Annotated in this window: 40 protein-coding genes and 1 pseudogene; 25 read left to right on the top strand and 16 right to left on the bottom strand. The window is 72.9% G+C overall.

Annotated elements, in window-relative coordinates; genetic code table 11:
- From GTY56_RS14255 to GTY56_RS14280, 6 genes are all read left to right on the top strand, one after another.
- The coding region (locus GTY56_RS14255) for a substrate-binding domain-containing protein (RefSeq protein WP_161365724.1) at positions 1-424 on the top strand (424 nt) is incomplete at its 5' end.
- A 20-nt stretch (positions 425-444) separates the two neighbouring features.
- Positions 445-1797: an ABC transporter substrate-binding protein gene (locus GTY56_RS14260; RefSeq protein WP_346345490.1), complete on the top strand. Its 1353-nt coding sequence runs from the start codon at positions 445-447 to the stop codon at positions 1795-1797.
- 88 nt (positions 1798-1885) lie between these two features.
- Positions 1886-2827 carry a carbohydrate ABC transporter permease gene (locus tag GTY56_RS14265; protein ID WP_161365725.1) on the top strand — a complete coding sequence of 314 codons (942 nt, stop codon included), beginning with the start codon at positions 1886-1888 and terminating at the stop codon, positions 2825-2827.
- A complete protein-coding gene (locus GTY56_RS14270; RefSeq protein WP_161365726.1) occupies positions 2824-3642 on the top strand; it encodes an ABC transporter permease subunit in 819 nt (272 codons plus the stop codon). The genes GTY56_RS14265 and GTY56_RS14270 overlap by 4 nt, the downstream gene beginning before the upstream one ends.
- 27 nt (positions 3643-3669) lie before the next feature.
- Positions 3670-5727, top strand: coding sequence for a beta-galactosidase (locus GTY56_RS14275; protein ID WP_161365727.1), 2058 nt, complete (start codon positions 3670-3672; stop codon positions 5725-5727).
- 132 nt (positions 5728-5859) lie between these two features.
- Positions 5860-6798, top strand: a complete 939-nt coding sequence (locus GTY56_RS14280) for a Dyp-type peroxidase (protein ID WP_161365728.1) — start codon at positions 5860-5862, stop codon at positions 6796-6798.
- Here GTY56_RS14280 and GTY56_RS14285 read toward each other — a convergent pair.
- Genes GTY56_RS14285 through GTY56_RS14295 form a run of 3 tightly spaced genes read right to left on the bottom strand, consistent with a single transcriptional unit; the run spans position 6723 to position 9229 of the window.
- Complete coding sequence (locus GTY56_RS14285; RefSeq protein WP_161365729.1) at positions 6723-7514, bottom strand: FAD:protein FMN transferase; 792 nt, start codon at positions 7512-7514, stop codon at positions 6723-6725. The genes GTY56_RS14280 and GTY56_RS14285 overlap by 76 nt on opposite strands.
- A 4-nt stretch (positions 7515-7518) precedes the next feature.
- Positions 7519-7929 carry an FMN-binding protein gene (locus tag GTY56_RS14290; RefSeq protein WP_161365730.1) on the bottom strand — a complete coding sequence of 137 codons (411 nt, stop codon included), beginning with the start codon at positions 7927-7929 and terminating at the stop codon, positions 7519-7521.
- A gap of 13 nt (positions 7930-7942) precedes the next feature.
- A complete protein-coding gene (locus GTY56_RS14295; RefSeq protein ID WP_161365761.1) occupies positions 7943-9229 on the bottom strand; it encodes a ferredoxin reductase family protein in 1287 nt (428 codons plus the stop codon).
- Positions 9230-9438: 209 nt separating this feature from the next.
- On the opposite strand from GTY56_RS14295, the gene GTY56_RS14300 reads away from it, so the two are divergent.
- From GTY56_RS14300 to GTY56_RS14325, 6 genes are all read left to right on the top strand, one after another.
- Positions 9439-10137: a response regulator gene (locus GTY56_RS14300; RefSeq protein ID WP_161365731.1), complete on the top strand. Its 699-nt coding sequence runs from the start codon at positions 9439-9441 to the stop codon at positions 10135-10137.
- Positions 10134-11591: an ATP-binding protein gene (locus GTY56_RS14305; protein WP_161365732.1), complete on the top strand. Its 1458-nt coding sequence runs from the start codon at positions 10134-10136 to the stop codon at positions 11589-11591. The genes GTY56_RS14300 and GTY56_RS14305 overlap by 4 nt, the downstream gene beginning before the upstream one ends.
- Before the next feature lie 79 nt (positions 11592-11670).
- Positions 11671-12795 (top strand): ABC transporter ATP-binding protein, encoded by a 1125-nt coding sequence (locus tag GTY56_RS14310; RefSeq protein WP_161365733.1) that lies wholly within the window; start codon positions 11671-11673, stop codon positions 12793-12795.
- Positions 12792-13508 carry an ABC transporter permease subunit gene (locus GTY56_RS14315; RefSeq protein WP_161365734.1) on the top strand — a complete coding sequence of 239 codons (717 nt, stop codon included), beginning with the start codon at positions 12792-12794 and terminating at the stop codon, positions 13506-13508. The genes GTY56_RS14310 and GTY56_RS14315 overlap by 4 nt, the downstream gene beginning before the upstream one ends.
- Positions 13505-14170, top strand: coding sequence for an ABC transporter permease subunit (locus tag GTY56_RS14320; protein WP_161365735.1), 666 nt, complete (start codon positions 13505-13507; stop codon positions 14168-14170). The genes GTY56_RS14315 and GTY56_RS14320 overlap by 4 nt, the downstream gene beginning before the upstream one ends.
- Before the next feature lie 76 nt (positions 14171-14246).
- Complete coding sequence (locus GTY56_RS14325; protein ID WP_161365736.1) at positions 14247-15203, top strand: ABC transporter substrate-binding protein; 957 nt, start codon at positions 14247-14249, stop codon at positions 15201-15203.
- 48 nt (positions 15204-15251) lie between these two features.
- On the opposite strand, the gene GTY56_RS14330 is transcribed toward GTY56_RS14325, so the two are convergent.
- From GTY56_RS14330 to GTY56_RS14350, 5 genes are all read right to left on the bottom strand, one after another.
- The gene (locus GTY56_RS14330; protein WP_161365737.1) at positions 15252-15836 is read right to left on the bottom strand and encodes a GTP-binding protein; all 585 of its coding nucleotides are present in this window, start codon (positions 15834-15836) and stop codon (positions 15252-15254) included.
- On the bottom strand, positions 15823-16182 hold the full coding sequence (locus GTY56_RS14335; protein WP_161365738.1) for a DUF742 domain-containing protein: 360 nt from the start codon (positions 16180-16182) through the stop codon (positions 15823-15825). The genes GTY56_RS14330 and GTY56_RS14335 overlap by 14 nt, the downstream gene beginning before the upstream one ends.
- A gap of 1 nt (position 16183) precedes the next feature.
- On the bottom strand, positions 16184-16615 hold the full coding sequence (locus tag GTY56_RS14340; protein ID WP_161365739.1) for a roadblock/LC7 domain-containing protein: 432 nt from the start codon (positions 16613-16615) through the stop codon (positions 16184-16186).
- A 14-nt stretch (positions 16616-16629) separates the two neighbouring features.
- Positions 16630-19047, bottom strand: a complete 2418-nt coding sequence (locus tag GTY56_RS14345; protein ID WP_161365740.1) for a sensor histidine kinase — start codon at positions 19045-19047, stop codon at positions 16630-16632.
- Positions 19048-19238: 191 nt separating this feature from the next.
- A complete protein-coding gene (locus GTY56_RS14350) occupies positions 19239-20243 on the bottom strand; it encodes a substrate-binding domain-containing protein (protein ID WP_161365741.1) in 1005 nt (334 codons plus the stop codon).
- Positions 20244-20777: 534 nt separating this feature from the next.
- Between GTY56_RS14350 and GTY56_RS14355 the strand changes: the two genes are divergently transcribed.
- Together GTY56_RS14355 and mgtA are read left to right on the top strand one after the other, a co-directional pair.
- Positions 20778-21125, top strand: coding sequence for a metalloregulator ArsR/SmtB family transcription factor (locus GTY56_RS14355; protein ID WP_161365762.1), 348 nt, complete (start codon positions 20778-20780; stop codon positions 21123-21125).
- A complete protein-coding gene (gene mgtA / locus GTY56_RS14360; protein ID WP_161365742.1) occupies positions 21115-23622 on the top strand; it encodes a magnesium-translocating P-type ATPase in 2508 nt (835 codons plus the stop codon). Before GTY56_RS14355 ends, mgtA begins: the two co-directional genes overlap by 11 nt.
- On the opposite strand, the gene GTY56_RS14365 is transcribed toward mgtA, so the two are convergent.
- The gene (locus tag GTY56_RS14365; protein WP_161365743.1) at positions 23609-25159 is read right to left on the bottom strand and encodes an LCP family protein; all 1551 of its coding nucleotides are present in this window, start codon (positions 25157-25159) and stop codon (positions 23609-23611) included. The two genes, mgtA and GTY56_RS14365, sit on opposite strands and share 14 nt — an antisense overlap.
- A 77-nt stretch (positions 25160-25236) precedes the next feature.
- Here GTY56_RS14365 and tatA point away from each other — a divergent pair, with 77 nt between their 5' ends.
- Complete coding sequence (tatA, locus tag GTY56_RS14370) at positions 25237-25452, top strand: Sec-independent protein translocase subunit TatA (RefSeq protein ID WP_161365744.1); 216 nt, start codon at positions 25237-25239, stop codon at positions 25450-25452.
- 100 nt (positions 25453-25552) lie between these two features.
- Here the strand turns inward: tatA and GTY56_RS14375 are convergent, their stop codons facing one another.
- Together GTY56_RS14375 and GTY56_RS14380 are read right to left on the bottom strand one after the other, a co-directional pair.
- Complete coding sequence (locus GTY56_RS14375) at positions 25553-25999, bottom strand: DUF6114 domain-containing protein (protein ID WP_202510157.1); 447 nt, start codon at positions 25997-25999, stop codon at positions 25553-25555.
- Entirely contained in the window at positions 25999-26670 is a 672-nt protein-coding gene (locus GTY56_RS14380) for a DUF6230 family protein (RefSeq protein WP_161365745.1), read from the bottom strand. The genes GTY56_RS14375 and GTY56_RS14380 overlap by 1 nt, the downstream gene beginning before the upstream one ends.
- A 629-nt stretch (positions 26671-27299) precedes the next feature.
- Here GTY56_RS14380 and GTY56_RS14385 point away from each other — a divergent pair.
- Positions 27300-27941, top strand: a complete 642-nt coding sequence (locus GTY56_RS14385) for a Tat pathway signal sequence domain protein (protein WP_161365746.1) — start codon at positions 27300-27302, stop codon at positions 27939-27941.
- A gap of 17 nt (positions 27942-27958) precedes the next feature.
- On the opposite strand, the gene GTY56_RS14390 is transcribed toward GTY56_RS14385, so the two are convergent.
- Positions 27959-28885 (bottom strand): lytic polysaccharide monooxygenase auxiliary activity family 9 protein, encoded by a 927-nt coding sequence (locus GTY56_RS14390; RefSeq protein ID WP_161365747.1) that lies wholly within the window; start codon positions 28883-28885, stop codon positions 27959-27961.
- Between the two features lie 369 nt (positions 28886-29254).
- On the opposite strand from GTY56_RS14390, the gene GTY56_RS14395 reads away from it, so the two are divergent.
- The 7 genes from GTY56_RS14395 to GTY56_RS14425 all read left to right on the top strand — a co-directional run bounded on the left by GTY56_RS14395 (position 29255) and on the right by GTY56_RS14425 (position 38593).
- Positions 29255-31054 carry a S8 family serine peptidase gene (locus GTY56_RS14395; RefSeq protein WP_161365748.1) on the top strand — a complete coding sequence of 600 codons (1800 nt, stop codon included), beginning with the start codon at positions 29255-29257 and terminating at the stop codon, positions 31052-31054.
- A 280-nt stretch (positions 31055-31334) separates the two neighbouring features.
- Positions 31335-31982 carry a ScbR family autoregulator-binding transcription factor gene (locus GTY56_RS14400; protein ID WP_161365749.1) on the top strand — a complete coding sequence of 216 codons (648 nt, stop codon included), beginning with the start codon at positions 31335-31337 and terminating at the stop codon, positions 31980-31982.
- 79 nt (positions 31983-32061) lie between these two features.
- Positions 32062-33246, top strand: coding sequence for a damage-control phosphatase ARMT1 family protein (locus GTY56_RS14405; protein ID WP_161365750.1), 1185 nt, complete (start codon positions 32062-32064; stop codon positions 33244-33246).
- Positions 33247-33314: 68 nt separating this feature from the next.
- Entirely contained in the window at positions 33315-35483 is a 2169-nt protein-coding gene (gene cyc2 / locus GTY56_RS14410; protein WP_161365751.1) for a germacradienol/geosmin synthase Cyc2, read from the top strand.
- Positions 35484-35688: 205 nt separating this feature from the next.
- Complete coding sequence (locus GTY56_RS14415; protein ID WP_161365752.1) at positions 35689-36249, top strand: PDZ domain-containing protein; 561 nt, start codon at positions 35689-35691, stop codon at positions 36247-36249.
- A gap of 213 nt (positions 36250-36462) precedes the next feature.
- Positions 36463-37590, top strand: coding sequence for an aminopeptidase P family protein (locus tag GTY56_RS14420; RefSeq protein ID WP_161365753.1), 1128 nt, complete (start codon positions 36463-36465; stop codon positions 37588-37590).
- A gap of 46 nt (positions 37591-37636) precedes the next feature.
- The gene (locus tag GTY56_RS14425; RefSeq protein ID WP_161365754.1) at positions 37637-38593 is read left to right on the top strand and encodes an aminoglycoside phosphotransferase family protein; all 957 of its coding nucleotides are present in this window, start codon (positions 37637-37639) and stop codon (positions 38591-38593) included.
- A gap of 121 nt (positions 38594-38714) precedes the next feature.
- On the opposite strand, the gene treZ is transcribed toward GTY56_RS14425, so the two are convergent.
- On the bottom strand, positions 38715-40460 hold the full coding sequence (treZ, locus tag GTY56_RS14430; protein ID WP_161365755.1) for a malto-oligosyltrehalose trehalohydrolase: 1746 nt from the start codon (positions 40458-40460) through the stop codon (positions 38715-38717).
- Positions 40461-40632: 172 nt separating this feature from the next.
- Between treZ and GTY56_RS14435 the strand changes: the two genes are divergently transcribed.
- Positions 40633-41184 (top strand): FHA domain-containing protein, encoded by a 552-nt coding sequence (locus tag GTY56_RS14435; RefSeq protein WP_161365756.1) that lies wholly within the window; start codon positions 40633-40635, stop codon positions 41182-41184.
- Between the two features lie 277 nt (positions 41185-41461).
- On the top strand, positions 41462-42793 hold the full coding sequence (locus GTY56_RS14440; RefSeq protein WP_237524851.1) for a M14 family zinc carboxypeptidase: 1332 nt from the start codon (positions 41462-41464) through the stop codon (positions 42791-42793).
- A gap of 3 nt (positions 42794-42796) precedes the next feature.
- Here the strand turns inward: GTY56_RS14440 and GTY56_RS14445 are convergent, their stop codons facing one another.
- The 3 genes and pseudogenes from GTY56_RS14445 to GTY56_RS14455 all read right to left on the bottom strand — a co-directional run.
- Positions 42797-44047: a M14 family zinc carboxypeptidase gene (locus tag GTY56_RS14445; protein ID WP_161365758.1), complete on the bottom strand. Its 1251-nt coding sequence runs from the start codon at positions 44045-44047 to the stop codon at positions 42797-42799.
- A gap of 305 nt (positions 44048-44352) precedes the next feature.
- On the bottom strand, positions 44353-46719 hold the full coding sequence (treY, locus tag GTY56_RS14450; RefSeq protein ID WP_161365759.1) for a malto-oligosyltrehalose synthase: 2367 nt from the start codon (positions 46717-46719) through the stop codon (positions 44353-44355).
- A gap of 106 nt (positions 46720-46825) precedes the next feature.
- Positions 46826-47370: pseudogene (locus GTY56_RS14455) on the bottom strand (glycogen debranching enzyme); the annotation flags it as partial.

Consider the following 47370-nt stretch of genomic DNA (forward strand, 5'->3'; position numbering starts at 1 on the left):
GGCCCTCGCCGCCGCCGGCGCGCCCGAGCCGCCGCTGCCGTCACCGGGCGACTGGAGCCCGGCCGCCGGGTACACCGCCGGACGGCAGCTCGCCCGGCTCGCGGACGTCACGGCCGTGTTCGCCGCCAACGACGACATGGCCATCGGCGCCCTGCGCGCCTTCGCCGACGCGGGCCGCGCCGTCCCCGGTGACGTGAGCGTCGTCGGCTACGACGACATCCCCGCCGCCGCCTACCTCGTACCGCCGCTGACCACCGTCCGGCAGAACCTCGCCGCCGTCGCCGACCGCGCCGTCGACGTACTGATCGCCCTGATCGAGGGCCGCCCCGCACCGGCCGAACCGGCCGAGCGGGCGGTCGAGCTGACCGTACGGGCCTCCACCGGGCCGGTACGCGAACCGGACTCCGCCCGCTCCCGCCCGTAGCCGACCACGTGAGGAGTCACGTGTCGTACCTCCCGGCAGCAACAGCCCCGTCCACCCGGCGCGCCCTGCTGCGCGGCGCCCTCGGCCTCGGCACGGCCGCCGCGCTCTCCGCCTGCGGCGGCACCGCCACCACGCCCCGCACCTCCGGCGACGTCACCCTCGGCCTGTGGACCCACGACCCGGGCTACGAGGCGTTCTTCGACCAAGGCGTCCCGGAGGCCGACCGGGCCGGCGACTTCCGCTACCACCTGAAGGTCACCCGCGCCGGCGCCCCGGACATCGTCACCAAGCTGCTCGCCCAGGCCGTCGCCGGACGCGGCACCCCCGACCTCGTCGGGTTCGAGATCGGCAGCTTCCCGCGCATGCTGCGCGGTGACATCGCCGAGCGGCTGCTGCACGACTTCACGCCCGACATCGAGGCCGTGCCCGGCCTGAAGGAGGACCTGCTGCCGGCCCGCACCGCCCCCTTCAGCAGGGACGGCCGCATCTACGCCTTCGACTCCGACACCCCGATGGTCGTGTACTTCCACCGCCGGGACCTTTTCGAGAAGTACGGCCTGCCCGAGGACCTCGGCACCTGGGAGGAGTTCGCCGAGACCGGTGCGCGGGTCCACCGGCGCCACGGGGCCTCGATGTGCGTCGTCTCCACGGTCGGCAGCGATCCGGGCCAGGTCGTGCAGTCCTTCCAGATGCTGCTCTACCAGCGCGGCGGCGCCTTCTTTGACGCCGACGGGAGGCTCGTCCTGGACTCGCCGGAGGCCGAGGAGGTGCTGCGGTTCCTGTGCGAGGGGCTGCGCAGCGGCTTCGTCGTGGAGGTGTCCGACTACTACGGGGCGGGCATGCAGACCGCGCTGAAGACGGGCCGGGTCATCGGCCTGCCCATGGCCATCTGGTACAAGAACTTCGGCCTGGTGACGAACGTGCCCGAGCAGAAGGGCGCGTGGCGGGTGCGGGCGCTGCCGCGGTTCGCGGGGGGCGGCGGGGTGACCGCCGCGCTCGGAGGCACCGGTTTCGGCGTCGTCGAGGGCAAGGCGAACACCCGGGCGGCGACGGAGTTCCTCTTCAGGACCTGGCTCACTCACGAGGGCCAGGTGCGGCGGTTCACCGAGACCGGGTATCTGCCCACCCGGCGGTCGGTGTACGAGGACGCGCGGCTGGGCGCGTACGAGGACGAGTTCTGCGGCGGGCAGCGGCTGTTCGGGCTGTACCGGTCGCTGCTGCCGGAGGTGCCGGCGTTTCACCAGAGCGCCGACCAGTCGATTCTCTATGACGTGCTCGGGGGGAATCTGCTGCGGGCGTACCACGGGGATCTGTCGCCGCGTCAGGCCTTGAAACGGACGGCTGCGGATTTTCGTGACCAGGCCGGGCGGTGATTCGTCCGCGGCCTGGTCGTGGCTTGTCGAGCAGTTCCCCGCGCCCCTGAGGGCGCCTACCGACTCGGCGGATTGGGAGTAGACCCACATGACCACCACCGTTGCCGGGCCGCCCGGTAGCGCCCGCGCGCGCAGCGCCACGAAAGGTGAGGTGCGAGGACCCCGCCGGTCCTGGGCGCCCTACCTCTTCGTCTCGCCCTTCTACCTCCTCTACGTCCTGTTCATGCTGGCCCCCGTCGGTGTCTCGCTGTGGCTGAGTCTCACCGAGTGGGTCGGGCTCGGGCCGCCGCGCTGGGTCGGGCTGCGCAACTACCGGCTGCTCGTCACCGACATCAGCTTCCACCGGGCCCTCGGCAACACCGGCGTGTTCGTGCTGGTCGCCCTCTGTCTGGTCGTGCCGCTCGCCCTGCTGATCGCCCAGGCCCTCAACACCCGGGGCCTGTGCGTGCGCGACCTGTGGCGGACCGCCTACTTCGTGCCGATCGTGGTCTCCCCGATCCTCGTCGCGCTCATCTTCGGACTGGTCTTCGACCGGCAGTTCGGGCTGGCCAACGCCGTGCTGCGCGCCCTGTTCGGCTCCGGCGGCGTCGACTGGCTCGGCGATCCGGACCTGGCCAGGGTGAGCATCGCCCTGGTGATGCTGTGGCGCTGGACCGGCTACCTCACCGTCTTCTTCCTCGCCGGGCTGCAGAACGTGCCCCGGGAGCTGTACGAGGCCGCGGCCCTGGACGGGGCCGGGCGGCTGCGTACCTTCACCACCGTCACCCTGCCCGCGCTGAAACCGGTGACGGCGTTCGTCGTCGTCACCTCCTTCATCGGCGCGGCCCAGATCTTCGAGGAGCCGTACCTGCTGACCGGCGGCGGGCCGGCCGAGTCCACCCTCTCGGTGACCATGTTCATCTACCGGGCCGCCTTCCAGCGCCAGCAGTTCGGCTACGCCGCCGCGGCGGCCGTCGTGCTGTTCGTCCTGGTCTTCGGTCTCAGCCGGCTCTTCAACCGTCTCCTCGGCATCGGGAGGGCCGCTTCGTGACACGCGCCCGGATGCCGCTCCACGTCTTCCTGGCCCTGCTGTGCGTGGGCTTCCTCGCCCCGCTGGTGTGGGCGCTGAGCGGCTCGTTCAAACCCCGCGGCGAGATCTTCGGCCACCCGCCGGAACTCGTCCCCGACCCCTTCACCCTGGCCAACTACCGCACGCTGCTCACCGAGCAGCCCTTCGGCCGCTGGTTCCTGATGAGCACCGTGGTGGCCGTCGTCGCCACCCTCGTGTCCGTCTTCGTGTGCGCGCTCGCCGGGTACGCCTTCGCCAAGTTCCGCTTCGCGGGCCGGCGGCTGCTGTTCGACGTGATGTTCAGCTCGCTGTCGATACCGTTCGCGGTGATCCTCGTGCCGCTGTTCGTGATCCTGGTGAAGACCGGGCTCGGCAGCCCCTGGTTCGCGCTGATCGTGCCGTGGGTGGCGCCCGCGTTCGGGATCTTCATGATGCAGCAGTACATCGTGCAGTCCGTCCCGGACTCGGTGCTGGAGGCCGCCCGCATCGACGGGGCGAGCGAGTTCGGCATCTTCCGGACCATCGTGCTGCCCCTGCTGCGGCCCTCGCTGGGCGCTCTCGGCGTCTGGCAGTTCCTGCAGAGCTACAACAGCTTCCTGTGGCCGCTCGTGCTGGTGTCCGACAGCTCCCAGTACACGCTGCCGCTGGGGTTGCAGACCCTGTTCGTGTCGGAGCAGCGGCAGTACGACCTCGTGCTCGCCGGAGCCGTCCTCGCCGTCCTGCCCGCCGTCGCCCTCTTCGTGCTGCTGCGCAAGCAGCTCCTCGAAGGACTGTCCACAGGCGCGGTCAAGGGCTGAACCCCCCAACCCACGACCAGGAGAAGCATGTTCGAGCTGCCCCGGCGCGTCCTGTTCGGCGCCGCCTACTACCACGAGTACCAGCCGTGCGACCGCCTCAAGGACGACCTCGACCTGATGGCCGAGGCCCGCTTCACCGTCATCCGGGTCGGGGAGTCCGTCTGGTCCACCTGGGAGCCGGAGAACGGGCGTTTCGACCTCGACTGGCTCCAGCCGGTCCTGGACGGCGCCCACCAGCGGGGCATCTCCGTGATCCTCGGGACGCCGACCTACGCGGTGCCGCCCTGGCTGGCCCGGCAGTACCCGGAGATCGCGGGGGAGTCCCGCACGGGCGAGCGCATCGGCTGGGGCGCCCGGCAGGAGGCCGACTTCACGCACCCGGCGTTCCGCTTCCACGCCGAGCGGATCATCCGCAAGGTCGCCGGACGGTACGCCGGTCACCCCGCGGTCATCGGCTGGCAGGTCGACAACGAACCCGGCCTGCACCTCTTCCACAACCACGGCGTCTTCCAGCGCTTCACCGACGAACTGCGCGAGCGCTACGGCGACGTGGAGACCCTCAACCGCGAGTGGGGCCTGGTCTACTGGTCGCACCGGCTGTCCACCTGGGCCGACCTGTGGACCCCGGACGGCAACGCCCAGCCGCAGTACGACCTCGCCTGGCGGCGCTTCCAGGCCCGGCTCACCACCGAGTTCATCGCCTGGCAGGCCGGCATCGTGCGCGAGTACGCCGGCCCCGGCCAGTTCGTCACGACGTGCATCTCCTACGACCGCCGGGGTGTCGAGGACGACCGGCTCACCGAGCACCTCGACGTCACCGCGGGCAACCCGTACTACACGATGCAGGACGCCCTCGCCCTGCCGGGCACCGGCGCCGGCGGGCAGGACTGGACGACCAACGGCACCTGGGCGCTGTACCGCAGCGCCGACCGCATGTACTCCTCCCGCCAGGAGCCGTTCCTGGTCACGGAGACAAACGCGCAGGCCATCGGCGGGCCGTGGGACAACCGCCCCGCCTACGACGGGCAGTGGCGCCAGGCCGCCTGGGCGCTGATCTCCCGGGGCGCCTCGATGATCGAGTACTGGCACTGGCACACCCTGCACTTCGGTGCCGAGACGTACTGGGGCGGCATACTCCCGCACAACGGCCGCCCCGGCCGTGTCTACCGCGAACTCGCCCGACTGGGAGCGGAGTTGGAACGGGCCGGTGCCGTCGCCGCGTCCCTCACCCCGGACGCCGACGTGGCCTTCCTGTACGACGGGCCGAGCAAGTGGGCGCTCCAGGGGCAGCCGCCGCTCGCCGCGGCGGACGGAGGACCGGACGGGCGCTCCTACGAGAGGATCTTCGACGCGTTCTACCGGGGCGCGTTCGACGCGGGGCTCCAGGCACGCATCCTGCACCCCGGGCAGCTCCCGGACGCGGGCGACCTGCCGCCCCTCCTGGTCGTCCCGGCCTACTACGCCGCCGACGACACCGTCCTCGACCGGCTTCGGGCCTACGCGGAGGCCGGCGGGCATCTCGTCCTCGGCCCGCGCACCGGCTACGGCGACACCGAGGCCCGGGCCCGCACGGATCTCCAGCCCGGCCGGCTGGCCGAGGCGGCCGGGGTGACGTACGACGAGTTCAGCAACCTGCGCGACCCGCTGCCCGTCACCGGCACGGATGCGCTCCCCCTTCCGCCCGGCGCGCACGCCCTGCACTGGGCGGACGGGCTGTCGCCGCGGGGCGCCGAGACCCTGGCGGCCTACGAGCATCCGCACTTCGGCCGCTGGCCCGCCGCCACCACCCGCCGCCACGGCGCAGGGCGCATCACCTACGTCGGCACCGTGCCCGACCCGGCCTTCGCCCGGGCCCTGTTCGAGCGCTACGCCCCCGACGGCGCCTGGCGCCCGGCCCACCCGAGCGTCACGGCGACCTCGGCGACCACCCGGGACGGCCGCCGGGTGCGCTTCCTGCACAACTGGTCGTGGGAGGAGGTGTCCGTACCGGTGCCGGCGGCCCTGCGGGACGTGCTGTCGGACGCCGTGTACGCCGACGCGGTGCCGCTCGGGCCGTGGGACGTCAAGGTGCTGACGGAGGAGTAGTACCGACAACCATCCCCGGCCCCGGGGGAGTTCGGGCCGCCGGTTCGCTGGGCATCGTGTCTGGGGCGTGGCCGCGCCGTCCCGGAGGGGGAGCGGGCGGGCCGTGCCGTCCGGGCGAAGGGATGAGAAGCCATGACGTCACCGCTGCCCTCGGGAGAGACGCTTCCGCAACCGGTCCTGAACCCGCCGGCGTCGGTCGCGGTGTTCCTGGTCGCCACGATCACACCCGGCGGGGAGAGCGCCGTCCGGGAGGTGCTGGGCTCCCTCGCGGGCCTGGTGCGCTCCGTCGGCTTCCCCAGTCCCGACGGCGGGCTGGGCTGCGTCGCCGGGGTCGGGTCACGGGCGTGGAGCCGGCTGTTCGACGGTCCGCGGCCCGCCGAGCTGCACCCGTTCCGCGAGCTGGCCGGGCCCCGGCACCACGCGCCGTCCACCCCCGGTGACCTGTTCCTGCACCTCAGGGCCGCCCGCACCGACCTGTGCTTCGCGCTCGCCGCCGAACTGGTGCGGCGGCTGCGCGGGGCGGTCACCGTGCGGGACGAGACGCAGGCCTTCTCCTGCTTCGACTCGCGCAACCTGCTCGGCTTCGTCGACGGCACGGAGAACCCGGTCGGGCCGGCCGCTGCCGACGCGGCGCTGGTCGGGGAGGAGGATCCCGCCTTCCGGGGCGGCAGTTACGCGGTGGTGCAGAAGTACCTGCACGACGTGGACGCGTGGGACGCCCTCGCCGTCGAGGCCCAGGAGAAGGTGATAGGCCGCACCAAGCTCACCAACCTCGAACTCGACGCGCCCGGTTCGCACAAGGACGTCAACACCGTCCTCGGCCCGGACGGCGCGGAGCGGAGGATACTGCGCTCGGCCATGCCGTTCGGCAGGCCAGGACACGGAGAGTTCGGCACGTACTTCGTTGCCTACGCGCGCACCCCCGAAATACCCGAGACGATGCTGCGCAAGATGTTCCTGGGCGGCCCGGGCGCGGGGCCCGACCCGCTGCTGGACTACTCGCGCGCCGTCACCGGCAGCCTGTTCTTCATCCCGCCGTCGGACTTCCTGGGGGCGCTGCCCGACGGCTGATCCTCCGCCACGGGGAACCCGGCGCTGCGCAGCACACGTCGCCCGGCGTCCACCGCGAACACCTCGCAGTGCTCCCGGGCAGCCGCCCACGCGACGCCCTCCACGCCGAGCGCGAACGCCGCCGTCGCGACCGTGTCCGCCTCCGTCAGGGTCGGGGCCACGACGGTCACGCCGAGCAGCCCCGTCGCCGGGCGGCCGGTCCGGCCGTCGAGGATGTGGTCGCCGCGCTCGTAGCGGGCCGAGGTCGCGACGGCCCGGTCCGTGAGCTCCAGGACCGCGCAGAGCCGGTCGGCCCGCTCGGGGTGGCGCACTCCGACGCGCCAGGGTCCGCCGGAGGCGATCACGTCGCCGCCCGCGTTGAGACAGAACCGCCTCGCCCCGGCCGCCGTCAGCAGCTCCGCCCCCTTCTGCACCGACCAGCCCTTCACCACGGCGCAGGGGTCGAGGCCGCGGCCGGGCAGGCGCACGTCGAAGGCGCCCCCGGTCGCGATCCGGTACTCCTCGCACAGGTCCAGGACCTCGCGGAGCTGCGGGCTCGGCTCGCGCACCTCGCCCCGGTCCAGCCGGGACACCTCGCTGTCCGCGCGGAACGGGCTGAACCGCGCGTCGACCTCGCGCAGCCAGGCGAACAGGGCGTCCACCGGTGCCCCGGGGAAGTCCTCGTCGTCGATCCGCACCGACACCGGGAACCCCATGACGTGCTCGACGCGCCGCATCCCGTCAGCCCTTCGCGTCGAGCGCGGCCTGGAGGGACTCCTTGTAGCCGTCGCTGGTGACCGTGGCGCCGGACACCGTGTCGATGTCGGCGCTCTGCGCCCGGAGCGTCTCCTCGATCAGCTTCGGCACGGCGGCGGTGGTCTGCGGGTGGTCCGGCTGCCGGAGCATCCGCACCGAGGCGATCTCGTCGCCGTCGAAGGTGACCTCGACGCGCACCGGGCCCTTCTCGGTGTCGACGAGCGACCCCGCCACGACGGTGGTCGTGGTGCCGCCCGACGAGGAGGCCGGGGGAGTGGACGCCGGCGCCGCCTGCGCGGGGGCCGGCGCCGGACCGGTGTCGTGCGAGGGCGCGTAGCGCCAGACCGGGATCAGACCGGCGACGCTCAGGACGAGGACGGGCAGGGCTCGCTTCATGGATCTCTCCTCGTCATCCGGCCAGGCTGAAGCGTTCGAAGTGGGTCTGCGGCTTCGGCACGCCCAGCTCGCGCAGGCTGCCGAGCACCGCGTTCATCATGGGCGGCGGACCGCACAGGTAGACGTCCCGCTCGGCGATGTCCGGCACCAGCCGGGCCAGCTCCCGCGGCGCCAGCCGGTCCGGCACCGGCGGGCCGGTGACCAGGTGCAGTTCGGCGCCCCGGGCGCGCGCGAGATCGCGCAGCTCGTCGTAGAGCACCGCGTCCTGGTCGGTGGCCACCCGGTAGATCACGACCGCGTGGCCGTGCAGCTCCTCCAGCAGGGCCCGGATCGGCGTGACACCGACGCCGCCGGCGATGAGCACGGCGTCGGGGCGGGTGCGGTGCAGGGTGGTGAAGGCCCCGTAGGGGCCCTCGGCGAAGACGCGCGTGCCGGCCTTCAGGTGCCGCAGGGCGGCGCTGCCGTCACCGGCCCGCTTGGCGGTCAGACGCAAGGTGCGGCCGTCCGGGGCGGCGGACAGGGAGAACGGGTTCGCCTGCCACCAGCGGTCCTTCGTCAGGAACCGCCACAGGAAGAACTGCCCGGCCCGCGCGGGCAGCCGGTCCAGGTCACGGCCCGTGATGTAGACCGAGACGACGTCGTCGTTCTCCGGGACGACGGCCGTCACCCGGAGCCGGTGGCGCAGGTTGCGCCACAGCGGCAGCACCAGCCGGCCGGTGAACACCGAGGCCAGGGCCACGCCCCACAGGGCGTACCAGTACGCCGTCGCCACCGGGGACGAGGCGAACGTCGTCCCGGCCGCGACCTGGTGCGTGAACGCCAGGACCACCGCCACGTAGGTGTACAGGTGGATGAAGTGCCAGGTCTCGTAAGCCAGCCGGCGCCGCGCGGAGCGGGCCGAGACCACCCCGACCACGAGGATGATCGCCAGCGCGACGATCGCCCGCAGCACCCCCTCGACCGTCTCGGCGAGGTCCACCAGCTGGTTGACCGGGTCCAGGGACGAGGCCTGCGCGTAGCCGAAGACGATGAACACCGCGTGCGACAGCAGCAGCCACAGCACCGAGAAGCCCGTCCAGCGGTGCCAGGACGTCAGCCGGTCCATCCCGATCCGCCGGTCGAACCAGGGCAGCCGTGCCACCAGCAGCAGCTGGAACGCCATCAGCAGCGCCGCGTACAGCCCGGTCAGCCGGCCCAGCACGATCAGCGCGTTCGAGGCGAAACCGGCCTGCGCGAAGAACAGGGCCACCACGACCGCGTTCGCCACCAGCACCGCGTACAGGCCGGCGCGGCCCACCACTCTGGGGCGCACACCGGGACGGGTCGTCGGCACGGGCGGTTGTCGGAGGGTCGTCACGGTCGGCAGCTCCTTGATCGGCTCCTGGGATACCGAGCTTGGCGCGGGGGAGCTGTCGGGAAGCTGTCGCTCAACTTTCAAGTTTTTATCGATCCCGCGGCGGGAGGGCACGCGGCTATGGCGGCGCCGGGCCCGTGCAGCACTATGAGCCCGTGGAGAAAGTACGACTTCTCGTCGTCGACGACGACCCGCCCATCGCCGATCTCGTCGCGACCGTCGCCCGCTACGAGGGCTGGGACGCGGTCACGGCGTACACCGGCGAGGACGCACTGCGGCGGGCCGCCGAGTTCCACCCGGACATCGTGGTGCTCGACCTGATGCTGCCCGGTGTGGACGGCTTCGGCGTCCTGGACCGGCTGCGCGCCTCCGGCACGATGGTGCCGGTGGTGTTCCTCACCGCCCGCGACGGCGTCGCCGACCGGGTCGCGGGCCTGACCCGGGGCGGCGACGACTACCTGGTCAAGCCGTTCGCCGTGGAGGAGCTGATGGCCCGGCTGCGGACCGTGCTGCGGCGCAGCGCCGGGCCGGCCTTCCAGCGGTCCGTGCTCCAGGTCGGCGACCTGACCATGGACGAGGACACCCGGGAGGTCCGGCGCGGCGAGCGGCTGCTGTCGCTGACCCCGACCGAGTACGAGGTGCTGCGCTACCTCATGCGCAAGTCGCCCACCGTGCTGACCAAGGCGCAGATCCTCGACCACGTGTGGGAGTACGGCTTCGGCGGCCGCTCCAACGTCGTCGAGCTGGTGGTCAGCCGGCTGCGCCGCAAGCTCGACGAGACCGACGAGGCCGGATCGCCGCTCATCCACACCGTGCGCGGGTTCGGGTACGTGCTGCGCCGGGCCGCCGAGTGATCGCGCGGCTGCGCCGGGCCTACCGGGGGATGCGCCTGGGAACCCGGATGGCCCTCGGCCTCGGCGCCCTGTCCCTGGTCGTCTTCGCCGTCGTCGGCACGGCCCTGACCACGTACATGCGCGACTACCTGTCGGCCCAGCTCGACACCCAGCTCGCCCAGGCCCAGATCGCCCAGTCCAAGAGCATCGCGGACTACGGCACCCTCTCGGGCAAGAAGTACTACAGCTGGTTCTACGCCGTGTACGACGTGTCGGACGGCAAGACCGAGCTCCGCCGGCCCGAGGACCCGGCCGACCTGCCGGAGGACGTCGACGACTTCACCTCCCTGGCCCGGGCGCAGACCGCCGCGCACACCGAACTCCTGCGCACCGAGCACCTCAGGGGCGCGGGCTCCTACCGGCTGCGCGCCTGTCAGGTGAAACCGGGAGTGGTCCTGGTCAGCGCCGCTCCCCTGGAGGACATCGAGGACACCGTCGGGCAGCTGATCACGATCCAGGTCGTCACCTTCGCCCTCGCGCTCCTCGCGCTGGTCGTCTTCGGCCGCCGGATGCTGCGCCGCGGCCTGAAGCCGCTCAGCGACATGGCGTCCACCGCGCACGGCATCACCTCGCACGACCTGACCGAGTCGGCGGCCCGGCTGCCGCTGCGCGCCGACGGCCGGGACGGCGGGCCCGAGGTGGACGAACTGCGCACCGCCTTCAACACGATGCTGGAGCACATCGACGACTCCCTCGCCGTGCGCGCCGAGGCCGAGCAGCGGCTGCGCCGCTTCGTCGCCGACGCCTCGCACGAGCTGCGCACCCCGCTGATGTCGGTGCGCGGCTACGCCGACCTCTTCCAGTACGCCGCCGCCAACGCCCCCGAGGAACGCGACCGGCACCTGGCCCGGCTGCGCGCCGAGGCCGCCCGCATGGGCGTCCTCCTGGACGACTTGCTGCTGCTCGCCCGGCTGGACGCTGCGGAGGTGGAGGCGCCGCTGCGGAGGGAGGACGCCGATCTGGTGGACCTGGTGGGCCAGGCCGCGGACGCCTTCCGTGCGGGGCGCCCGGACCATCCGCTGACCGTCCTCGCGGGGCCGGGGCCGGTGATGCTGCCGATGGACCCGCTGCGCATCCGGCAGGTCGTCGACAACCTCCTGACCAACGCGGCGGTGCACACCCCGGCCGGGACGAAGGTGTCGGTGGAGGTCGCCCTCCTGCCCGGCGCCGCCGAGGTGCGGGTCGCCGACACCGGGCCGGGCATCCCGCCCGACGACCGGGCCCGGGTCTTCGACCGCTTCTACCGCGTCGACAAGGCCCGCAGTCGCGACCGTGGCGGCAGCGGCCTGGGGCTCGCGGTCGCCCAGTCCCTGGTCCGCGCCCACGGCGGCCGCATCGAGCTGAACAGCGCACCGGGAGCGACGGTGTTCACGGTGCGTCTGCCCGCGCCGGGCGTCCACCCCGCGGAACGGTGAGAGGCGCCCTCTAGACTCGTCCGGAAACAGCCCGTACGACCATGGCCAACGCTTCCGCCAACCGAAGGGCTCCGGCGCCTTGATACGGATCGGTTCAGTCACCAAGCGCTATCCGGACGGCACGGTGGCTGTCGACCGGCTCTCCCTGGAGATACCCGACCGCTCGATCACCGTCCTCGTCGGACCCTCCGGCTGCGGCAAGACCACCACCCTGCGGATGATCAACCGGATGGTCGAACCGAGCGAGGGCACCATCCTCCTCGACGGCGAGGACATCCAGCGCCGGCCCGTCACCACCCTGCGCCGCTCCATGGGTTACGTCATCCAGAACGCCGGCCTCTTCCAGCACCGCACGATCCTCGACAACATCGCCACCGTGCCGCGCGTGCTCGGCTGGGGCAAGCAGAAGGCCCGGGCCCGGGCGGCGGAGCTGATGGAACGCGTGGGCCTCGACGCCGCGCTCGCCAAGCGGTACCCGTACCAGCTGTCCGGCGGCCAGCAGCAACGCGTCGGCGTGGCCCGGGCGCTCGCCGCCGACCCGCCCGTGCTGCTCATGGACGAACCGTTCTCCGCGGTCGACCCGGTGGTGCGCAAGGGGCTCCAGGACGAACTGCTGCGCATCCAGGACGAGTTGGGAAAGACCATCGTCTTCGTCACCCACGACATCGACGAGGCGATCAAACTCGGCACGATGGTCGCCGTGATGCGCGAGGGCGGCCACCTCGCCCAGTACGCGCCCCCGGCAGAGCTGTTGTCCAGCCCCGCCGACGCCTTCGTCGAGGACTTCCTCGGGGCCGACCGCGGCATCCGGCGGCTGTCGTTCTTCCCCTCCGCCGACCTCCCGCTGACCACCGGCCCGGTGGTCCCGGCCGACGCCACCGCCGAGCAGCTCGCCGCCACCGGCGAACGCTGGCTGCTGGTCACCGGCACCGACGGCCGACCCCTCGGCTGGGGTGAGCGGCACGACCTGACGGCCGGTGACATCAGGACCGACCGGCTCGTCCCGCACGGACGGCCCTTCGTCCCCGGCACCGACTCCCTGCGGGCCGCCCTCGACAGTGCCGTGCTCTCCCCGGCCGGCCACGCCGTCGCCGTGGACGGCACCGGCCGCGTCACCGGCGTGGTCTCCCAGGCGGCCATCGGCGAGGCGATCCGCAGCGCCCACGCCGGCGGCCACGCCGACGAGGCCAAGGCCGCGTCGTGAACGGCCTCTTCGACGGCTTCTTCGACATCCCGAGCGACCTCCAGCACAGCTACCAGGGCCTGATCGGACTGCACCTGCGCGAGGCCCTGCTGCCCGTGCTGGCCGGCCTGCTGCTCGCGCTGCCGCTCGCCCAGCTCTGTGTCCGCTTCCGCTGGCTCTACCCGCCCGTGCTCGGCGCCACCACCATCCTCTACGCCGTCCCGTCGCTGGCCTTCTTCGTGGTCCTCATCGACTACACCGGCCAGACCGAGCTGACCGTGATGATCCCGCTGGCCGTGTACAGCCTCGTGGTGCTCGTGCCGGCCATCGTCGACGGCGTGCGGTCCGTGCCGCAGGAGACCCTGGCCGCGGCCACCGCCATGGGCTTCGGGCCCGTACGCCGCTACCTCCAGGTGCAGTTGCCGATCGCCGTGCCGGCCATCATCGCCGGGCTCAGGGTCGCCACCGTCTCCAGCATCTCCCTGGTCAGCGTCGGCACCCTCATCGGCAACCAGGGCGCCCTCGGCAACCTGCTCGCCGACGCGCAGAAGTACGACCGGCCCGAGCTGGCCGTGAACTCCGTGATCACGACGGCCGTCCTGGCCATCCTGTGCGACGCCCTGCTGGTGCTGCTCCGCGTCGTGCTGACCCCGTGGATGCCCAACGGCACCCGCAGGCGCCCGAAGCCGAGCACCCGGCGGAAGCTGCCCGCCCCCCAGGACGTGACCCGGTGAACGTACTGAACTTCGTCAACGCCTTCTTCAGCGACAGCGCCCACTGGCACGGCTACGACGGCATCCCGCAACGCCTGCTCGAACACGTCCGGTACTCGGTTCTGGCGCTGGCCCTCGCCGCCGCGATCGGCCTGCCCGTCGGCCTGGTCACCGGGCACACCGGGCGGGGCGGCAACGCCCTCGCGTTCATCGCCACCGCGGCCCGCGCGCTGCCCAGTTTCGGTCTGCTCGTGCTGATCGTCATCGTGATGGGCTTCGGGCTGCTGCCCGTGATGATCCCCCTGGTCATCCTCGCCGTGCCGCCGATCCTGGTGACCACCTACGAGGCCGTCCGCACGGTCGACCCGTCCCCGGTGGACGCCGCCCGCGGCATGGGCATGCACGAGTCGCGGATCCTCTTCCAGGTCGAACTGCCCGTCGCGCTGCCGCTGATCCTGAGCGGACTGCGCTCGGCGGCCATCCAGATCGTCTCGACGGCCACCATCGCCGCCTACGTCAGCCTGGGCGGCCTCGGCCGGTACATCGTCGACGGGCTCTACCAGCGCAACTACGAGAAGGTGGTCGGCGGCGCCACCCTCGTGGCCGTCCTCGCCCTCGTCACGCTGGCGGTGTTCTGGGCGGTGGGCCGCCTGGCCGTGTCACCGGGGGTGCGCCGGCGCTGACGTCCCGACGATTCTGTAAGGAACCGTAATCAAGCGTCCCTTGACTGATCGTGAAGCGGCTGGATTGGATCGGTGAATGACTTCTACCGCGAAGAGCAGCCGGTCCAGGACGAGGCACACCGGCGCGGCAGTCGCCGCGCTCACCGCCGCTGCGGCACTGCTCGCGGGCTGTTCGTCCGGCGACACCTCCGACGACCCCCTGGCGGGCGAGAAGGCGAAGGCGGGCACCGTCGTCGTCGGCTCCAACAACTTCGCCGAGAGCACCCTGCTCGCCGACATCTACGGCGAGGCCCTCAAGGCCAAGGGCATCAAGGTCACGTACAAGCACAACATCGGCAGCCGCGAGACGACGTACGGCCTGATGAAGAACGGCTCCGTCACCGTGCTGCCGGAGTACAACGGCTCGCTGCTCGCCTACCTGGATCCCAAGGCCGAGCAGAAGTCCGCCGAGGCGGTGAACGAGGCCGTCAAGGCCAAGCTCGACAAGAAGCTGACGCTGCTGAAGTCCTCGCCCGCCGAGGACAAGGACTCGGTGACCGTCAACGCCGCGACCGCGAAGAAGTACAAGCTCACCTCCTCGTCCACCCTCGCGGACCTCAAGGAGGCCGCTCCGGACCTGGTGATCGGAGGTTCGCCCGAGTTCCAGACCAGGCACCAGGGCCTGGAGGGCCTGAAGTCCGTGTACGGCCTGGAGTTCAAGTCCTTCAAGGCGCTCGACGCGGGCGGACCGCTGACCCAGGCGGCGCTCACCAGGAACACCGTCCAGGCCGCCGACATCTTCACCACGGACCCCACCATCGTGAAGGAGAAGTTCGTCGTCCTGAAGGACCCGGAGAACCTCTTCGGGTTCGCCAACGTCACCCCGCTGGTGCACAAGGACGGCCTCTCCCAGAAGGGCGTCGACGCGCTCGACGCGGTCTCCGCGAAGCTGGACACCAAGACGCTCCTGGAGCTGGACGCGCAGGTGCAGCTGGAGAAGAAGGACCCGCTGGACGTGGCCACGGCGTGGCTGAAGTCGGCGGGCCTGAGCTGACCCACTGACGTCTCACCGGCCCGGGCAGGCGACCGCCCGGGCCGGCCGCTACGCCTGCACCGCCGACGCGATCAACTGGTCGATCAGGGCGATCAGCACGTCCCGGCACGACTCCCGGTCCCGGGCGTCGCACAACAGCACCCGCACGTGCTCCGGCACCGCGAGCGCCTCCCTGATGTCCTCGGGCGGGTACGGGTGTTCGCCGTGGAAGCCGTTGACGCCGACGACGAACGGGATGCCGCGGCGTTCGAAGAAGTCGATCGCGGCGAAGCTGCACTCGGGTCTGCGCACGTCGACCAGGACCACGGCCCCGAGCGCGCCGAGCGCCAGGTCGTTCCACATGAACCAGAACCGCTGCTGCCCCGGCGTGCCGAACAGGTACAGCACGAGTTCCCGGCTGATGGTGATCCGGCCGAAGTCCAGGGCCACGGTGGTGGCCCGCTTCTCCTCGATGCCGTCCAGGTCGTCCACGCCCAGACCGGCCATGGTCAGGGGTTCCTCGGTGCGCAACGGGACGATCTCGCTGACCGACCCGACCAGGGTGGTCTTGCCGACGCCGAAGCCCCCGGCGATGAGGATCTTGACCGTGTCGGGTGCCGAAGACGCGTCAGTGGCAAGGTCAGAGCCGGCCAAGGCCGTCCCTCACTTTCTGCAGCAGGTCCAGGTCCGGAGTGGTACGGGAGACGGGGCGCGGCGGGCGGACGGTGATCCGGCCCGCCTCCAGCAGGTCGCACAGCAGGATGACGACCACGCTCACCGGCAGGTCGAGCCGGGCGGCCAGCTCCGCCACGGCGACCGGCTCGGCGCACAGCCGCAGGATCCGGGTGTGCTCGGGCTGGCACCGCGCCGCCGTGACGGGCGGCGGATCGACCGCCGTGACCGTCGAGATGAGCGTGAAGTCGGCGCGACTGGGGCGGGTCCGGCCGCCGGTCAGAGCGAACAGCCGGACGAGCCGGCCCGCCGGATCACCTACGGTCACCTCACACGCCGGGATCGACGACGAGTCCGGCCGTGCCCCGCGGTGCCGCGCTGAGGTGCTCGCCGATCTTCTTCACCAGCATGTTCATCTGGTACGCCACCACCCCGACGTCCGCGCCCGGCCCGGTCAGCACGACCAGATGCGCGCCGGGACCGGCGGAGGTCAGGATCAGGTAGCTGTTGGCCATCTCGATGAGGGCCTGGCGCACCGGGCCGCCCCGGAAGTCCATGCTGACGCCCTTGCTGAGGCTCATCAGCCCGGAGGCGGTCGCCGCGAGGCGCTCGGCGTCGTCGCGCAGGAATCCGGTGGACTTGCTGACCACCAGGCCGTCCTCGGACAGCACCACGGCCTGGTTCACGTCGGCGACCCGCTCCACGAGTCCGGTCAGCAGCTGGTCGAGCTGGGTGTGCGTGGCGGGGATGGGGCGTGTCATTGCGGTGTCCTTCGTCAGCGGTCGGCGGGCGGAGTCGAGGGGACGGGACCGGCGGCGGCCTGCCGGGGTACCGCGGCGGCCTCCTCGTCGTGGGGCGGCTCGGCGTCGTCGTCACGGGCCCGGAGCGTGCCGCGCTGGAAACCGGCCAGGGAGGAGGCGGCGGCCTCGGCGGTGAAGTCGTCGAGGAAGCCGTCGTCACCGGCGGGCACGGACTCCTCGCGCAACTCCTCCACCAGGCTGGTCTGCGGCACTCTGCGGGGGAGCGGGGCGAGACCGTCCCGCCGGGGGACGACCTCGCGGGGGGCCGGTGCGGGGGCGGCGGAGGCGGTGCGGGCCGCGACGAGGGGCCGGGGCTCCGGGGCGGGTGCGGCGGCGCGCTCCGCCCCCCGGGACGCCTCGGCCGGCCGGGGTGCCTCACCCCGCTCGGCGTCCGTCGCATCCCGTCCGCCCATCGCCACCTTCTCGTCCTCAGGGGCGTCGCCGTCCTTCACGGCGACACCGGGGGCCTCCCGCACCACGATCTCGTGCGGCACCAGCACGATCGCCGTGGTCCCGCCGTACGGCGACGAGCGCAGGGTGACGGCGATGCCGTGCCGGTGGGCCAGGCGGCCGATCACGAACATGCCGAGGCGCAGGTCGTCGGCGAGCGCCACCACGTCGAACTGCGGCGGCACCGCCAGCTGTTCGTTGAAGGACGCGTAGTCCTCCTCCGACATGCCGAGTCCGCGGTCCTCGACCTCCACGGCCAGACCCTTGGCCACCATCTGGGCCCGCACCGTGACGGGGCCCGGGGCGGGGGAGTACGCGGTCGCGTTGTCGATGAGCTCGGCCAGCAGATGGATGACGTCGGCCACCGCGGGCGGCGCAACGTACACCTCCTCCTCCGTGAGCACCTCCACCCGCTGGTACTCGGCGACCTCCCCGACCGCGCTGCGCAGGATGTCCATCAGCGCGACCGGCTCGCTCCAGCTGCGGCCGGGCCGCTCACCGCTGACGATGACGAGGTTCTCCTCGTAGCGGCGCAACTGGCTGGCGGTGGAGTCCAGTTCGTACAGGCCCTTGAGGATGTCGGGGTCGGTGTGCTCGCGCTCCAGCGTGTCGAGCTTGCTCAGCTGGAGGTTGACCAGGTTCTGGCTCTGCCGCGCAATGCCCAGGATGATCTTCTGGAAGCCGCGCCGGGTGTCGGCGAGTTCGACCGCGGTGTGCACGGCCGTGCGCTGGGCGGTGTTGAACGCCCGGGCCACCTGGCCGAGTTCGTCGTGGCCGTAGTCCAGCTCGGTCGTCGCCGCCTCCGGGTCGACCGTCTCGCCCCGCTCCAGCCGCGCCACCACGTCGGGCAGCCGCTCCTGCGCGAGGCTGACGGCGGCCCGGCGCAGGCCGCGCAGCCGCCGGGACAGCGACCGGGTGATCCGCCAGGACATGCCGACGCACAGCAGCAGCGCGAGCAGCCCGCCGGCGCTCAGCAGCGCCGCCTTGAGCAGCAGGGCGTCCGCTTTGTCGGCGCTGCGCCGGAGCAGCTCCGTCGTCTGCTGCTGGATGAGGCCCGCGTACTGCTCGGACAGCGTGTCCATGGCACCGGACCACCGCTGCTGCGCGTCCGGCAGGGCGATCCGGTCCGAGGCGGTGCTCGTGTTGCGCGACGCCAGCACCTGGTCCTCGACGGACTGCAGCGTCTGCCAGTCCCGGCTCGCCAGGATCCGCTCGGTCTCCGCCTTGGCGCTGCCCGTCAGCTGCGGCACGACCTGGTCCTTGACCAGCCAGCGCCGGGTGTTCACCAGCTCCGTGAACTGCGTCCACGTCGTGTCGTCCAGATGCCCGGCGGGCCACGCCAGGGTCAGCTGCGCGTCCTCGCGGGAGACCAGCTCCGCCGCGTGCTCGAGACCGACCAGCGGGCCCGCCTGAGAGGTGAGGTCGCCGTCGTCGACCTGGGACAGCTCCTGGAAGGCGTGGATCTGGTCGTCGATGATCGAGGAGTACTGGTCCAGCGCCTGCTGCGCGGTGATGTCGGTCGGGTCGTCCACCTGGTCCCGGTAGTACTCCAGGCTGCCCACCGAGCCCAGCACCGAGTACAGCCGGTCGGATATGCGCGAGGGTGCCTTCGCGATCGCGTCCGCCTGCCCGACCAGCTTGGCGACCGCCTTGTCGGTCTCCTCGCGCTGCGCGTCCAGCGCGGCCCGGGAGCCCTTCGGCGAGGCCAGCCAGGCGGCCGACAGACTGCGTTCCCGCTGGAGCGCGAGCGTCGCGTCGGTGCCCATGGCGCCGGTCGAGCGGCTGAGCTCCGTCTGGTCGCGCAGCCTGAGGCCCTCCGAGAACATCTGGATCGTCGTCACGCCCCACATGGCGGCGAGGGTGACGCTGGGCACGAGGGCCAGGAGCACCAGGGAGAGGCGTATGGAACCGAGGCGGCGCCGGGCACCTGTCCGTCGAGACATCGTCGTCCTAGGGCGATCAGCGGGGGGTGGGGAACGGGAAGGCGGAGCGGTCGGGGGATGTGGGGGACGGGCGCGGGGGTGGTGCCGTCCCGGGCACGGCACATGGGATGCGCAGGATGTTATCCGTACAAGTGGGCCTGCGGGCCGGGCCTGAACGAATCTTTGGCGACACCATCACAGGATGGGTCCGGTCACCGGGTCCCGGCGGCCGCGAACCGCGCCACGGCGGACACGTTCGACCTGGTCACGAACGCGGGGCCGGTGAGCACCGGGGCCGTCCCGCCACCGCTGACGTTGCCGTTGGTCCGGTACAGCCACAGGGCGTCCACCGCGAGGTAGCCCTGGAGGTACGGCTGCTGGTCCACGGCGAACTGCACCTCGCCGTCCCGGACCGCCTTGACGAGGTCCTTGTCGAGGTCGAAGGTGGCGACCTTCGCCCGGCTGCCGGACTGCCGCACCGCCTTGACGGCACCGAGCCCGTGCTGGGCGCCCAGGGTGACGACCTCGTCGATGCTGGAGTCCTGGCGCAGCCGGGACGCGATCGTGGCGGTGACCGCGTTCATGTCGCTGCCGTCCACGTACAGGTTGTCGGTCTCGCCCTGGAAGGTCTTGCGCACCCCGGCGCAGCGTGCCTCCAGCGCGACGTTTCCCCGCTCGTGCACCACGCACAGGGCGTGCCGGGCCTTGTAGGCGTCGAGCTTGTCGCCGACGGCCCGGCCCGCGACGGACTCGTCCTGGCCGAAGTACTCCAGGAGCCCGGTCGACCGCCAGGCGTCGATGCCGGAGTTGAGCCCGACGACGGGTATGCCGGCCGCCTTGGCCCGGGCGACCGGGCCGCGCATCGCGGCCGGCTTGGCGAGGGTCACCGCGATGCCGTCGGCCTTGGCGCGCACGGCGTCCCGCACCAGATCGGCCTGCGCGGCCGGGTCGGCGTCGCTGACGTACGTCAGGTCGATGCCGTCCTTGGCGGCCGCCGCCTCGGCTCCCTTGCGGACCAGGTCCCAGAAGGCGTCGCCCTTGCCGCCGTGTGTCACCAGGGTGACCTTCATCCCGCCGCCGGCTCCGTCCGCCGCGTCCGTGCCGTCGTCGGCCGCGCCGAGGACGGAGCAACCGGACACCAGCAGACACAGGACGGACGCCAGGGCGGCGACCCGGGTGCGTCTCACGGGAGCGTGCGGCGGGGGAGGAGTGTTCATGAGGGGCGGACCTCGCTGTGCAGCCGAGCAAGAGCAGGGTGAGAGTGCGTGCGGGGCGGCTGGATGTGCACCGGCCTGATGACTCTCGCTGGCCCGGAGCCAACCGTGTGTGACCACCGGTCGTCAAGTGAGCGGCCACATGCCGTGAGGTGATGCTGCCGCATCGTGATGATCTGTCCGACCGGTCGAACGGCGGGATTCCGGTTACGGCTTGCGCGCCACCGTCCCGTACGGCGCGATGTTCTCGTCCCGGCTGCTCTCACCTCCGCTTTCCGTACCGTCCGTGCGGTTCGGACACCAGCTGTGGACCTGGCCGACGCCGGGTTCCGCCAGACCGGGACCCCGCGAAACACCGCCGCCTCCGCGTGCCTTGCGATGCTCGACTGATCCTCACAGAGGGCAGTCGGCCGCCGCGCGCGATTCCACCACCCCGGGCCCGCGGGGGAGGGAACCGCTTGCTCCGGTGGCCTGGAGGGCCCGCCTAGACTGGGGCGGCGCGCAGGGCGACGGAGGCGACGGAAAGGGCGGGTGACGGTGGCGGCAGCCGGTGGTGGCTTCGAGGACCCCTCCGCGGACGTGCTCGCCCGGGCGGCCGAGGCCTTCGGCCTGCTGGCCTCGCCCGCCCGCCTGCACATCGTCTGGGCGCTGGCCGGCGGCGAGAGCGACGTGACCGGCCTCGCCGAGCGGGTCGGCGGCGCGCTGCCCGCGGTCAGCCAGCACCTCACCAAGCTGAAGCTGGCCGGACTCGTGCGCTCCCGCCGCGAGGGACGCCGGCAGGTGTACTACGTCGACGACCCCGACGTCGTCGAGGTCGTACACCTCCTGGTGGACCGGCTCTCGGACCGCGCGGCACCGGCGCGCCGCCGCCTCCATGGCCTCTGAGACCGCCGGAGGCACCACCCTGGAGGTGCTGCGGCGGCTGGAGTCGGGCCCCCGGGGGCTGACCGAGGCCCGGGCCGCGTCGCGGCTGGCCGCCTGCGGCGAGAACACCCTGCCGGACCGCCGTACCCCGCCCTGGCACCGCCGTTGCATACGCGCCCTGCGCGATCCCTTCACCGCCGTACTGCTCTGCCTCGGCCTGGTGTCCGCCGCCGTCGCCTCGTGGGGCACCGCCGTGGTGATCCTCGCCCTGGTGGCGGTCAGTTGCGCGCTCCGGGCCGGCGGGGAGCACCGGGCCGACCGGTCCCTGACGGCCCTGCGCGAACTGGTCGCCGGGACCGCCACGGTGCTGCGGCGTCCCGGACCCGACGAGCCGCCGGAACCCCGGGAGGTGCCCGTCGCTGAACTGGTCCCCGGCGACGTGCTCCGGCTCGGCCCCGGTGACCTGGTCCCGGCGGACGTACGACTGCTCCGGGCCCGTGGACTCACGGTGCACCAGGGGGCGTTGACGGGGGAGTCGGCGCCGGTGGCGAAGCGGGCCGGCGACGAGGACGATCCCGACGAACGCCGGCTGTGCTTCCAGGGCAGTACGGTCGCCGCCGGCGGCGCCACCGCCGTCGTGGTCGCGACCGGCGCCGCGACACGGTTCGCCGCCGCCCACCGGACCCCGGCCGCGCCGCGGGAGGGCGGGGCCTTCGACCGGTCCGTGCACGGCATCTCCTGGGTGCTGATCCGGTTCATGCTGCTCACGCCGCCGCTCGTGCTGATGGCGAACGCGACCCTGCGCGACCGCGGCCTGGAGACCCTGCCGTTCGCCGTCGCGGTCGCCGTCGGGCTGACACCCGAGATGCTGCCGGTGATCGTCACGACCTGCCTGGCCCGCGGCACCGCCCGCCTCGCCCGCGCGCATGCCGTCATCGTCAAACGGCTGCCGGCCCTGCACGACCTCGGCGCGGTCGACGTGCTGTGCGTCGACAAGACCGGCACCCTCACCCAGGACCGCCCCGTCGTCGCACGGGCCCTCGACGCGGCCGGCCGGGACGACCCCGAGGTGCTGCGCTGGGCCGCCGTGGGCGCCTGGTGGACCCTCCAGCTCGCCGAACTGCCCGCACCCGACGCCCTCGACGAGGCCCTGCTGGAGGCGGGCGGGCCGGTGGGCGAGGAGTACGACGGGGTGGACGCCGTGCCGTTCGACCCGGAACGGCGGTGGGCGGCGGCGGTGGTCCGGGGCGACCTCGGGCGGCACACCGTCGTCGTCACCGGCGCGGCGGAAGCCGTCCTGGAACGCTGCGCCACCGCACCCGGCGAGCGCGACCGGCTGCTCGCCCTCGCCGCCCGGCAGGCGGACGCCGGACTCAGGGTGCTGGCCGTCGCCACGGCCGACCGCCCCGCCGGCGACCGCGGGGCCCGTACGGCCGACCCCCGGGGCCTGGACTTCCAGGGCCTGGTGACCTTCCGGGACGCCCTCGCCCCCACCGCCGCCGAAGCCCTGCGCGAACTGGCCGGACGCGGCGTCACCGTCAAGGTCCTCACCGGCGACCACCCCGCCACGGCGGCCCGGGCCTGCCGTGACCTGGGCCTGGACCCCGGCGACGTACGGACCGCGGCACACCTCCCCGACGGACCCGGCGGTGCGACCGTCGTCGCCCGCTGCACCCCGCAGGACAAGGCCCGCCTCGTCACGGCCCTGCGGGCCGCCGGGCACACCGTCGGCTTCCTCGGCGACGGCGTGAACGACGTGGCCGCGCTGCGCGCGGCCGACGTCGGCATCGCGCCCCGCTCCGCCGTCGGCGTGGCACGGGAGAGCGCCGACGTCGTGCTCGCCGACAAGGACCTCACGGCGATCGGCCACGCGGTCACGGCCGGCCGGCACGCGAGCGGCAACATCGCCTCGTACCTGCGCGTCACGCTCTCCTCGAACCTCGGCAACGTCGTCGCCATGCTCGCCGCCGGGCTGCTCCTGCCCTTCCTGCCGATGCTCCCGGCCCAGGTGCTCGCGCAGAACCTGTGCTTCGACGCCGCCCAGCTGGCGTTCGCCCACGACCGTCCCGGCGCGGCCGCCCTGCGTGGCCCGGCGGTGCTGAGACCGCGCTCGTTCCTCCGCTTCGCGGTCGGTTTCGGGATGCTCAACGCGCTGGCCGACCTCGCCACCTTCGCCGTCCTCGCGCTGGCGCTGCACGGCCCGGACGCCGCCGTGGACGACGAGGCCGTGTTCCACTCCGCCTGGTTCACCGAGAACCTGCTCACCCAGGCCGTGGTCATGCTGCTCCTGCGCACCGGCCGGGGCGGCGGACCGGGCCGTGTGCCGGGCCCGGTCGGCCTGGCGGCGGCCGGTCTCGCCGCCGTCGGCGTGCTGCTCCCGCCGAGCCCCCTCGGATCGGCCCTCGGCATGACGGCCCTGCCCGCCGTGTACTGCCTGCTGCCCGCCGTCGTCCTCGGCCTGTACGCGCTGGCCCTGGCGGCGGTCCGGGCCCGGCACCGGCCCGTCAGCCGTAGGTGAGGTTCGAGCAGGGGTTGTCGTCCGCGGAGCGGGCCCCGTCGGCCACCTCGGACGGCACCGCCGAGGGGGCAGGAGAGGCGGATGCGCCCGCCGCCGGGCTGTCGGCGTAGGACCGCCCGAGGACGACACTGATCCCACTGCCCGTCACGGACCGCAGCTCGGCCCCGGGGAAGGCCCGCGCGACGGTCCTGGCCCGGTCCTCCAGGCCCGGCCCGTACTCGACCAGCGTGATGGTGTGGTCCTGGCCGGCCGCCGTCGCCGTGTCCGTGACGGTGAAGCCGTCACCGGTGAGTTCGGCGGCGGCGCGGGCGGCCAGGCCGGGAACGGCGGTGCCGTTGTAGACGGCGACGTCGATGCCCGCACCGGAGACCGGCGTGGGGGAGGCGGTGGCACCGGAACCGGCTCCGGTCTTCGTGCCGCCGGCGTTCTCGCCGTCGATCGTGCGGTCGGACCGGAGTGCGGCCCACAGGGCGTCCGCGTCCGGCTGGACCATCGCCACCCGCGACCCCTGGTAACGCCAGGGCACGGTGACGAACTTGGTGTTGTGCAGGTCGATGTCCTTCAGGGACATCGCGAAGGAGATCAGCTTGTCGGCTGAGCCGAGGCCGGGGTCGACGGTGAGCGACTTCGTCGCGGCGTCGGCCAGCGGCAACAGCCTCGTGGGGGTGAGGCCCTTGCTCTTGACCTCCTTGAGCAGGCTTGCCACGAAGGCCTGCTGGCGCTTGATCCGGCCGATGTCGGAGCCGTCCCCGATGCCGTGCCGGATCCGGACGTAGTCCAGTGCCTTCTGCCCCGCCACGGTCTGCTCCCCCTTGCGGAAGAGCAGCTTGCCCGGGGCGGTGAGATGCGGATCGAGGTCGTTCTCGTAGACGTCCTGCGGCAGGCACACCTTCACCCCGCCCACCACCTCCGTCAGGTCCGCGAAGCCCTTGAAGTCGACGACGACGGTGTGGTCGACGCGCAGCCCGGTGAGCTGCTCGACGGTGTTCTGGGTGCAGGCCGGGTTGCCCTTCGGCGTCTGGCCGACCGAGTAGGCCGCGTTGAACATCGTGTCCGGCTGGGCCTTGGTCCACGTGCCGTCGGGGAGTTTGCAGGGCGGGACGGTGACCAGTGTGTCGCGGGGGATGGAGACGGCGATCGCGTGCCGGTGGTCGGCGTAGACGTGCAGCAGGAAGGCGGTGTCCGAGCGGCCGACGTCGTCCTTGTCGCCGCCGCCCAGCGCGTCGTTGCCGCCGGTTCGGGTGTCGGACCCGATGACCAGGACGTTCTCGCCCTTCGAGGAGCCGGCGTCGGGGCGGTTGTCGGACAGGCCGCCGGAGTCGAACGTGCTGATGTCGCCGTCCAGCTCGAGGTACAGCCAGCCGGCGCCGCCCACGGCGAGCACGAGCAGGGCCAGGGTGACCAGGAGGGCGGTGCGTATGCCGCGGCGGCGGCCGCGCCGGCGCCTGCGATCGCGCGGGGCGCCCCGGTTGCTGTGGGCGGCGCCCCCGCTCCGGCGCCGCGGCGGGTCCGTCCTCCGATTGCTGGTGACCGTCATCGGCGTCTGCTTGCCTCTCGCCCGGGGGTTGTACAGTTGCGCAATGTAGCAACTATTGGCGAGAGGGAGGGCATGACGTGCTGCGCAACGGACTGGAGCCCTGGCATCTGCTGATCGTGGCGATCGTCGTGATCGTCCTGTTCGGCTCGAAGAAGCTGCCGGACACGGCGCGATCGCTGGGCCGCTCGATGCGGATCCTCAAGAGCGAGGCCAAGGCGCTGAAGGAGGAGAGCGGTTCGGGCGCGGCACCCGGCGAGCGGAACCGGTCCACCGCGCCGGTCGACCCCGGCTAGGTCGTGTCCGCAAAGTCCCGTCGTCCGCCCGCGGGGCAGGCGGGACTTTGCGGAAACGGCCAAGGGCCGGCCGTCCTTCGGATCGGCCGAGGGGAACTCCTCAGGCCTGCCGCGCCGGCGCCGGGGCCACGGTCTCGGCCGCCCGGGCCTGCTTCCGGCGCTGTCTGCGGCTGACGCGGGGTTCCTGGTCCGGGAGCCAGCCGAAGGCGAGGCAGCTGCCGGTCACGCCCAGGAGCAGGCCGACGAAGAAGCCGCCCAGGTTGGAGGTCATCCAGGTGGCCAGGGAGACCAGGACGCCGATGACCGAGTAGAACAGACGCTGGGTGGGGTTGAAGAGGATCAGCACGCCGCACAGCAGCATCACCACCGGGAGCAGATAGCCGGCCACGCCCTGCATACCGACGTGCAGGATGACGTCCAGCGACGCCTTCAGGGTGAGCAGGACCTCCGCCCCGCCCAGGGCGAGCAGCAGCCCGCCCCAGAACGGCCGGCCGGCCCGCCACTGCCGGAAGGCGGGCCGGACTCCCTCACGCGGGCCGCGCGGCATCAGCAACCCGATCCGCTGAAGCCCAGCTTCAGGCCCGGCAGCTTGAACACACCGGCCGTCGTCGCGTAGTTGGTCTGCCGCAGGTTGGCGATGTGCACCGTGTCGGACTGCTGGCTGAACACGCCGATCGGCCCGCGGCCCTTCGGGCCCGCCTTGTTCAGGGTGCTGGCGTCGTTGCCGATCTCGATGTTGGTGAAGGCCGCGTCGCCGGACAGCTCGGTCGAGTCGGTCGTCAGATCGCTGGCGCGCACCTTCTGCGAGCCCTCGCCCGCCCTGATGACCAGGTTCGTGCCGCCGAGGTCCACGCTCTGGCAGAGCTTGGTGAGCGTCGCGTTCTTGATCACGGACGTGACGACCAGTACCTGACCGCCGGTCTCGCCCGCGTTGGGGCTGCCCTCGGCCATCTCGTCCAGACCGCCGAACTGTGCGAAGCCGGTGCCGTCCAGTTCGGTCGCGGTGACCGTGAAGGGCATGCCGGAGATGGCGAACTGCACGCCCAGGGCGCCTTCGGCGGTCAGGACCGCGAGTCCCGCGGCGGCCAGCGTGGCCGGCACCGCCATTACCGCGGCCCGGCGTGCCCGGACCCGCCCGCGACGCGCGGGAGCGTCGCCGACGTCCGGGGCGGCGGCGCCGTCCGGTCTTTCGGGGGTGTGCTCGGCGGAGGAGGTCATGTGTGCTCCAGGTGCATGTCGGTGCGGATCGGACTTCGGTGGCACGTTGCCCTGGCGCGGACACCGACCGCGTACGCACGGCTCCCGCAACTCCCGGTGGTTGCAAGGGCTTTCTCGTTACGCCGCAGTAGCCGTCGAGGAAGTTACCGGGGGTTACATGAAGGGTCAAGGGAAGTGTGAACAAAGAGTGGCGATGGTGTGCCGTGGGTGAGTCGCCGGTTTTCCGAAACGCTCACGGCGTGCACAACTCCCTTGCAATGTCTTGACGTTGCCGGAGAGGCCGGTCTACAACTCTCCTCGTCCCACCGGATCCGTGGCGCCGGATCCGCCACGCGGCACGTCCGCGTGTCCCGGACCCGCTCGCGCCCGTCAGGGCATCTCGTCGCCCGGTGCGTCCGCACGGGCTTTCCATCGCCCGAGCCCCCCAGCAACGGCACGGCTTCTGGAGCCGCGCCGCCAGCCACCCCCCGCCCGGCCCGGCCGGAGGTCCCTTCCCGTGTGGACCTCCGGCCGGTGACCGGCCTGCCGTTGCCGGCCCGTCACGTACGGAGAAGGCGTGACGGGCCCGCAACGGCGGACGTCCGGCGCACCCCCCACCCGCACCTCCGCTATGGAAAGAGGTACACCCCATGCGTACGCGCACCCTCCTCACCCTCACCGCCGCCGTCGCCGCCCTGGGCCTCGCCGCCCCCGCCTCCGCGGCCGACACCCCCGTCCTGACCACCGCCGACGGAGCCGCGGTCGCGGTCGGCGACGTCCTCGACGCCTCCCTGGCGAGCGGCACCGCCGCCACGTTCTACTCCAGCGCGACCGGCACCAGCGGCATCTCCTGCACCAAGTCGGCGTTCTCCGCCGCCGTCACCGACAACCCCGCCGCCCCCGGCACCGCCACCGAGTCCCTGACCTCGCACAGCTTCGACACCACCGGCTGTTCCACCAACGTCGTCGGGGTGCTCGGCGTCAGCGGCATCACCGTCGACAACCTGCCCTACACCACCAGCGTGTCCTCCGACGGCACCGTCTCCGTGGCCCCGGCCGCGGGCTCGGCGGTCCAGTCCACGGTCAAGCTGCGCACCCTGCTCGGCACCATCACCTGCGTCTACCAGGCCCCCGGTCTGACCGGCACGGCGAGCAACGCCGACAACAGCATCTCCTTCACCAACCAGCAGTTCACCAAGGTGTCCGGCTCGTCGCTGTGCTTCAGCAACGCCTTCTTCACCGCCAAGTACGCCCCGGTGACCAAGGGCGGCGTCGCCGTCGTCGTCAACTAGGCGCAGACAGCGGTAGTTCAGCGTCGCCGTAGCCGTACGGCCAGGGCGGCGCCGCCGGTGAGCAGCAGCACCGCCGCGGCGCCGCCCGCCAGCACGGGCGCGGACGGGCCGGAGGACGGTCCGGACGAGGTGGCCAGTGGCGTGTGGTCGCCCCGGGGCTGCGGGCCGGGGGAGTCCACGGCGGGGCTCGCCACCGGCTCCGCCTTCTCCGGCTGCCGCTTCTGCCCGGGCTCCTTCGTCGCCGGCTCCCGCGTCTTCCGTTCGGCGCCCGCCTCCTCCTTCCGAGGCTCCCTCTCCTTCTCCTTCTCCGGGAACACCACGTCGGAGCACGCGTAGTAGGTGTCCGGCGTGCTGCTGTTCTGCCAGACCGTGTACAGCACATGCCGCCCGGCCCGGTCGGAGGGCAGAGTCGCCTCGAAGCGGTACGCGCCGTCCCGCAGGGCCGGGTCCGTCACCTCGGCGAACGGCTTCCGGGGCAGGTCGGACCAGGACAGCGGCCCGGCCGGGTCGTAGCCGGGCTTCGTCAGATACATCCGGAACGTACCGGTGTGCGGGATCGTCGAGACGTACCGCATCGTCAGCGTCGCTCCGGGCGCCGTCCGGGTCGACGGCCAGTCGGCGCGGGGGAGGTCGAGACCCCGGTAGGCGGGCAGGCCCCCGCTGCACAGCTTCCCGTCCGGGATCACCGCGCGGTCCCGGCCGTTCACGTTCGCCACCCGCAGGTTGTCCCACGCCGTGAAGGGCGCGCCGTTCGCGGCGACGGCCGCACGGCACGCCGCCGTGCCCGCCCGGTCACCGCCCTGCGGGGAACACGCCACCACCCGGCTCACCGGGTCCGTCGGCGCCCCGTGCGCCCGGGCGGGAGCCGCCGTCCCGAGCGGCAGCAGCAGCGGGGTCACCAGAGCCGCGGCGAGTGCGGTGCGGTGTGCGGTCGTACGAGGCATCCGTCTGCTTCTCCTCGGCCCGGGCGGCGACGTTCGGTAGTGCAGTACGGGAAACCGGCCCGACGCGTTCATCGCGCCACGACCTGCTGCAAAAGGGGCCATTGGGCGGTCAACTGCCCTCCGTCCGCCCGCCATCGAGGGTCGGGCAGCAGGTGGATCGAGGGTTTCCCCCGTATCCCGCTGACCTTTCCTTTGCCTATCGTTCGACCACAGCTGACCCACAGGTAACCCCGAACGGTCGCTCCCCACACGCCTGGCCGGCCATCGCGTCGCTCTTCGCTTTTCGAACGACCCCCCTCCGCTTCGAGGACGAAGCGACTCCACCGCCGCTCCGCCCAGCCCGGAGTCCGGCCACGAAAGGCAACGACCGTGCGTATCTCCCCAGAGCTCAGACGGAAGCTGATATCCGTCGCCGTCGTCTCCACCGCCCTGCTGACCGCCGCCCCCGCCTCGGTCGCCGTCGCCCAGGAGCCGGCTCCCCGCCCGGCCGCCGTTCCCGCCGCGCAGACCGAGGCCGCCCCGGGTGTCCAGGCCGAGCGCCTCATCGTCGGCTACAAGTCCGGCGCGAGCGAGGCCAAGTCCAACAAGGCGGCGGCCGCCGACGCCGCGTCCAAGGCCGACAAGACCGGCGAGGACGTCGACTTCCAGCGTCGCCTCGGCACCGGCGCCGCCCTCGTCGAGCTGGGCTCCGACCCCACCCGGGCGTCCGTCTCCGACGTCGTCGCCGCGTACCAGGCCGACCCGCAGGTCGCCTACGTGGTCCCGGACCGCCTGAACAAGCCGACGGCCGTCACACCGAACGACACCGAGTACAGCAAGCAGTGGGACCTGTTCGAGTCCACCGCGGGCATGAACGTCCCCGCCGCCTGGGACACCACCACCGGCAGCGGCGTGACCGTCGCCGTCATCGACACCGGCTACGTCGCCCACTCGGACCTGGCCGCGAACATCGTCGGCGGCTACGACTTCATCTCCGACACCGCCGTCTCCGTCGACGGCAACGGCCGTGACAGCAACCCGGCCGACCCGGGCGACTGGTACAACGACAACGAGTGCGGCCAGGGCATCCCGGCTTCCACCTCCTCCTGGCACGGCACCCACGTGGCCGGCACCATCGCCGCCGCCACCAACAACGGCAAGGGTGTCGCCGGTATCGCCTACGGCGCGAAGATCTCCCCCGTCCGCGTGCTGGGCAAGTGCGGCGGCTACGACTCCGACATCATCGACGCCATCACCTGGGCGTCCGGCGGCACCGTCTCGGGCGTGCCCGCCAACACCAACGTCGCCAAGGTCATCAACATGAGCCTCGGCGGGGGCGGCGCCTGCTCCAGCGCCACCCAGAGCGCCATCAACGGTGCCGTGAACCGCGGCACCTCGGTCGTCGTCGCGGCCGGCAACGAGAACACCAACGCCTCGTCATCGTCCCCGGCGAACTGCAACAACGTCATCACCGTCGCCGCGACCAACCGCGCAGGCAGCCGTGCCTCGTACTCCAACTACGGCACGGTCGTGGACATCTCCGCCCCCGGCGGTGAGACCCGCACCTCGACCGCCAACGGCATCCTCTCCACGCTGAACTCCGGCTCCAGGACGCCGTCGAGCGAGAACTACGCCTTCTACCAGGGCACCAGCATGGCCACCCCGCACGTCGCGGGCCTCGCCGCCCTGATGAAGTCGGCCAACTCCGCCCTCACCCCGGCGCAGATCGAGTCGGCCATCAAGGCCAACGCCCGTGCCCTGCCGGGCACCTGCTCCGGCGGCTGCGGCGCCGGCCTCGCGGACGCCGCCAAGACGGTCCAGGCCGTCAAGGGCGGTACGTCCACCGGCACGACGTTCTCCAGCACCACCGCCGTCGCCATCCCGGACAACGGCGCCGCGATCGAGTCCCCGATCAGTGTCACCGGCCGCAGCGGCAACGCTCCCTCGGCCCTCCAGGTCGGCGTCGACATCACCCACACCTACCGCGGTGACCTCGTCATCGACCTGGTGGCGCCGGACGGTTCGGCGTACCGCCTGAAGGCCGCCGCGTCGGACTCCGCGGACAACGTGAACACCACCTACACGGTGAACGCCGCCGGCGAGGTGGCCAACGGCACCTGGAAGCTGCGCGTCCAGGACACCGCCGCCCAGGACACGGGCACCCTCAACGGCTGGAAGCTGACCTTCTGATCCTCCTTCGGGAACGCTGAACGAGGCAGGCCACGAACGGGCGGGCCGGCCGGTGCGGATGGGGCACCGGCCGGCCCGCCTTTACGTCTGGCCCCGAATCCCCCACAGTTAGATACCGGACGCGCTGTTTTCTTTCACCAGTTGCGCTTGTTTTGCCGGATGTGCACCCGCACTCCGGCACACTGGTGTGATGGACGCCGTCTCAGGGTGAGTTATCGTATACGGGGGGTAAAAACAAACGGCATGACCCGTTCATTTCCGTCCCGGGAGAGTTCAGTCGATGGCGAGGCAGTTGCGAGCCGAGCAGACCCGCTCGACGATCATCACGGCCGCCGCTGACCTGTTCGACCGTCGCGGCTACGAATCGACCAGCCTCAGCGACATCGTGGAGCACGCCCACGTCACCAAGGGCGCCCTGTACTTCCACTTCGCGGCGAAGGAGGATCTCGCCCACGCGATCCTCGAACTTCAGTCGCACACCGCCCGTCGGCTGGCGACGGAGACGGACAACCGCGGCCACACCTCCCTGGAGGCGCTGATGCGCCTCACGTTCGGCATCACCCGCATGTCCGTCGAGGACCCGGTGCTGCGGGCGGGGCTGCGGCTCGCCACGGGAGGGATCCGGCCCAAGCCGCCCTTGAGCCACCCCTTCACCGAGTGGCTGGACATCGTCACGGCCCGGCTCGTCGGCGCGGTCAAGGAGTCCGACGTCCACCCGGACATCGACATCGACGTCGTGGCCCACTCGTTGGTCTGCTTCTTCGTCGGCACCCGCGTCGTGGGCCGCTCGCGCGAGCCGGTCGCGCGCCAGCCCCGCCGCACGGCCGAGATGTGGAACATACTCATCCGCGGCCTGGTCCCGGTGACCCGCCGGGCCCGCTATCTGAGCCTGGCGGCCCGTCTGGAGCGGGAGATCGCACCGGTGTGACCGTGGCCGGCCCGGCGCCCGGACCCGTGCGGCGGGCACACGCGGCACCGCGGCGTACCCGCGCGTTACCGTGAGGCCCATGCCCGACACCCCCTCCGCACCCCTGCTCCTCGGCAACCAGCCGGGCTCCTTCCCTCACAGCGTGCTGGCCGAGCGGCACCCCGCCATCATCCGGCAGGTCCGCGAGGCCATCCCGTACGAACCCCCGCAGCACCGCGCACTCGACGACCTGCTCGCCAACTGCACCGGGGGCGTGATCGAGCCCCTCCCCGCCGACGCGCACGACCGGGACCACTGGGAGGCCTGGGGGCTCGGCGAGTACACCGGCCGCTCCTGGTTCGACGTGCCGTGGCTCTGGTCCGAGAGCTGGTTCTACCGCCGACTGCTCCAGGCCGTCGGCTACTTCGGCCCCGGACCGTGGCAGGGCGTCGACCCGTTCCGCCCCTTCAAACTCGCCGAACTCGACTCCGCCGAGACCGACGAGGAACTCGCCGCGCTCGACGACCTCGCCGGCCGCCCCGCCGCCGAGCAGGCCCAGGCCCTGCTGCACGGCTCCCTGTGGGGCAACCGCGCCGACCTCGGCTTCCGCCTCTCCGCCGAGGGCGCGCGGGCCGCGGACGCCGTGCCCGGGCTGGTCGCCGACGACAGCGACCGGCTCTGGTCGCTGCTGGACAAGGCCGACGGGGCCACGCTGTACCTGGTCGCCGACAACGCGGGCCGTGAACTCGTCCCCGATCTCCTGCTCATCGCCCACCTCCTGGGAAGCGGCCGCATCGGACAGGCGGTCCTGCACGTCAAGCCGTACCCCTACTACGTCTCCGACGCCACCACCGCCGACGTCGTCGACGCACTGCGCCGGCTGACCGGGTCCGGGGGAGCAGCCGCCGCGTACGGGCGGAACCTCTGGTCCGCCCTGGGCGACGGGCGGCTCACCCTGCGCGCCCACCCCTTCTCCAGCGCCCCGCTGCCGTACGCGGAGATGCCCGGCGACCTGCGTGCCGACTTCGCCGCGGCCACCCTCACGATCGTCAAGGGCGACCTCAACTACCGTCGCCTGGTGGGCGACCGGCTCTGGGAGCCGACCACGCCGTTCGCCGACGTGGCCACCTGCTTCCCCTGCCCCGTCGCCGCCCTGCGCACCCTGAAGTCCGACGTGATCACCGGCCTCGACGCGCACACCGAGGCCGCCCTGGTCGCGGCGGAGGAGCAGCGCTGGCGCACCAGTGGCACGCACGCGCTGGTCCAGGTGCGGGACGCCCCCTGATTCACGCGATGGTGTGATCATGTGCGACTCGGCGGATGCCGTCGCGGGGCACCGGGTAGGGCCCGGCCATGACGCAGCCGTTCGAACTCCCGCACTTCTATCTGCCGCATCCCGCGCGGCTGAACCCGCACGTCGACGAGGCCAGGGCGCATTCGACACAGTGGGCGCGCGGGATGGGCATGCTGGAGGGATCCGGCGTCTGGGAGCAGGCCGACCTCGACGCGCACGACTACGGCCTGCTCTGCGCCTACACCCACCCCGACTGCGACGGCCCTGCCCTCTCCCTCATCACCGACTGGTACGTGTGGGTCTTCTTCTTCGACGACCACTTCCTGGAGAAGTACAAACGCAGCCAGGACCGCACCGCCGGCAAGGCACACCTGGACCGGCTGCCGCTGTTCATGCCGCAGGACCTGTTCGCTCCCGTGCCGGAACCGCGGAACCCGGTCGAGGCGGGCCTCGCCGACCTGTGGGCCCGCACGGTGCCGAAGATGTCCGAGGCCTGGCGCCGCCGCTTCGCCGTGGCCACCGAGCACCTCCTCAACGAGTCGATGTGGGAGCTGTCCAACATCAACGAGGGCCGGATCGCCAACCCTGTCGAGTACATCGAGATGCGCCGCAAGGTCGGCGGCGCCCCCTGGTCGGCGGGGCTCGTGGAGTACGCGACCGCCGAAGTCCCCGCCGCCGTGGCCGGGTCCAGGCCGCTGAGGGTGCTGATGGAGACGTTCTCCGACGCCGTGCACCTGCGCAACGACCTGTTCTCCTACCAGCGCGAGGTCGAGGACGAGGGCGAGAACAGCAACGGCGTGCTCGTCCTGGAGACCTTCTTCGGCTGCACCACCCAGGAGGCCGCCGACACCGTCAACGACGTCCTCACCTCCCGCCTCCACCAGTTCGAGCACACCGCGTTCACCGAAGTGCCCGCCCTGGCCCTGGAGAAGGGCCTCCGGCCGGACGAACTCGCTGCGGTGGCCGCCTACACGAAGGGGTTGCAGGACTGGCAGTCCGGGGGCCACGAGTGGCATCTGCGCTCCAGCCGCTACATGAACGAGAACGCGGTGCGCGGTGACGGTCCGTGGCCGGGATGCTCCGGCATCGGCACCTCCGCCGCCGACGTCCGCGCCCTGCTCGCGTCGGCCGGTGCCGAACGTCGGCTGCGCTCGTACACGCACGTGCCGTACCAGAAGGTCGGGCCGTCGCGGATCCCCGACATCCGCATGCCGTTCCCGCTGGAGCTGAGCCCGCACCTGGACCACGCCCGCCGGAGCCTGCGCCACTGGGTGGAGCGCATGGGCATCCTCGCCGAGGGCGTCTGGGACGAGGACAAGCTCCGCGCCCACGACCTCGCGCTCTGCTCGGCCGGCCTCGACCCGGACGCCACGCGCGAGGCCCTCGACCTCAGCGCGCAGTGGCTCGCCTGGGGCACCTACGGCGACGACTACTACCCACTGGTCCACGGCCACCGCCGCGACCTCGCCGCCGCCCGGCTGACCACGGCCCGGCTGTCCGCCTGCATGCCGCTCGACGGCGCGGAGCCACCGCCCCCGGCCAACGCCATGGAACGCGGCCTGGCCGACCTGTGGGTGCGGACCACCGCGGACATGACGCCCGACGCGCGGCGCACGTTCAAGGCCGCGGTCGACGCCATGACCGAGAGCTGGGTGTGGGAGCTGTCCAACCAGCTCCACAACCGCGTGCCCGACCCGGTCGACTACCTGGAGATGCGCCGGGCGACCTTCGGCTCCGAGCTGACCCTGAGCCTGTGCCGGATGGGACACGGCCCGGCCGTCCCGCCCGAGGTCTACCGCAGCGGACCGGTCCGCTCCCTGGAGAACGCCGCGATGGACTTCGCGTGCCTCCTCAACGACGTCTTCTCGTACCAGAAGGAGATCGAGTACGAGGGCGAGATCCACAACGCGATCCTCGTCGTGCAGACCTTCTTCGGCTGCGACTACCCGACCGGGCTCGGCATCGTGCACGACCTGATGAGCCGGCGCATGCGCCAGTTCGAGCACGTCGTCGAGCATGAACTGCCCATCCTCTACGACGACTTCCGGCTCACGGGCGAGGCGCGCGCGGCGATGGGGAGGTATGTGGCGGACCTGCGGAACTGGCTGTCCGGCATCCTGCACTGGCATCGCGAGGTGGACCGCTACAAGGACGCGTGGCTGTCCCGCCGGGCCCACGGCTTCCTCCCGGACCGGCCGCCCGCCGCGCCCGTCCCCGCCCTTCGCTGACCGGCCCGCCCATTCCACGGCTCGTACCGCGCCCGGTGACCGGCGTGGTACGAGCCGTGCCCGTGTCCGGGCCCCTCCGGACCGCCCGGGCCCCGGTCAGTCTCACTCGTTCGTGGCTCGTCGGCCGCCGATGTGCCGGGTAGAGCACCTGCCGTGATCGATCCGGGATCCGCCGGAGGCGATCGGCACCATCCGGAGGCGAGCCATGGAACAGACCGCGCTGCGACCCAAGCCGATGCCGGGGCAGGAGCCCGACGGGGCCGCCCCGGCGACGGGAACCGGGCCGTCACGGCCCCGCCCGCACGCCGCCCGGCGACGGGGGAGACGGCTCCTCAACGTGCTGCTCGCCGGATGCACCGGCGCGGTCCTGGTGCTGTCCGGGATCGGCCTCGGGGCGATGGGTGCCACGGTGCTCGGCAAGGGCGGACGCTTCGACCCGCGGGGATGGCACTCGGCATCGCTGCCCGGCCCCTCACCCTCCGCCGCCCCCTCCGTGCCCTCCGCCGCGACCCTCGGGGTGCAGGTCATGGACGCCAGGAAGCCGGGCGCCGTGGTCGTGGGGCTGCACGTCCCCGGGCCGGCCCAGGCCGCCGGTCTGGTGCGCGGCGACGTCCTCCTCGCCTTCGGCACGACCCGGATCGACACGGCCGCCGATCTGGTCCGGGCCGTCGCCCGCACCCGCCCGGGCTCCGAGGTCAGGCTGACGGTCCGCCATCACAGCGGCGGCTACGAGCAGCTGACCCTCGTACCGGCCGTCGCCGCGTGACGCCCGCCCGCACGGCACGGCCCGGAACTCCGGGAACGTCCCCCGCCCGGTCCCTCATGGTGAAAATCGGCGCCCCGCATGAGCCCGGGCGCCTGAGCGGCTCTGCACTGTCGGACAGGTTGCCCGAGTGAATGCCCGCAGACGGCTCGCGCCACCCCCTCCGGCCGGGCAGGATGCTGCCCGTAGCCCCTTCGTCCGTCATGGGAGGCCCGGATGACCGGAAGCACGGCCGCCACCTTCACCGCCGACGACTACCGGGCCCGCATGGAGCGCGCCGCGCGGGCGGCCGCCGAGGCCGGTCTCGCCGGTCTGCTGGTGGCTCCGGGCCCTGACCTGGTGTGGCTCACCGGCTACACGCCCCCGGCGGTCACCGAGCGGCTCACCCTGCTGGTCCTCACCGCCGGGCAGGACCCCGTCCTCGTCGTCCCCGCACTGGAGACCCCGGACGCGCACAGGGCGGCCGGCGCGGCCGCCCTGACCCTGCGCGACTGGACCGACGGCAAGGACCCCTACGCCGCCACCGCCGCCCTCCTCGACTCCTCCGGCCGGTTCGGCATCAGCGACAACGCCTGGGCCCTGCACCTGCTGGCCCTCCAGCAGGCCCTGCCCGGCAGCTCCTACGCCTCGCTCACCGAGGCCCTGCCGATGCTGCGCGCCGTCAAGGACGCGGCCGAGCTGGACCTCATGGCCGCCGCGGGTGCCGCCGCCGACGCGACGTTCGAGGAGATCCGGAACGTCCCCTTCGCCGGGCGCCGGGAGTCCGAGGTGGCCGCGGACCTCGACCGGCTGCTCCGCGGCCACGGACACGAGCAGGTCGACTTCACCATCGTCGCCTCCGGCCCGAACGGCGCCGACCCGCACCACGAGGCGGGCGAGCGCGTGATCGCCCGCGGCGACATGGTCGTCCTCGACTTCGGCGGCCTGCGGGACGGCTACGGATCCGACACCTCCCGCACGGTCCACGTCGGCGAGCCCACCGACGAGGAACGCCGCGTCCACGACATCGTGCGCGAGGCCCAGGAGGCCGGCTTCCGCGCGGTGCGGCCCGGCGCCGCCTGCCAGGACGTGGACCGGGCCGCCCGCCGGGTCATCGCCGACGCCGGTTACGGCGAGTACTTCATCCACCGCACCGGCCACGGCATCGGCGTCACCACCCATGAGCCGCCCTACATGATCGAGGGCGAGGAGCGGCCCCTCGTGCCCGGCATGTGCTTCTCCGTGGAACCCGGCGTCTACCTGCCCGGCCGGTTCGGAGTCCGCATCGAGGACATCGTGACCGTCACCGAGGACGGCGGGCGGCGCCTGAACACCACCACGCGTGAGCTGGTCATAGTGGAGTGAGGCCCCGATGTCCCCAGCACGCCTCCCGAACGGCAACGGCGCGACCATGACCCAGGTACCCACACCCACCGCGGACACCGTCCGCCGGCTGGTCCTGTCCCTGCTCAAGGACACCAAGGACGGCAAGGAAGCCAAGGACACCGGAGACGGCCGGGGCGGCCCCGACGTCCGGCCCGCCACCGAGGACGCCGAGCCCGTCACCTGGTGGGTCGGCTCCCGCCACGTGCTGCGCCTTGCCCCCGACCGTGAGGCCACCCTGCGTCAGCGGCGCGAACTGCGACTGCGCGACCTCGTCCGTCCGCACCTCCCCACGGCGGTGCCCGTGAGCGTCGCACAGGGTGAGTGGGCTCCCGGACTCGGCTACACGCTGGACACCAAGGTGCCCGGCGGCTCGGGGGAGGAGCACGACGTGTCCGCCGTCGGCGAGGCCGATCTCGCCGCGCTCCTGACGGGCCTGCGCGAGGTGCCGGTCCGGCAGGCCGAGACGCTCGGCCTGCCGCGCGCCGCGCCCCGCTCCCTGGAGGCGCTGCGCCGGTCCGCCGTGCGCGCCGCCGAGCGCCTGGCCGCGGCCGACGAGTTCGACGCCGCACGCCTGAACCAACTCACCCCGCCCGCCGCGTCCCAGCTCGCCGCCCAGCCCGGCTCGGCCGTCCTCACCCACCACGCCCTCACCGGCAGCCACCTCGTGGTCAGCGCCGACGGCCGGGTGCGCGGCGTCCTCGGCTGGGCCGGCGCAGTCGTCGGTGACCCGGCCGAGGACATCGCGGGCCTCGCGCTCTCGGTCGGATCGCCCGCCGCCGTACGCGCCGCCACCCTCGCCGGCTACGGCGCCCGCCCCTGTCTGCGCGGCCTGTGGCTCGCCCGCTGCGACACCGTCGTCCGCCTCGCCGAGGACCTCACCGGCAAGGACGCCACCCTCCTGCGGACCCGGCTGCGCCGCGCCTGGGAGCCGATCCTGCTGGAACGGGTGACGGACCTGGGGGACACGGACGACGCCCTGTAGCGGCCCGGGCGGCACCAAGCACATCTGCACGGGGGTGAGGAGCACCCCGCATCGAGCGGCCGGCGCTCCTCACGCCCCTCCTCCGGGCGCAGGCCGCGACAGCGGGCTCACCCCGCCCGGCTCAGTCCTGGGCCAGCACCACGGCCGACTCCCCGGGCAGCCGCACCGCACCGTCCGCTCCGGGCGTCTCCACCGGCTCCCACGCCGCCAGCACGCGAGCGTGGGGCACACCGAGCGGCAGGACGGCCGGCTCGGAGGCCAGGTTCACCGCGACGAGGACGTCCCCGCGCCGGAAGGCGATCCAGCGGAGCTCCTCGTCGTAGGCCACCCTGGTGTCGGCGAGGTCGGGATCGGTCAGGTCCGGCTGCCCGTGGCGCAGGGCGATGAGCTGCCGGTACCAGGCCAGCACGCGTGCGTGGGGCTCGCGCTCCGGCTCGGACCAGTCGAGGCAGGAGCGATCCCGGGTCGCCGGATCCTGCGGGTCGGGCACGTCCTCCTCCTTCCAGCCGTGCGCGGCGAACTCCCGCCGCCTGCCCCGCCGTACGGCGTCGGCCAGCTCCGGATCGGTGTGGTCGGTGAAGAACTGCCAGGGCGTTCCCGCCGCCCACTCCTCGCCCATGAACAGCATCGGCGTGAAGGGCGCCGTCAGGATCAGCGTGGCCGCGCAGGCGACCAGCCCGGGGGAGACGAGGGCCGAAAGCCGGTCCCCCTGAGCCCGGTTGCCGACCTGGTCGTGGGTCTGGCCGTAGCCGAGCAGCCGGTGCCCGGCCACCCGCGTACGGTCCAGCGGACGCCCGTGGTGGCGCCCCCGGAAGCTGGAGAACGACCCGTCGTGGAACCAGCCGCCGGTGAGGGTCTTGGCGAGCCCGCCGAGCGAAGCACGCGCGAAGTCGGCGTAGTAGCCCTGCGACTCGCCGGTCAGGGTGGTGTGCAGGGCGTGGTGGAAGTCGTCGTTCCATTGCGCGTGCAGCCCGAGGCCGCCCTCGGTGCGGGAGGTGATGAGCCGCGGGTCGTTCAGGTCCGATTCGGCGACCAGGAACAGCGGCCGCCCCGTCTCCGCGGCCAGGGCGTCCACGGCCGTGGACAGCTCCTCCAGGAAGTGCAGCGCGCGGGTGTCCACCAGCGCGTGCACCGCGTCCAGGCGCAGCCCGTCGATCCGGTAGTCGCGCAGCCACGCCAGCGCGCTGCCGATCAGGTACGCGCGCACCTCGTCCGAGCCGGGCGCGTCCAGATTGACCGCGGCGCCCCAGGGTGTGTGGTGGGTGTCGGTGAGGTACGGGCCGAAGACGGGCAGGTAGTTGCCGGACGGGCCGAAGTGGTTGTGCACCACGTCGAGCACCACGCCCAGGCCGAGTTCGTGCGCCCGGTCCACGAAGCGTTTCAGCGCCTCGGGCCCGCCGTACGGCTCGTGCACCGCCCACAGCGAGACACCCTCGTAGCCCCAGCCGTGGGTGCCCGGGAAGGGGCACAGCGGCATCAGCTGCACGTGGGTGACGCCCAGTTCGGCGAGGTGGCCGAGCCGCCCGGCGGCCGCGTCCAGGGTGCCCTCGGGCGTGTAGGTGCCCACGTGCAGCTCGTACAGCACCGAGCCGGGCAGCGGCCGGCCCTGCCACGCCGCGCGCCAGGCGTAGCGCTCGTGGTCGACGACCGCGCTCAGCCCGTCCGGGCCGTCCGGCTGCCGCCGCGAGCGCGGATCGGGCAGCACGGGCCCGTCGTCCAGGGCGAAGCCGTACCGGGACCCCTCGCGCGCCTCGGCCTCGCCCCGCCACCACCCCGCCCGCTCCGGATCGCGCTCCAACGCGTGCGTGACGTCGTCGCACCGGAGCGTCACTCGGCCGGCCTGTGGTGCCCACACCTCGAACTGCACGGACGGTTCCCCTTCGTCTGCTCACCGGGATGTAGCCCGTCCATGGTGCGGCAAACGAGATCAATCCGCTGGCGCATCCACCCATTTGCGGCGGGTCTCACCGGCTACGCGCGGGTGGCGGCTGATTTCCCGTTTTCTGGACAGCCCGGCCGCGCTGCCCGACAATCACCCAGTGACGTCGTCCTTCGAGTTCAACACGTCCCCCGCGCGGCTCTCCGACGCGGAGCGCGACCGGGTGCTGAAGGTGCTCCGCGACGGCGTCGCCATGGGCCGGCTGTCCCACGACACGTTCGTCCGCCGCATGGACCTGGCGCTCGCCGCCCGCCGCCCGGACGAACTCGCCGCGCTCACCGCCGACCTGCGCACGGAGAGCCGTCTCGCGCGCCTGGTGTTCGGCACCGTCGAGGCCGTCTCCGGATTCTCCGTGCGGCTGCGCCGGGCCTGGCAGGCCGAGCGGCTGCCCAAGCTGCAACTGCCCCACCCGTCGCACGGCCATCCGCTGCGGATAGGCCGCGACCCCGCCAGCGGACTGCGCCTCAACCACGAGACCGTCTCCCGCGTGCACGCCGAACTCCGTGACCAGGGCGGCATGTGGGTCCTGCGCGACCTCGGTTCCACCAACGGCACGACGGTGAACGGACGGCGTGTCGTCGGCGCGGCCGTCGTCCGGGAGGGCGACCAGGTGGGCTTCGGCCGGATGACGTTCCGGCTGTCGGCCGGCTGAGGGTCCGGCCGCCGTCCGGCTGAAGGTCCGGCTGCGGTCCTGCTGCCGTCCGGCTGAGGGCCCGGCCGCCGTCCGGCTGTGTTCCGGCTGTGTTCCGGCTGACCGGAAACGGAGCCATGCCTCAGCTCCGGCCTGGGCATTACCGAAAGCCCGTCCGGCCAGGGTGGCTGAAATCCCTGTGCTGTGCACGGTGTTGACGTACCCCCGAAGTCGTGACTCACTGTGCGTACGCCATCTACAGCTGGTGAAACGACGGCACCCACAGGGGAGGTGTGCCCTGCCGCCTCTCCTGCGCTATCCGACCGTCGGCGAACTGAGCGCCCGGGCCGCCGCCCTCGTCGCCCGCCACCCCCGTGACGCCCGGCTGCGCCGGGTGGGCACCTCCCGCGCCGGCACCCCCATGTGGCTGCTCTCCGTCGGCCACGGCAGCCGTCAGACCCTGGTCGTCGCCGGTCCGCATGCCAACGAACCCGTGGGCGGTGCCACCGTGCTGCGCCTGGCCGAGCGCACCCTGGCCGACCCGCGGCTCACCGACGGCGCCGACGCCACCTGGAACCTGCTGCTGTGCCTCGACCCGGACGGGTCGCGCCGCAACGAGGGCTGGCTGCCCGGCCCCTACACCCTCGACCGGTACATCCGGAACTTCTTCCGGCCCGGTTTCCTGGAGCAGCCCGAGTGGCTGCCCGACGGCGCGGCCGGCGCCGCCCTGCCGGAGACCCGCGCCCTGCTCGGCCTCCAGGACGAACTGCGTCCCTTCCTCCAGTGCTCGCTGCACGGCGTCGACATCGGCGGCGGCTTCGTCGAGCTCACCCACGACCTGCCGGGCCTCGACCGGCGCCTCGCGCACATCGCCGCCCGGCTCGGCATCCCCCGCGAACTCGGCGCGTACGACGCCCTGTACTGGCCCGGCCTCGGGCCCGCCGTCTACCGGATCCCGCCACCGCGCCGGGCCGGTCTGGCCGCGGCCATCACGGAGGCCGCCGTCGAGTCCACATGGTTCCACCCGTACCGGCACGGCACCGTCACCGCGGTGGTCGAGGCGCCCATGTGGGGCGTGACGGCCGTGGCGGACGGCTCCCCGCCCGGGGACCGGGACGCCGTGCTCCGGGCCGTCAGCCACACCCTGCGCCACGACACGGACCTCCTGCGGCACCTGCTGACCCGGATCCGCCCGCACCTCGCCACCGTTGCGGACGCGGCCCGCCTGCTCGCCCCCGTCGACGACTACCTCCTGGTGTGCCCCGGCCTCGCCGACGCCTGGGACCCCGACACCGGAGACAGCCCGGCCCACCCCTTGCCGCCCCTGAGCACCGCCCACCTGGTCGCCCTGCGCATCTCCGGGCGCCGGCTGGCGCTGCGCACGGCGGGGCTGCTGCACCAGCTGGTACGGGCCGCCGGCCGCGACCCGGCCGGGGCGCTGCCGGAACTGGACCGGCTGATCGACCAGTGGTGCGCCGAGTACCGCGACGGCTGCGGGGCGCGCTGGATCCCGGTGGCCCGCCAGGCCGAGTACCAGGCGCGCGTGGTGCTCGCCGCGTTCGACCTGGCCGGGCGCCGGGCGCCAGATCGCTCCGGCTCGGGCGAGCCGGTGCCGATGCAGCGGGACTGAGGACTACCAGGCCCTCTCCCGCGCGTGCAGCGCCGCCGCGACGACCGTGCGGGACTGGTGCTCCACCTGGTGCTCCAGGGGCACCCAGCGGGCGCGGAAGCGCTCCGCGAAGGCGTCGCTCCAGGTCGAGACGAGCTCCTCCAGCTGCTTGGCCGCCGCGTCGTCCGTCCCGCGCAGCACCCGCAGCAGCATGGCCGCCGCCCGCAGCGGCACGCGGCGCGCGAACGCGTCCACGCTGCCGACGTACGCCCGGGTGCGGTCGGCGGGCGGCGTGTGGAGCAGGTCGGAGGCCAGGCCCGGCACCAGCTCCAGCCCCCACCGGGCGGCCCGCAGCAGCGGCCCGTCCAGCTCAGCCAGCCGGGGCAGCGCACCCTCCAGCACCCGGGTCACCTCCAGCGCGTCGCGCTCGAGCCGGCCCGCCAGCCGTCCGATCGCAGCCGCCGGAGAAGGATGCGGAGCCGGGTCGTCCACCAGGTCGCTCGCCCACATCGGCACCTCCACCACCGCGGTCATCCCGCCGTACCGGTGGGCGTGGAACCAGGTACTGTGCCGCGCGTCGTCCGGCAGGCTCGGGTACGCCGGCCCGATCCCCGGCGCGGGCATGACGTGCACGCCCGGCCCGGACGCGGGCCAGCCCGCGGCGTCCGACGCGCCGGTCTCCACCGGGATGTGCAGCTCCGCCGCGGACTTCGCGAACGGCTCGGCGAGTCCCGGCACGTCCTTCGTCAGCTGCACCCAGCTGCCACCCAGGTCCGTGCCGTGCAGGGTGACCTGAAGATAGGGGCGCAGCTCGTCGATGACGCCCGTCAGGGCCCGGGTCTCGGGCGGCAGCCGGTCCGGCGGCAGCACGGACGGCGCCCACTCGGGCTGCTCCGGGCCCGCGGGCCGGAAGAAACCGAGGTGGTAGTCGTACAGACTGCGCGGCGCCGGCGTCACGTGCAGGCTCGCCCCGTCGGGGTCCGCGCAGAGCAGGAAGTGCCAGGAGATGCCGTCGCGCAGCTCCCGCTGGTCCAGGACCCGCCGGGCGAGCGCCAGCAGGGTGCAGGAACCGGTCGGTTCGTTGGCGTGGGCACCGGCCACCACCAGTACGGCGCGGTGGGCGCGGCCCACGGACAGCAGGTACAGGGGCCTGCCCGCACGCGAGGCACCCACCTGCCGCAGGGTGCACACGCCGGGACGCTGAGCGGTCAACGCCCGGGCAGCAGAGATCTGTTCGGTCACCGTCGGGTAGCGCAGCTCCGGCAGGACACTCACCCCCGTCACATCCGCCCGAGTTCGCCATCGCAGTACCCCACGGCCATGGTGTGGTGTCAAGGGCACGGTGGGGGAGGCTCCCGGGGGCGCCCGGAAGCACCGGCGGCGGCCTGCTGCTGGTGCAGGCCCCGCCCCGCCAGGGTGAGGAACGCCCGCACCTGCACGAGTACGCCACCTCCGAGGCGCCGGAGGAGCAGATCGCTGCGCCGTCCTCACCCCCGACCCGGCCGCGCCCCGGGGCTTCGGCCCGCCTACGAGGACTGCTCCGAGGACTGCTCCGACGGCGGCTCAGCGGTCGCCTGAGCTCAGTCGTCCACCCTCTCCAGCAACGCCACCGGCAGCCCCTCGAACAGGTCCGCCACGCGCGCGTGCCCCGTGAACTCCCGCGCCGGATCCAGCGCGTCCGCCCAGCGTCCCGGCGGCAGCGGCAGCCGGGTGTCCTGCCAGCCGCCCGCCTCCGCGAGCCGCAGGGACAGGCGGGTCACCGCCGTCAGGGCCGCGCCGGAGCGGACGAAGGCCAGGCAGTGGGGCGCCGCCGGGCCCTCGGCCGGCAACGGCAGGTACGTCGCCGTGTCGCCGAAGACGTCGGGCCGCCGGGCCCGCAGCCGCAGCGCGGCCCGGGTCACCGCCGCCTTCTCCCCGGACGTGCCGGACTCCGCGGGCGGGAAGTCCACCGCCCGCCGGTTGTCCGGGTCGACCAGCGCCCGGTACTCGGCCTCCGTGCCCTGGTAGACGTCCGGGACGCCCGGCATCGTCAGCTGCACCAGCGCCGTGCCCAGCACGTTGGCCCGGATGTGCGGCGCCAGCGACTCCCGGAACGCGGCGACCCGCTCACCCGGAGCCCCGCACGGCCCGGCCGCCACGAACCGCTCCACCGCTTCCTCGTACGGCGGCTCCTGCTCGGTCCAGCTCGTGTACAGGCCCGCCTCACGCACGTGCTTCAGCAGCGCCCCCTGCACCCGCTCCCGCACCCCGGAGGCCGGGCCCAGGCCGAACACCGTCTGCCAGGCCGCCCAGGCCAGTTGCGCATCCGGCACCCCCTCTCCGGTGCGGGTCACCTCCGCCAGGACGTCCGCCCAGCGCTCCGGGCACTCGGTGAGCACCTGAAGCGCCGCCCGGACGTCCGCGCTGCGCTTGGTGTCGTGCGTGGTGGCCACCGTCCCGGTGGCCGGCCAGTCGCGCTGCACGCGCGCGCAGTACGCGTGGAACTCCTCCGGCGGCAGGGCGGGAGCACCCGGGTCGCCGCCCACCTCGGTCGCCGACAGCAGCGGCACGTACCGGTAGAACGCCGTGTCCTCCACCGACTTGGCCCGCAGCGCCGACGAGGTCTGCGCGAACCGCGTCCGGAACTCCACGTGCGCGGGCCCGTCGCCGTACCGCCCCAGCACCAGGTCGCGCACGACGTCCACCGCACCGGCCTCCTCGGGCACGGTGAAGGCCTGCCGGGCCTCGGCCGCGGCCTCCTGGGTGACCACGGACGCGGCGTCCACCGACTCGTACGGCCGGTAGACCTCCAGGCGGACCAGGAGCTCCTGGAGCGCGGTGCGCAGTGCCCAGGGCGCGCGGTCGCGCAGCGCCGGCTCCGGCGAGGTCGCGCACAGCCGGGCCGCCACCCGCGTCAGGCGCTCGGTCTCGGTCGCCAGCTCGTGCGTGAGGACCTTGTACGCCGCCCGCCGCACCGTCGCGTCCCATTGCCCGCCCCGGTCCGTCTGCGGGGCCGCGAAGCGCCGGTACTGGCCCAGCAGCTCCCCGAACCCCGCCGGGTCCGTAAAGACCCCGTCCACCTGCCGCAGGGCGTCGTAGCCGGTGGTCCCCGCGACCGGCCAGGACGCCGGCAGGTGCTCACCGTCGGCCAGGATCTTCTCCACGACCGTCCAGCGACCCCCGGTCGCCTCGTGCAGCCGCCGGAGGTAGCCGTCGGGGTCGGCGAGCCCGTCGGGGTGGTCGATGCGCAGTCCGTCGATCACGCCCTCGTGCAGCAGTTCGAGGATCTTGTCGTGGGTGGCCTCGAACACCTCCGGGTCCTCCACCCGCACCCCGATGAGCTCCGAGATGCTGAAGAACCGCCGGTAGTTGAGCTCGGTCCGGGCCAGCCGCCACCACACCGGGCGGTACCACTGGGCGTCCAGCAGGTGCGGCAGCGGCAGGTCCTCGGTGCCCTCGCGCAGCGGGAGCACGTGGTCGTAGTAGCGCAGCACGTCACCGTCGACGCGCAGCTCGTCGAGCACCTCGCCCAGCGGTCCGCCGAGGACCGGCAGCAGAACCTGGCCGTCCTGCGCCTCCCAGTCGATGTCGAACCACCGTGCGTACGGTGACTTCGGGCCCTCGCGCAGCACCTCCCACAGGGCGCGGTTGTGACGCGGGGCCATGGCCATGTGGTTCGGGACGATGTCCACGACCAGCCCGAGCCCGTGCTCGCGCGCGGTGCGCGCCAGCGCCCGCAGCCCCTCCTCGCCGCCCAGCTCCTCGCGCACGCGCGCGTGGTCGACGACGTCGTAGCCGTGCGTCGAGCCCGGCACCGCCTCCAGGACCGGGGACAGGTGCAGGTGCGAGACGCCGAGCGAGGCCAGGTACGGCACGACGGCCGCGGCTGCTCCGAACGGGAACTCGGGCTGCAGTTGCAGCCGGTACGTGGCCGTGGGCACCACCGGGTCAAGTCGCTCAGGTGTCATGGAACGTACGTACCCGCCCCGCCGCCGTTCGTGTCATCCCCCGCGCCAGGTGCGCCGCGCGTCGCCCGGACGAGTGGCTTCCGGGCGACGCACACGCGCCGGGCGGTCAGACGGGCCGCTGGAGCACCGTCATGCTCCGGTCCGTCAGGGTCAGCCGGTCTCCGGCCTGCACCTTCGGGCCGGTGTCCGGGGGCACCCCGTCCGGGTGGGCCGTGTCGACCACGACCTCCCACTGGCGCCCGTGATTGACCGGGACCACGAACTCCAGCGGCTTCGGCGAGGCGTTGAACATCAGCAGGAACGAGTCGTCGGTGATGCGCTCCCCGCGTGCGCCGGGCTCGGAGATGGCGTTGCCGTTGAGGAAGACCGTCAGCGCGGACGCCTGCGCCGAGTCCCAGTCCCGCTGGGTCATCTCCCGGCCGTCCGGGGTGAACCAGGCGATGTCGGACAGGTCGTCGTGCGTGCCCTCCACGGGCCGGCCGTGGAAGAAGCGCCGCCGGCGGAAGACGGGGTGGTTGCGGCGCAGCCAGACCATCGCGCGCGTGAAGGCCAGCAGCTGGCTGCTGGGAGCCCCCTCGGCGTCCTCTCCCTCCTCCGGCCACTCCACCCAGGCCAGTTCGTTGTCCTGGCAGTAGGCGTTGTTGTTGCCGC

Source organism: Streptomyces sp. SID5643 (assembly GCF_009872555.1).
Lineage (GTDB): Bacteria > Actinomycetota > Actinomycetes > Streptomycetales > Streptomycetaceae > Streptomyces > Streptomyces iakyrus.

Excerpts from the sequence above, each read along its gene's own strand:
- GTY56_RS14265 (WP_161365725.1), top strand. The coding sequence starts at position 1,886 with ATGACCACCACCGTTGCCGGGCCGCCCGGTAGCGCCCGCGCGCGCAGC.
- GTY56_RS14275 (WP_161365727.1), top strand. The coding sequence starts at position 3,670 with ATGTTCGAGCTGCCCCGGCGCGTCCTGTTCGGCGCCGCCTACTACCAC.
- GTY56_RS14280 (WP_161365728.1), top strand. The coding sequence starts at position 5,860 with ATGACGTCACCGCTGCCCTCGGGAGAGACGCTTCCGCAACCGGTCCTG.
- GTY56_RS14285 (WP_161365729.1), bottom strand. The coding sequence starts at position 7,514 with ATGCGGCGCGTCGAGCACGTCATGGGGTTCCCGGTGTCGGTGCGGATC.
- GTY56_RS14290 (WP_161365730.1), bottom strand. The coding sequence starts at position 7,929 with ATGAAGCGAGCCCTGCCCGTCCTCGTCCTGAGCGTCGCCGGTCTGATC.
- GTY56_RS14325 (WP_161365736.1), top strand. The coding sequence starts at position 14,247 with ATGACTTCTACCGCGAAGAGCAGCCGGTCCAGGACGAGGCACACCGGC.
- GTY56_RS14340 (WP_161365739.1), bottom strand. The coding sequence starts at position 16,615 with ATGACACGCCCCATCCCCGCCACGCACACCCAGCTCGACCAGCTGCTG.
- GTY56_RS14345 (WP_161365740.1), bottom strand. The coding sequence starts at position 19,047 with ATGTCTCGACGGACAGGTGCCCGGCGCCGCCTCGGTTCCATACGCCTC.
- GTY56_RS14350 (WP_161365741.1), bottom strand. The coding sequence starts at position 20,243 with ATGAACACTCCTCCCCCGCCGCACGCTCCCGTGAGACGCACCCGGGTC.
- mgtA (WP_161365742.1), top strand. The coding sequence starts at position 21,115 with ATGGCCTCTGAGACCGCCGGAGGCACCACCCTGGAGGTGCTGCGGCGG.
- GTY56_RS14365 (WP_161365743.1), bottom strand. The coding sequence starts at position 25,159 with ATGACGGTCACCAGCAATCGGAGGACGGACCCGCCGCGGCGCCGGAGC.
- GTY56_RS14375 (WP_202510157.1), bottom strand. The coding sequence starts at position 25,999 with ATGCCGCGCGGCCCGCGTGAGGGAGTCCGGCCCGCCTTCCGGCAGTGG.
- GTY56_RS14380 (WP_161365745.1), bottom strand. The coding sequence starts at position 26,670 with ATGACCTCCTCCGCCGAGCACACCCCCGAAAGACCGGACGGCGCCGCC.
- GTY56_RS14385 (WP_161365746.1), top strand. The coding sequence starts at position 27,300 with ATGCGTACGCGCACCCTCCTCACCCTCACCGCCGCCGTCGCCGCCCTG.
- GTY56_RS14390 (WP_161365747.1), bottom strand. The coding sequence starts at position 28,885 with ATGCCTCGTACGACCGCACACCGCACCGCACTCGCCGCGGCTCTGGTG.
- GTY56_RS14400 (WP_161365749.1), top strand. The coding sequence starts at position 31,335 with ATGGCGAGGCAGTTGCGAGCCGAGCAGACCCGCTCGACGATCATCACG.
- GTY56_RS14405 (WP_161365750.1), top strand. The coding sequence starts at position 32,062 with ATGCCCGACACCCCCTCCGCACCCCTGCTCCTCGGCAACCAGCCGGGC.
- cyc2 (WP_161365751.1), top strand. The coding sequence starts at position 33,315 with ATGACGCAGCCGTTCGAACTCCCGCACTTCTATCTGCCGCATCCCGCG.
- GTY56_RS14415 (WP_161365752.1), top strand. The coding sequence starts at position 35,689 with ATGGAACAGACCGCGCTGCGACCCAAGCCGATGCCGGGGCAGGAGCCC.
- GTY56_RS14420 (WP_161365753.1), top strand. The coding sequence starts at position 36,463 with ATGACCGGAAGCACGGCCGCCACCTTCACCGCCGACGACTACCGGGCC.
- GTY56_RS14425 (WP_161365754.1), top strand. The coding sequence starts at position 37,637 with ATGACCCAGGTACCCACACCCACCGCGGACACCGTCCGCCGGCTGGTC.
- treY (WP_161365759.1), bottom strand. The coding sequence starts at position 46,719 with ATGACACCTGAGCGACTTGACCCGGTGGTGCCCACGGCCACGTACCGG.